Below are 51,612 nucleotides of genomic sequence, written 5' to 3'. Positions count from 1 at the left end.
GATGCAGACCGACTTCAGCTCGGTGTACGCCTCGATCACCGCGCGGCCGAACTCGCGGCCCATGCCGGACTGCTTGACGCCGCCGAAGGGCATGTTCGGGTCCAGCAGCACGTGGGCGTTGACCCACACGGTGCCGGCTTCGATGCGCGGCACCAGGTTCATCGCCTTGGACAGGTCGTTGGTCCACAGGCTCGCCGCCAGGCCGTACACGCTGTCGTTGGCCAGTTCGATCATCGCGTCCTCATCGGTGAAGGGGATCACCGACAGCACCGGGCCGAAGACTTCTTCGCGCGACACAGTCATCGCGTGGTTCACGTCGGCCAGCACGGTGGGCTGGACGAAGAAGCCGTCGCCCTCCAGACGCTCGCCACCGGCGACTACGCGGGCGCCTTCCTGGCGGGCCAGGTCGATGTGCTTGAGCACGTTCAGCTGCTGCTTGCGCGACACCAGCGGGTTGATCGCCGCGTTCTGGTCCATGCCCGGACCGATGGACAGGCCTTTCACCGCCGCCGCCAGGCCCTCGACGAAGGGCTCGTAGATGGACTGGTGCACGTAGAAGCGCGAGGCCGCGGCGCAGACCTGGCCGTTGTTCAGCAGGCCGCCGAGCAGCGCGCCCTGCACGGCCTTCTCCACGTCGGCGTCGGCCAGCAGGATCATCGGGTTCTTGCCGCCCAGCTCCAGGGCGAAGCGGGTCATGTTCTCCATGCAGGCCACGCCGACGCTCTTGCCCACGGCGGTGGAACCGGTGAAGGACACCTTGCTGATCAGCGGGTGCGACGCCAGGGCGTTGCCCACGGTGCTGCCGCCGCCGGTGACGACGTTGAACACGCCGGCCGGGATGCCCGCCTCGAAGGCCAGCTCGGCCAGGCGCAGGGCGGTCAGCGGGGTTTCGCTGGCGGGCTTGATGACCACGGTGCAGCCGGTGGCCAGCGCGGGCATGGCCTTCCAGGTGGTGATCATCAGCGGGAAGTTCCACGGCACGATGCCAGCGACCACGCCCACCGGCTCACGCCGGGCGAAGGCGGTGAAGCGCGAGCCCGGCGGGATCGGGATCGACACGTCCATGGTCTGGCCTTCGATCTTGGTCGCCCAGCCGGCCATGTAGCGCATGAACTCGACGGTGGCGCCGACGTCCAGCATGCGCGACATGTTGATCGACTTGCCCTGGCTCAGGGTTTCCAGCTGGGCCAGTTCCTCGGCGTTTTCTTCCACCAGGGCGGCGAAACGCAGCAGGATGCGCTCGCGGTCGGCCGGGCGCAGGCCGGACCAGACGCGGGACTTGAATGCCTGGTGGGCGGACTTCACGGCGCGATCCAGGTACTCCAGCGGCGCGTCAGGCACGTGGGAGATGGCTTCGCCGGTGGCCGGGTTCAGTACCGGGGTGGTCGCGCCTTCCGGCAGTACCCACTGGCCGTCGATGAAGCAACCGTGGCGGCGCTCCAGGAATGCCGCCACCTGCGGCAGGATTTCAACCTTGCTCATGCTCGATCCTCATTATCCGTGGGCCGGGCGCTTGCCCGGCGCCATCATTATTTCTGTGCGCCCAGGAAGCAGCCGACCGCGTGACGGCCGTCAGCATCAGCCATCCCGGCATAGGGCATGTAGGTACCGGCGACGAAGGACTGGGGCTGGGCGATGAACTGCTCCAGGCTGTCCAGCTTCCATTCCACCGCTTTGGTCTTCATCGCCTGGGAGTAGCTGAAACCGGCCAGGCTGCCGGATTTGCGGCCATATACACCATGCAGGTTGGGCCCCATCATGGCCGGGCCGCCTTGTTTGGCCGAATGGCACACCGAGCAGTCGCTGCCGAACAGCGCCTCGCCCTTCTGCACCAGCTCCGGCGCGCAATCTGCAGCCAGTGCCGATTGCACCGCCAGCAGTACCAGGAGGCCAGACAGCAGGCCCATCTTGCGTTTGTGCATCAACTCACCACCTCGATCGTCCACAGGCCCGCCCCGCGCGGCGGCAATGGCACGCGCGGAATCAGGGCCGATGTCCGGATTCTCTGTGTTGGGAGGAATCGAGGTTTTTTTGTCTGTGCCAGTCGTGTTGGCAGGGCTGCCAGACAGGTCGCACGGGGATGAAGAAATCTGTAGGGGCGAATTCATTCGCCAAGCAGGACGCAGTCCTGTTGTAGGTTGGTCCGAGGAACGAGGCCCAACAACACAGTCACATTCCTGCAGACTCTGGCTTCCCTCACCCCAACCCTCTCCCAGAGGGAGAGGGGGCTGACAGTGCTGGCCTGCGAGTAACCTGTGTCTCCTGTGGGGGCGAATTCATTCGCTAAGCAGGACGCAGTCCTGCCTCAGGGGCAACTGCGCTGCCCTTGGCGATTGAAATCGCCCCTACAGGGAGATCGCCCCTGAGCGGATCGCGATCAACCCTGGCTGTACTGCTTACGGTACTCGCTGGGGGACACGCCGAAGCGCGCCTTGAAGGCGGTGGAGAAGTAGCTGGAATCGGTGAAACCCCAGGCGTAGCCAAGGGCCGAGAGTTTCTGCTCGCCGGTGGAGTGGCGCAGGCTTTCGGCACAGAAATCCAGGCGGCGGTTCTTGATGTACTGCGCGACCACCAGGCCCTTCTTGGCGAACATGCGGTACAGGCCACGCACCGAAACCCCCACCTCGCGGGCGATGGTTTCCGGGCAGAGTTCCTCGGCGCAGATGTTCTCGTCGATGAAGCGCAGGGTCTTGCGGAACAGACGCTCGTGGGCGTCCTGCTCCACTTCGGCGGCGCACAGGGCCGGACGCAGCAGGCTCACCATCGCTTCCAGGGTCGCTTCGCTCTCGGGCAGGCTGAGACTGTTCTGGTGTGTGGATTCGATGATCAGCCGGTTGGCCATCATCGCCACCGGCGAACTGGCCGGGATGCGCTGGGCGCAGCGCACACCCGAGAAGCGCAGCCCCTGCTCCACGATGTGGCGAGGCACGATCAACGAGAGCTGGCGGGAGTTCTCGTGGTAGACGAAGTCGCTGGGCAGGGTGGAGTCGATCAGGGTGATGTCGCCGGGCGCCAGTTCGATGCTGTTGCCGGCCTGTTCCATGCCGGCACGGCCGGCCAACTGGAAGGCGAGGTAGAAATGCTTGCCTTCGCTCTGCGCCACTTCCTTCGGGGTGCGGTACAGGCGTGCCTGGGCCACGTCGACGAAGCTCAGCTTGATCGCGCCGGCCTTGTGCTCGCGGATGGATCCGGAAAACTCCGAGCCCAGCAGCTTGGCGCCGAAACGCCCGCAGACCTGGTTGATACCCTGCAGCCACTCGTCGAAGCGGTCTGCCCTCACTGATTGTGCTGTCATCATGGCTTTCTCAGCCTCACGCTAGGCGTTGTTCTTGTTATCCGGCGCTGCCGGGTTCACCTCGTCCGTGACTGCCGCCCGCTTGGGGCGACTGCTTTACCTCAATCCACCGAATCGCTGATAAAAGCTCTCTCCGGCATCGGGCAACGGACCATCCGCGGTTTCCAGTGCCGTGTTCAGCCATTCCTCCGCCTTGGCGAAGATGAGTCGGTAGATATTGCGGCACAGCTGGCGCGCCGCGCGGCCTTCCCAATCGCCCGGAAGGAGTTCGTCGGGCAATTGCGGGTCACGCAGCAGCAATTTGCGGTATTCGTGGATCAGCAAGGTTCGAGCCAGGAAGCAGTCGGCCGGCTGCAGGTTCTCCTGCTCGCGCAGGGCCTGCCAGAGCGGGCGGAACAGCTGGATGAACTCGCTGTAATGCGTACCCAGTTCGTCGATGTTCCAGCTCTCGCGAACCTGCATGCGCAGGGCCTTGGAGGCCAGCACGTCCTGGGAACGGGTCTCGAAAATGATGCTGTCTTCAACGGCATCCAGTTCCTGCAGGGTCGCGGTCAGGTCCACCCGGTCGCAGCGCGGATTGGCCAGCACGGTGGGCGAAATCGCACCAAAACCTTGCCACTCCAGCTCTTCACGCACCTGTTTGCGCTTGTCCTGGGGCAGCTGCGACAGCACCACCAGGGACCAGGCACCGTCCCAGGCCGGAACGCTGGAGCTGTAGACCCGCTTGAAGGCCTTCTCGAACCGCCGACGACCGGTGCCGGTCAGGCTGTAGTAACTGCGTCGGCCGACCTTCTCGGCACTCAGCCAGCCTTCCTTGGTCAGGCGGAAGATGGACGTGCGGATCAGCCGTTCGTTGATGCCCATGGGCTCCAGCAACTGGATCAGGCTACCCAGCCAGACAGTGCCGCCGTGCGGTTCGATGGCATCGCCGTAGAGGGTGATGATCAGCGAGCTGGCACGAATGGGCGTCTGCTGCTGGAAGCGGGTGACGAGTTGATCCAAGGGCACAAGCGAAGTCATGGGCATTCTGGAAACGGAAAAGATGCCGAATATACCCGCAGGCTCATCGGCATGACCATCGGGGAACATCCCCGTTGTGCGAAGACCGCACTCATTGCGACGAACTGCCTTTCGGGCGCAGGCCCCGATCGGTTATGCGCGCCCGGTCAGCCTCCACCTCGGACAGCGGCTCGCACGCCACCATATTCTCCAGGCAACGCTGGGCCAGCGCCTGGTACTCGCGGGTACCCGCCTGCTTCCAGGCCACTTCTTCATCGCTGAGGCTGCGCTTGACCTGCGCCGGCGCGCCCATCACCAGGGATTGCGCCTCGCAGCTGAAACCGGCCTTGACGAAGGCGGTGGCAGACACGAAGGAGCGCGCACCAATCCGCGCGCCGTCCATCACCACCGCGTTCATTCCCACCAGCGCGTCTTCACCGATGCGGCAACCGTGCAGCACGGCACCGTGGCCGATATGGCCATTGCGCTCGACTACCGTGTCGCTCTCGGGGAAGCCGTGCATCACGCAGGTGTCCTGGATGTTGGCGCCCTCCTCCAGGATGATCCGGCCGAAGTCGCCCCGCAGGCTGGCCAGGGGGCCGACGTAACAGCCCGGCCCGATGATCACGTCACCGATCAGTACGGCGCTGGGGTGCACGTAGGCGGTGGGATGTACTACCGGGGTCACGCCATCGAGGCTGTAGCAGGTCATCGCAGGGCTCCTTCTTCTTATAGGCTCACGCCGCGCCGTGGCGGCGGCTCTGCACGGTGACGAAGCGACGGGCGACGAAGGCACCATCGGTGATCGAGGCGTTCGCCGCCGGGTTGCCGCCGCTGGCGTGGAAGTCGCTGAAGGCCGCGGACTGGTTGACGAATACACCGCCGTCGAAGTTGACCGACAGGGCCACGGCGACGTCCTGGGACAGCTGCTCGGCCTGGTCCAGAACCGCCTCGTCAGTGGAGTACACGCCCAGGGTCAGGGCGCCCTTCTCGGCGATCACCTCACCGGCCAGGCGCAGGCTGTGCGCGGTGTCGTCGGTGGCGACGACGAAGGCGATGGGACCGAAGCGCTCTTCGGAGTAGGCATCGCGGTCGGCGGCATCCACCTTCAGCAGCAGCGGCGTATGGACACGCGCGCCGGGGAACTGCGGATGCTCGCGGGCCTCGCTGTCCAGCAGCACTTCGCCCAGTTGGCGGCAAGCCTGGATGCGCTGGGCGGTGGCCTCGGACTGGATGGCGCCGATTACCGCACAGGCACGCTCGTTGTCGGCGAGGAAGCTCTTCACGGCGCCGGCCAGGGTCTGGGCGACCTCGTCGAAGCTCAGTTGCTCGTCACCGTTGCGGATACCGCCGCGCGGTAAATAGATGGCCTGGGTGGTGGTGCACATCTGGCCGGAATAGAGGCTCAGGGAGAAGGCCAGGTTGCGTGCAACGGCCTTGATGTCACGCACGCTGTCGATGATCACGCTGTTGATGCCGGCCTTCTCGGTGAAGACCTGGGCCTGGCGGGCGTTGTCTTCCAGCCAGTTGCCAAAGGCGCTGGAGCCGGTGAAGTCCACCAGTTTCACGCGCGGGTCCAGGGCCAGACGCTGGCTTACGGGCGCTTCCGGGGTGTCCACCACCAGGCTCACCAGAGCCGGATCGAAGCCCAGTTCCGCCAACACGTCCTGAGCAACCTTGACGCTCATGGCCACCGGCAGGATGGAGCCGGGGTGCGCCTTGACCAGCACCGGGTTGCCGGTCGCCAGGCTGGCGAACAGGCCGGGATAGGTGTTCCAGGTGGGGAAGGTCGAGCAGGCGATCACCAGGGACAGGCCGCGCGGAACGATGTGCCAGCGCTTGTCCAGCACCAGCGGGTCCTGCTTGCCCTGGGGCTTGGTCCAGCGCGCCGCTTCCGGCACATCAGCCATGGCGCGCCAGGCGTAGGCCAGCACTTCCAGGCCACGGTCCTGCGCGTGGGGGCCGCCAGCCTGGAAGGCCATCATGTAGGCCTGGCCGCTGGTGTGCATCACGGCATGGGCCAGGGTCGGGCTGAGGGCGTTCAGGCGCTGGAGGATTTCCAGGCACGCACCGACCCGTGCCTTCGGACCGGCATCACGCCAGGCCGGCAGCGCCGCCTGTTGGCGCGAAAGCAGCGCGTCGGCGTCGTACTGGTCGTAGCTCACGTTCAGGTCGAAGCCGTAGGGCGAACGTTCGGCACCCACACGACCAACCGACTCCGGACCCACCAGCGCAAAGTGCTGGCCGAGCAACGCTTCGAAGGCCGCCTGGGCACCCTTCACTGCTTCTTCCGGGTACTGCTTGAGGCTTTCCGGGAAGGGCGACCAGTAGCCGCGCTCGCTGATGGCCTGGACGGCGCGCTCGAGGGTGCTGCGATGGTGCTCGAACAGTTCGAGGGCGGCGGCGCGGGCGGTGGTCGACATGGAACAACTCCTCAACAAAGCAGATGAAGCCACAAGGTGGCGCAAAGCGATTCGCTTGATGGTGAATTTTGTATCACATCATTCAACAACATAAAAGCTCATCAACCTGTATCAGATGACGACCGGTCATCGGCGCGCATTACACGCCCTGAATAACCGGAAAAACCCTTTAAATACGGCATTAACATAGGCGAGACAGCACCTGGCAATCTGTCCTTTGGTAGCAAAGACGCAACTCATGAGACACATAAATCATATCTGTCGTTCTTGTTTTGTATCGCTTTGTGGTTATACTCCGGCCAAAGTCGCCCCGCCCTCAGCGCGGCAGACACAGGAACGGACTCCACCCCGAACCCACTTATAAGAGCGGCTCGTAAAAGCCGCGCGTGCACCTGAGGAAGAGTCGACATGCCTCGTACCCTTGCTGTCCTGCCGCCCGAGCAGGGTGTCCGTCTGATCACCCTGCAGCGCCCGGAAGCGCTCAACGCGCTCAATACCGAGCTGTTGGGTGAGCTGGCTGCTGAACTGGATGCCGCCGAGCAGGACGCCGAGACCCGCGTCGTGGTCATCACCGGCAGCCGCAAGGCCTTTGCCGCCGGCGCCGATATCAAGGAAATGGCCGAGCGCGACCTCGTGGGCATCCTCAATGACCCGCGCCTGGCCCACTGGCAGCGCATCACCCGCTTCAGCAAGCCGCTGATCGCCGCCATCAATGGCTTCTGCCTGGGCGGAGGCTGCGAGCTGGCCATGCACGCCGACATCCTCATCGCCGGCGAAGACGCCCGCTTCGGCCAGCCGGAAATCAACCTCGGGATCATGCCCGGTGCCGGTGGTACCCAGCGCCTGTTGCGCGCGGTCGGCAAGTCCCTGGCCATGCAGATGGTGCTCACTGGCGAAGCCATCGATGCCCGTCATGCCCAGCGCGCCGGCCTGGTCAGCGAAGTGACCCAACCCGAATTCACCGTCGAGCGCGCCATCGCCATTGGCCGCGTCATCGCCCAGAAGGCGCCACTGGCAGTCCGTCTCGCCAAGGAAGCACTGCTGAAGGCCGAAGACACCGACCTGGCCAGCGGCCTGCGCTTCGAGCGCCACGCTTTCACCCTGTTGGCCGGCACCCGCGACCGCGAGGAAGGCATCCGCGCCTTCCAGGAAAAGCGCCGCCCCGAATTCACCGGCCAGTAAGCACTGACCGTCCGCCCCTTCGAACTCCATAGAGCGCCAGAGCCATGAACTTCGAGCACATCCTGTTTTCCATCGAGGCTGGCGTTGCCACCCTCAGCCTCAACCGCCCGGAGCAGCTGAACAGCTTCAACGCCAAGATGCATGGCGAAGTCCGCGAAGCCCTCAAGCAGGTGCGCCAGAACTCTGAAGTCCGCGTCCTGCTGCTGACCGGCGAAGGCCGTGGCTTCTGCGCCGGCCAGGACCTGGGCGACCGCAACGTGGCCCCCGGTGCCGCCGCGCCGGACCTGGGCGAGTCCATCGAGAAGTTCTACAACCCGCTGATCCGTGCCCTGCGCGACCTGCCGCTGCCGGTGATCTGCGCGGTCAACGGTGTGGCCGCCGGTGCCGGCGCCAACATCCCGCTGGCCTGCGACCTGGTCCTGGCCGGCCGTTCCGCCAGCTTCATCCAGGCCTTCTGCAAGATCGGCCTGATCCCGGATTCCGGTGGTACCTGGACCCTCCCCCGCCTGGTCGGCATGGCCCGCGCCAAGGCCCTGACCCTGCTGGGTGACCGCCTGACCGCCGAGCAGGCCGAGCAGTGGGGCCTGATCTACCGTGTGGTGGACGACGCCAGCCTCCGCGAAGAAGCACTGAAGCTCGCCCGCCACCTGGCCACCCAGCCCACCTACGGCCTGGCCCTGATCAAGCGCAGCCTCAATGCCAGCCTGAACAACAGCTTCGACGAGCAACTGGACGTCGAACGCGACCTGCAACGCCTTGCCGGCCGCAGCGAGGACTACCGTGAAGGCGTCAGCGCCTTCATGGAAAAGCGCACCCCGGCCTTCAAAGGACGCTGAGCTCATGCCTGCCCTTCACACTTCCGCCCCTGTCGCCGTGATCGGCGCCGGCGCCATGGGTGCCGGTATCGCCCAGGTCGCCGCCCAGGCTGGCCACCCGGTCAAGCTCTATGACAACCGCCCCGGCGCTTCCGCCCAGGCTATAGAAGGCATCGATCGCCAACTCGGCCGCCTGGTGGAGAAGAACAAACTCACCGCCGAGGCCCGCGCCGCTATCGTGGCCCGCCTGCAACCGGTTGAGGCCATCGAGGCCCTGACCGATTCCAGCCTGGTGATCGAAGCCATCGTCGAGAACCTGGAGGTCAAGCGCGGCCTGCTGCGCCAGCTGGAAGAGCTGTGCAGCGCGGATTGCATCCTCGCCAGCAACACTTCGTCCCTGTCCATCACCAGCCTGGCTGCCGGCCTCAAGCATCCTGGCCGGGTGGTCGGCATGCACTTCTTCAACCCGGCGCCGCTGATGGCCCTGGTGGAAATCGTTTCCGGCCTCGCCAGCGACCGCGACCTGGCCGAAGGCCTGTACGAAACCGCCAAGGCCTGGGGCAAGCAGCCGGTACACACCAAGTCCACGCCGGGCTTCATCGTCAACCGCGTGGCGCGCCCCTTCTATGCCGAAAGCCTGCGCCTGCTGCAGGAAGGCGCCGCCGATTGCGCCACCCTCGACGCGCTGATGCGTGACGCGGGCGGCTTCCGCATGGGCGCCTTCGAACTGACCGACCTGATCGGCCATGACGTCAACTACGCCGTCACCTGCTCGGTGTTCGATGCCTACTACGGCGACTTCCGCTTCCAGCCCTCGCTGATCCAGAAGGAGCTGGTGGACGCCGGCCGCCTGGGCCGCAAGAGCGGTCACGGTTTCTACAGCTACGCCGAAGGCGCCGAGCGCCCGCAAGCAGCCGAACTGACCAGCGACGCCAGCGTGGAATCCTGCGTGGTTGAAGGCAGCCTCGGTGTTGCCGAACCGCTGCTGCAACGCCTGGCAGACGCCGGCGTGAATGTGGTCCGTCGTGACGGCGCCGGCGTGCTGCGAGTCGGCGACGCCGTGATCGCCCTGTCCGACGGCCGCCTGGCCAGCCAACGTTCCCGCGAGGACGGCATCACCAACCTGGTGCTGATCGACCTTGCCCTCGACTACGCCAAGGCCAGCCGCCTCGGTATCGCTTGCGCTGCCGGCACCTCGGAACAGGCTCGTGACCAGGTGGTGGCGCTGCTGCAACGCGCTGGCCTCAAGGTCAGCCAGCTCAGCGACATCCCCGGCCTCGCCGTGCTGCGCACCGTGTCCATGCTCGCCAACGAAGGCGCCGATGCCGTGCTGCAAGGCGTGGGCTCGGCCGGCGACATCGATCTGGCCATGCGTGCTGGCGTGAACTATCCGCAAGGCCCGCTGGCCTGGGCCGACGCCATTGGCCTGCCGGCGGTACTGCGCACCCTGGAAAACCTCCAGGCGGCCTACGGCGAAGAGCGCTACCGCCCTTCCCTGCTGCTGCGTCGCCAGGTCGCCGAAGGGAGGAATTTCCGTGACTAACCACGAAGCCCTTTCCCTTGCAGAAGCCTGCGCGAGCGAGCTGTTCGAGCGCGACAACGCCAGCCAGGCCATGGGCATGCGCCTGCTCTCCGTGGCGCCGGGCCAGGCCCGCGTCGGCATGAGCGTGCGCGACGACATGGTCCAGGGCCACGGCACCTGCCACGGCGGCTACCTGTTCGCCCTGGCCGACTCGGCCTTCGCCTTCGCCTGCAACACCTACAACGAGGCCACCGTCGCCATCGGCTGCAGCATCGACTACGTGGCCCCGGCGCGCCTGGGCGACACCCTCACCGCCCAGGCCATCGAACAAAGCCGCAGCGGCCGCACCGGTAACTACGACGTACGCATCGAAAACCAGAACGGGCAATTGATCGCCCTCTTCCACGGCAAGTCCTACAAAGTGCGCGGCTCGGTACTCGCGCAGGAGACCCCTGATGAATGACGCCCTGATTATCGACGCCGTGCGTACGCCTATCGGCCGCTACGCCGGTGCCCTGTCCGCGGTGCGCGCCGACGACCTCGGCGCCGTGCCCATGCGCGCCCTGATGCAGCGCAACCCTGAACTGGACTGGAGCGCCATCGACGACGTGATCTACGGCTGCGCCAACCAGGCCGGCGAAGACAACCGCAACGTCGCGCGCATGTCCGCCCTGCTCGCCGGCCTGCCGGTGACCGTGCCGGGCACCACCCTGAACCGCCTCTGCGGCTCCGGCCTGGACGCCATCGGCAACGCCGCCCGTGCCCTGCGCTGTGGCGAAGCCGGCCTGATGATCGCCGGTGGCGTGGAATCCATGTCCCGCGCACCCTTTGTGATGGGCAAGGCGGACAGCGCCTTCTCCCGCCAGGCGGAAATCTTCGACACCACCATCGGCTGGCGCTTCGTCAACCCGCTGATGAAGGCGCAGTTCGGCATCGACTCCATGCCGGAAACCGCCGAGAACGTGGCCGAGCAGTTCAACATTTCCCGCGAAGACCAGGATGCCTTCGCCCTGCGCAGCCAGCAGCGCGCCGCCGCCGCCCAGGCCAATGGCCGACTGGCGAAGGAAATCGTCCCGGTGGAGATTCCCCAGCGCAAAGGCCCGGCGAAGATCGTCGAGCAGGATGAGCACCCGCGCGGCGACACCACCCTGGAACAGCTGGCCAAGCTGGGCACGCCGTTCCGCCAGGGCGGCAGCGTCACCGCCGGCAACGCCTCGGGTGTGAACGACGGCGCCTGCGCCCTGCTGCTGGCCAGCAGTGCCGCGGCCAAGGCCCACGGCCTCAAGGCCCGCGCCCGCGTGGTGGCCATGGCTACCGCTGGCGTCGAGCCGCGCATCATGGGCATCGGCCCGGTACCGGCAACCCGCAAGGTGCTGGAACTGACCGGCCTGTCGCTGGCCGATATGGACGTCATCGAACTCAACGAAGCCTTCGCCGCCCAGGGCCTCGCCGTCCTGCGCGAACTGGGCCTGTCCGACAACGACCCGCGTGTGAACCCCAACGGCGGCGCCATTGCCCTCGGCCACCCGCTGGGCATGAGCGGTGCGCGTCTGGTGACCACCGCGCTGCACGAACTGGAAGAACGCCAGGGCCGCTACGCCCTCTGCACCATGTGCATCGGCGTGGGTCAGGGCATCGCCCTGATCATTGAAAGGCTCTGAAACGCAACAACCGAGATCTGAAAAACGGGTGAGGAGTATCCTCTCCGTCAGCACTCAGAAGCCCACGGCTTCCGTACAAAAACAATTCGAGTGAACTATGAACATGATTGCCAACACCGCCTTGCTTGACCCGATGGAGACCGCCAGCGTCGACCAGCTGCGCCAGCACCAACTGGAGCGCCTGCGCTGGAGCCTCAAGCACGCCTACGAAAACGTCCCGCTGTACCGCCAGCGCTTCGACGAAAAAGGCGTGCACCCGGATGACCTGAAATCCCTGGAAGACCTGGCGAAGTTCCCCTTCACTGGCAAGAATGACCTGCGCGACAACTACCCCTACGGCATGTTCGCCGTGCCGCAGAGCGAGATCGTGCGTATCCACGCCTCCAGCGGCACCACCGGCAAACCCACCGTGGTCGGCTACACCCAGAACGACATCGACACCTGGGCCAACGTGGTCGCGCGCTCGATCCGCGCCGCTGGCGGCCGCAAGGGTGACAAGGTGCACATCTCCTACGGCTACGGCCTGTTCACTGGCGGCCTGGGCGCCCACTACGGCGCCGAGCGCCTGGGTTGCACCGTGATCCCGATGTCCGGCGGCCAGACCGAGAAGCAAGTCCAGCTGATCCGCGACTTCCAGCCGGACATCATCATGGTTACCCCGTCCTACATGCTGAACCTCGCGGACGAGATCGAGCGCCAGGGCATCGACCCGCACAAGCTGGCCCTGCGCCTCGGCATCTTCGGCGCCGAGCCCTGGACCGCCGAGCTGCGCCGCGCCATCGAAGAGCGCATGGGCATCACCGCCCTCGACATCTACGGCCTGTCGGAAATCATGGGCCCGGGCGTGGCCATGGAATGCGCGGAAACCAAAGACGGCCCGACCATCTGGGAAGACCACTTCTACCCCGAGATCATCGACCCGGTGACCGGCGAAGTACTGCCCGACGGCCAGATGGGCGAGCTGGTGTTCACCTCGCTGTCGAAAGAAGCGCTGCCAATGATTCGCTACCGCACCCGCGACCTGACCCGCCTGCTGCCGGGCACCGCGCGCCCGATGCGTCGCATGGACAAGATCACCGGCCGCAGCGACGACATGCTGATCATCCGTGGCGTGAACGTGTTCCCGACCCAGATCGAGGAGCAGGTGCTGAAGGTCAAGCAGCTGTCCGAGAACTACGAGATCCATCTGTTCCGCAACGGCAACCTGGACAGCATTGAAGTCCACGTCGAACTCAAGCACGAGCACGACGGCCTGGGCGAAAGCCAGCAACAGGCGCTGTGCAACGAGCTGGGCAAGTACATCAAGACCTACATCGGCATCAGCTCGCGCATCGTCCTGCGCCCCAGCTACTCGCTGAAGCGCTCCGAAGGCAAGGCCTGCCACGTGTACGACAACCGCGGCAAGTAAGCCTCGCGCCAACAAAAAAGCCCCGACCTGATCGGGGCTTTTTTGTTGGCTATATCTCGCAAGGAAGCTGGCGGCCGGCTGTCTGGGCGGGTTGCGGGATTCTAATTGCATCTCGGCGTGTTGACCGCTGGTCGGCGTAAGCGCCCTCCAATTGGCAGGTCTGTCGAACCGACGCTATCCAGATCGACTCATTAGGGAGTCGGGCGCGTGATCCCTGCGCGCTCGGGATACGACAGGCGATGCCCTATCACACCATCCAGAAAGGAGAATGGATATGAGCTACGTAGATGGATTTCTGGTACCCGTCCCCACCGCGAGCCGTGAGGCCTACCGCAAGGTGGCCGAAATGGCCGCCGGCGTCTTCAAGGAGTGCGGCGCCCTCAGCGTCGTCGAGTGCTGGGGCGATGATGTGCCCGAAGGCAAGGTGACGTCCTTCCCCATGGCCGTGAAGCTGAAGGAAGGCGAAACCGTGGTCTTCTCCTGGATCACCTGGCCGTCCAAGCAAGCCAGGGATGCCGGCATGAAGAAAGCGATGGAAGACCCGCGCATGCAACCCAGCCCGGAGACCATGCCCTTCGATGGGCAGCGGATGATCTTTGGCGGGTTCGAGGTGCTGGTGACGGCCTGATCGGGCGGTTGGCCGGGGGCAGCTGCGCTGCCCTTGGCGAATGAATTCGCCCCTACAACAAGACACTGAGCCTGGCACAAACCCTGTGGGGGCGATTTCAATCGCTAAGCGGACCGAAGGTTCGCCCTTGGCTCCTGAAGGGGGCGGCTGCGCCACCCTTGGCGAATGAATTCGCCCCCACAACAAAGCAATGAGTCCGGCACAGGCCCTGTGGGGGCGATTTCAATCGCCAAGCGGACCGAAGGTTCGCCCTTGGCTCCTGAAGGGGGCGGCTGCGCCACCCTTGGCGAATGAATTCGCCCCCACAACGAAGCACTGAGCCCGGCACAAAACCTGTGGGGGCGATTTCAATCGCTGAGCGGACCGAAGGTTCGCCATTGGCCCCTGAAGGGGGCGGCTGCGCCACCCTTAGCGAATAAATTCGCCCCCACAACAAAGGGCCGGGCCCCGCAGGTTTGCCCCTACTTCAACACCCCCAGCAACTTCCACAACCTCCGGGCTTCGGCATCGGCGGTGATCAGTTCTTCCAGCAACTCACCCAGGGGCTGGTTGCCCCATTCCACCGCGCGGCGGATCACATAGGGCACCGGGCTGTGGGGTTCGGTACGGGCCAGGTAGTCGGCAATCAGGGCCAGTTGGCGGTAGGCATCCTCGCGGCTGGCAGGAATGCCGGAGAAGGCTGCTGGCACTTCCACCTCGGCGGCAGCGGGCTCGGCCGCCACCTCGGGAGCCGGCGCCACGGCGGGCGGCGTGTGGGACTGCATGGGGATGAACTCCTGCATGAGCGAGCGGATGGCGTTCAGGATCTGCTGCAAGGTGGCGAAGCTGGGGGCAAGGTCACCGAGCCAGCCGTCGCACCAGGTATCCAGGCGTTTAAGCTCGGCCAGCGCCGTGTCCGCGCCCTGGCGAACCCGAACGAAACTGGCGATGGGCAATTGCCTGAGGACTTCGTCCAGCTTGCGCTGTTCCAGCCGGGCCGCCTCGGCGGCGACCTTGTCCGCCTTGCTGTCGCTAGCCTGCACCTGGCGCTGCTGGAGTTGCTGCCAGCCATGCAGGGTGAGGTGGGCAAGATCGGCATGCTCGGCGCCGAACAGCGCACAGCGGGTCAGGACGATTTCGCCATAGCGGCGACCCATCCATTCCAACGGCGCCACTCGCCAGGAACGGTCGCCCTCTTCCGGCTGCGGATGCAGTTCGTCCGGGTAGCGCTCGCACAGTCCCGCCAGCAATCCCAGCGCCGGGGTCAGTCCGTCGAGACCACTGCGCAGCAGCCAGGCTTCACCGAGCCAGGCGGCAATCATCAGGTCCTTGCTGCGTTCGCGCAGCAGTTCTTCGGCCAGGCGCTCCACCGCAGCCCAATCCCCGCGTTTGAGCTCTGCCTGCCAGACACCCGCAGGCAGGCTGGCGTCGTCCTCGCGGCGCAGTTCGCGCAGGCGGTCCCAGGCCGGGTCGTAGCGCAGGCTGGGGCCACAGGGCTCGGCGCCGGGAATGGGCTCCAGCAAGTCGCTGGCCGGACTCTCGGTTATCGACAGGGTCATGGCGTCACCTCGGCGCTCACCAGGGAACTGGCATGGGTAGTGGAGAATGGCGAGCGCGGCGCCTTCACCGGCAGTGGCTGGATCGACAGCGGGAGCTTGCCGCCCTGGGTCATCAGCGACAGGCGCATGAACATCAGGGCCGGCTCGCTGTTGCTCGGCGCACCGCGCACCGGCACCTGCAGGGTCAACGGGAAGTCGGTGTAGTCCATGCTCGGCTGGCGCTGCAGCACCACGTGGGAGCGCATCAGGCGCAGCAGCGCCCAAGGGCCGCGATATTCCCAGCCGGCCTCAAGGTCGGCCACCGCCATGCTCGGTTGCAGGGGGTCGATGCTCGGCCGCTGGCTGCCGTCCTTGGCCCAGCGCAACAACAGCTGCATCGGATCGCCGACATTCCAGTGCAGGCGCTGCGCTTCACCGGGGAAGCCGATCTGACGTTCGCCGGCGTGCAGGCCCCAGGCGATCACCTGGTCGGCGCCGCGCTCGGCGTCACGGTCGGTACGCCAGCGCACGTCCAGCTCGACGCCCAGCGAGCCGGCCGGGTCGCGCAGGAACAGCGGCCCGAGCCAGGTGCGCGCCTGTTTCAGGCGGGCCAGGAAGTCCTCCGCCGCCGGACGGTCGCCGGGGTTGCCCCATTTAAGCCCCTCTTCGGCCTGGGCCAGGCGGCTGTCGATCAGTTCCACCAGATGCTGCACCCGCGCTGGGTCGGCATCGTCGGCCTTGAGGCTGTAGGCGAAGGGGAAGCGATCCGCCAGGTACTGGTTGAAATAGTCGGCCAGATCGTTCCAGGCCAGCGCCGCACGTTGCTGCTGGAGCTGACTGCAGCGTTGCGATGCCTGATCCCGGAGCACACGGGTGCGCTGCGCCAGGTCGCCCACCCCCTGGGACACGGCCGCGGTGGTCAGCACCTGGGAGCAGGAATCGCGATCCATCTCGACGAAATCTCGACTCACCAGTTGCTCGAACAGCGCCGGTGAGCTGGTGGGGTTCTGCGCCTTGTACTTGACCAGTTCTTCGTTGATGGCCGCCAGGCGATTGACCCGCTCCTGCTCCGCCATGCCCAGGCCGCGCTGTTCCTGCAGCCAGGCCAGGGCCGGGGCGGCGTTGTCGCTGGCGGTCTGCATGGCGGCGAACTGCTGGGCAAGGCTGCCCTTCAGGTCCGGTACATCGGTGGCACGGAACAGGCGCAAGCCAAGATCGCGGCTGCCGTCCCATTGGGTGATGTCGTAGCGCTGAGTAAAGATCGGCATGGCGTCGATGCCTGCCAGGGCGTTGCTCACATCCTGCAGCGCCTGGCGATTGAGCAAGCCCTGCAAGGCACCGGCGAGGTCATTGCGCCCCAGGAGTTGCAGGGCTCGCAGCACCTGCCCGGCCTGGTCTGCCGTCACCTCGAAGGCCTGGGCACCCGCCCCGGTGCGAGGTTCGGTGGAACCGGCCAGGCTGGCCCAGATGGCCCGTGCCCCGGCTTCCCCGGCAGCCTTGAGCATGCCATCGCGGTAGTCCGGCGGGATCTGCGCCAGCTCCTGGGTCACGAAGGCGCGATAGCTATCGATGTAGCCAAGGGATTTGCCCAGGGCGCTGGCGTCGACATTGCGCAAGGTACGTGCATCGGGCTCTGCCGTGTCCTGGCGCAGGGCCGTCACCACGAAGTCGCGCTTGAGCAGGCCCTTGATCGCCCGGCTCAGGGCACTGACATGGTCCTGTAGCGCCAGCGTGCCGCCTGGCTGGCGCTGCAGCAGGTTCGAGCGGGTGCCGACGGTCGCGATCCACTGCCCATGGAAATCCCGGCGCAAGCGGCTGGCCTCGCTGTTCAGGTTCTGCTCCACCGTCGCGCCCAGGAGACTGCTCTGCCGCACGGTTTCCAGCAGTTCGCGATAGCCGCCTACCAGCTCTTCGCCGTTGCTGTGGCTCCAGGAGGAATTGGTCAGCGCCAGCAGGCTTTCCAGGTCGTCAACCTGGGCATTGATCTCTTCCAGCTCGGCGAGGGAGTTGCCCTGCCCCGCCTGCAGGATGTCCAGATGCAGCTTGAGGTAGCCCGCCGGACGGACGAAGTTGTCCGCGAGGAAATACTGGGTCAGCCAGATTTTCATCAGCGCCTGGAACTGCTCGGTAAGCACCTGCCGCCGCGATTGCAGGTCCAGAGGCTGCAGCCCGGGGGCGGCCAGGTCGACCAGCACCCGGTCGTAATAGGCCCGTCGCCGCAGCGCGGAAGTGTTGAGTTCCATGCCAAGGGCGCCGTTGGCCAGTTGCGCCAGAGGTTCCAGCACGCCCTTGTCGCCTTTCAGGGCTTCGCTGAACCAGCGGTTCTGTTGCTCCAAGCTGGTGGCGCCATAGGCCAGCTTGTGTGCCTTGACGTAGTTGGGCCATTCCTCCGGCACCTCGCCCACCACTTCGGTGCGCCGGTCGGCGGGACGGATCGCCAGGAGCCGATCCAGCTCCACCTGCTGCATCCGCGCCAGGGGCTGCATGGCCTCGCTGCGGGCCATGGCGCGCAGCACGTCGTCCATCTCGTCGTTGAGGGGGGAGAACCAGGAGGTGGGAAAGGCCAGCGAAGCGAAATGCCAGCGCGGCGCATCCCGCAGCAGGTTCCAGAAGCCCTGGACATTGCGCCGTGCCTGTTCCTGGCTGCGCGCCGGGTCTTTCAGCTCCACATGGGTGCTCTGTGCCACCTGCAGAACCCGGGTCAGCTCGCGGGCGTCGCGCTGGCCGTCATGCCAGGCCCAGAGCATGCCCAGTAGCCAGAAGGCGCCGACGACCGCTGCCGTCCCAGCAACCACCTGTTGCCAGCGCCGCCGCAGGCGCAGGATGCGCGGCACCGCCTGGGCCAGCCCCTGCTCGGCGAGAAAGCGCTGACTCCACAAACCGGCGGAGAACACGCCCCGAGTGCGCGGCTGCTCGCCGGTGGGAATGTCCCACGGATCGGCGACGTCCCCGAGCACCTGCGCAGAGCTGAAGAACAGACCGCGCAGCCGGGGCGCCTCGCCCTGGGCGTTGCCCTGGAACACTGCTTCGAGCAGGGCGCGCAGGTTGCCCCGCAGGCCATCCACCTGCCCCGGCAGGCGGTAGAGGTCTTCCCCCAGATCGCCGCGGAGCGCACCAACTTCCAGGATCGCCGCCTGGAGCGCCTGCACTACCTCGTCTAGGGCATCGTCCAGCCAGTAGCCTTGCCAGCCCGCTTCCAGGGCATAGGGCGACGACCAGCCCAGGGCCCGCTCGCGCCCCTCTTCCGGCAGTGCAGCCACCAGCTCCTGGAACCCCGGTAATTCCTCCAGCCCGGTGACCAGCACATGCACCGGCAGGCTCAGTCCGAGCCGCTGCAGCAACTCGCCAAAGCGGCGGCGCAGGGCAATGGCATCGGTCGCCAGTTGCGCATCGTCCAGCAGGCGCGCCACGGGTATGGTCCAGATCACCCCATCCAGCGGTCGCTGACCGCGCAGGCGCAGCAGCATGCCCAGCAGCCGGCGCCAGGCGAAGGCCGGCACGGCGCCGCCTTCCTCCGGCAGGAACAAGCCCTGGGGCACCACCAGCAGCGAACCATCCGGATCGGCCCACCAGCGCCCGAACCAGGCCGCTCGGCCCACCGGGGCCAATTGCCAATCGACGCAGAGCTGGCTGCCTTCGCGCGGGTCACCCACCAGCATCAGCCAGGGCGTCTGGTAACGATCCTGGCTGCCCTGGTCGTGCTCCATCTTGCGGACGGCGTTGTAGAAGCTGCGGATGGCCGCGCCGGACTGGGTACGCAACCACCACCAGAGCGCCGCCAAGGCAACCAGGACCAGCAGGATCGCGAAGACGATCAGGGCGATAGCGAAGCCGCTCATTCCGCCTGCTCCCCATCATCCTGGGTGGCCGCCAGGTGCAGCACGGGTTCCAGTTCGGACCGGATGTCGCTCCACAGCCAATGCCCCAACGCACTCAGCAACAGCGCGAAGCCGAGAATCGCCAGCCCCAGGCGCAGGCCGTCCGGCAGCGCCCTGCGCAGGGGCATGCGCAGCGGCGCCGACCTGGTTGGACGCGCGAGGCTCTGCAAGGCACCAGCCGAGGCGGGTTCACGCTGCCAGGCAAAGGTGAACAGCGCCTGTCGCCAGCGCTCGTGCATGGCCTGCCCTCGCTCACCCCGCAGTTGGCCGTGGAAGCCGAGCACCAGGCATTGAAGGTAGACGTTGGCCAGGTCGCGAGTGGCCGGGGCGCGTTCCTTGAGCAGGCTGCGAATGGCCGCGGGCACCCGCTCGCCGGCATTGCGCGAGCCGTACAGCCGCGCTTCCAGCGGGCGCTCCTGCCAGGCCAGCTGACCGGCCCAGTTGCCGAATACCAGCGTCTCATCCAGCAGCGCGACGAAGGCGTAGACCATCGCCTTGACCTGGACCGCCGCCGAGTCGCCAACACTGGCGAAGGCGCTGCGCCAGAGGCGGCGGACGATGCGCGTCGCCGTCTCGGCGGTGCGGTCCACCAACTGGCCGTCGTTGTCGTCGGCGTCTTCCAGTTCATCCCAGGCGTCGCGCCACTCCAGCCAGGCCTGGCGGAAGGCGAGGCTCAGGGGCGCCTCACCGAACTCCGGTGGATACAGGGCCGCAATCCGTTCCGGCATCTACGCGTCCTTGTCTGGTCAGGCAAATTCGTGTGTGTTGGCTTCGAACAGCACCACTTGCCAGGGCCCCACCAGCGCCGCCTGGCCGGGCACCACGATGCAGAGTTTCTGCTCGGGATCGAACCACTCTCCGGCGGCCTGGACCACGAACAGGCGAGTGTCTTCACCCACGCTGTAGGCGACCTGCTCGGCGCGGCTCATGGATTGGTGCGCCAGGCCGCTCATGCGCTGGCGCGCGAGGGTGGACACCTGGCACTGGGAGGCGATGATGGCCTGCCCCAGCCAGTAGAAGGCCGACTGCTCGCCCGCCCCGGCCGGCATGCGCAGGCCGATCACCAGGCGCTGGCGACGCGACTGGGTATCGGGCAACTGGATGGCGAAACCCTGCTCCATCTGGTCGAACGCCAGGGTGCGATAGCCAACCCGCACGCGGGTCAAGGCATGCTCCAGCCAGTCCAGCACTTCGTCGTAGCCGCGCTTGAGGTCGAGGTAATCCAGGGGCGAGAAGGCCGGCACGCCGGCCACCGGGTCCAGGGCGCACCAGGCACCGGCCATGCCTGCCAGCAGTCCGTGCAGGCGGTCCGGCGCCGCCTCCCGGCTGTTCAGCGCCGCCTCCACTTCCGGCAGGCGCGCCCAGAGCGCGGTCAGCTGTCGACGGGTTTCGGCCATGTCGTCATGGTTGCCGGCCTGCTCGGCCTGACGCAGGCGGCCGGCGAGGAACAGGCACTTCTCCCGGGTGCGGGCGCAGAGCGCGGCGACCGATCGGCCCAGGATGGATTCGGGAAGAATGCGCGGCGTTGGCGCCACATAGGATTGGCGGACGAAGCCGCCGCCCTCCTTGGCGATGCGCAGCAGCGGCAGGCAGACGGAGTCGGCGCGGCCTGTCTCGGTCACCAGCCGCGCGGCGGGCCGCCAGACGAGGATAGGTTCGGGATGCTCGCCGCTGGCCAGATCCGGCACCGCGTCGCCTACCGCCGATTGCAGGCGACCACGCAACGGCAGTACCTGGCCGCCACGGCCAAGCGGATTGACGGCGAGAAAGACGGTGGCGCTGGCGGTCGCGGACTGAGCGATGGCGGCGCTCACGTCCAGCTCCAGGACCGTGCCTTCACCGGGCTTGATGCTCACTGGCAGGCCGTCGGGCAGGATGGCTTCGAGGGCGAGTACGCGCACCAGGCCGGCGCTGAGGGCAGCCGGGTCGAGTTCGAGTTGGGAGACACCCCAGAACCAGGGATTGCCGGCTTGGGCGAAATGGGCGGCGAGCACTTCCGCGCGCAACCCTTGCAGCTGGAAATGCTGGGGCAGCAACTGCATGCCCTCATGCCAGCACACCGCGTCAGGCAGAACTTTCATACCACTCCCCTTCGACGTCCGACGTTGTCGCGAGCTCGACGCCCTGCTGCTTCAGGGGCCTTCCGTCAATGCTCGTTCTCGCTCAGCAAGCGCATTTCCCTGCTATCGAACCGGAGCCAGGCACGGCTCTGCTCATCCAGCCTCAGGCGGTGAGCACCGGGTGTGTTATAGCCGGCAAAGACCAAAAGTCCAGCCGCGCTATCCCCCGCCAGCGGGAACTCGCGAGCCTCCATGAATTGCCCGGGAACCAGCTCCAGGCTCCAGACGGAAAACTGCTTCTGGTAGTCGCGACGGTACTGCTCGCGATCGGTGAACCACTGCCGCGCAGTGATGCCGGAAAGCACCTTGAGCAACTCGGGATCGCGCACGGCGATGAAGTCGACGGCGATGGGCGTGTCGTCGTTGGCGCGCTCGGCGACGTCCAGGGTCAGGTTGTCCAGTTGGACACGCGGACCGAGAAGATCGGAGCAGCCTCCCAACAGGATCGCAGCGGCCAACAACACGAATTTCGAGGTGGAAATGAAACGTCCCTGCTTCATGGTGGTCTGATTCCGGTTTGCGTTTGCAAATTTATAGACCTGTTCTAGCGTGTCTGAGTAGTTCGTCGGACAGACGAACTAGAGGGATCGCCAAGGACAGGCTTGCGTGTAGTTCCCCCCTGTCGCGTCGTGATCCAGCAAGGGAGTGCGATGACAGGACAAGTCCGATGCATTGCGCTCGTTTCAATGCACCGGAGCCCACCAACATGGCCGAAAGCACGCAGCACAAACTGGACCGGGTTCGCCCGCCCCGCGTACAGATCACCTACGACGTCGAAATCGGCGACGCCATCGAGAAGAAGGAGCTGCCGCTGGTCGTGGGCATTCTCGCCGACCTCTCCGGCAAACCTGAAAATCCCCTGCCCAAGCTCGCCGAGCGTCGCTTCACCGAGATCGACCGCGACAACTTCAACCAGGTCCTCCACTCCATCGCGCCGCGCGCCACCCTGCAGGTGGACAACACCATCACCGGTGACGGCAGCAAGCTGAACGTCGAGCTGCGCTTCAAGGACATGGACGATTTCGAGCCGGTGAACATCGTCAAGCAGATCACTCCCCTGCGCCGCCTGTTCGAGGCGCGCCAGCGCCTGCGCGACCTGCTCACCAAGCTCGACGGCAACGACGACCTCGACAAGCTGCTGCAGGAAGTGGTGAGCAACACCGACGGCCTGCAGGAGATCAAGTCTGCCCGCCCCGAATCCGAAGCCGCCGCGCCCGAGGGCGAAGGCGAAGCACCGGCCGAACCCCAGGCCTGATCCGCAGCGCGACTTCCCGGAGGAATAGCCCATGGCAACAGAAGCCGGTGCCAACAGCGAGAGCACCACTCAGACCCTGACCCTGCTCGACCGCATCATCGCCGAGGGCCGCATGGCCCATGACGACAGCCAGCAGGATTACGCCCGCGACATGCTCGCTGAGTTCGCCACCCAGGTACTCGACGAAGGCATGGCCATCGACAAGGACACCGTGGCCATGATCAACGACCGCATCAGCCAGATCGACGAGCTGATCAGCGCCCAGCTCAACGAAGTGCTGCACCACCCCGAGCTGCAGAAACTGGAAGCCTCCTGGCGCGGCCTGCACCTGCTGGTGCAGAACACCGAAACCAGCACCCGCCTGAAACTGCGCCTGCTCAACGTCACCCAGAAGGAACTGCAGACCGACCTGGAGAAGGCCGTCGAGTTCGACCAGAGCGCGCTGTTCAAGAAGATCTACGAAGAGGAATACGGCACCTTCGGCGGCCATCCCTTCAGCCTGCTGGTGGGCGACTACAGCTTCGGCCGTCACCCCCAGGACGTGGCCCTGCTGGAGAAACTCTCCAACGTCGCCGCTGCGGCCCACGCGCCCTTCATTGCCGCGGCCAACCCGAAGCTGTTCGACATGAACGCCTTCACCGAGCTGGCCGTGCCCCGTGACCTGGCGAAGGTCTTCGAGAGCCAGGAGCTGATCAAGTGGCGCAGCTTCCGCGAGAGCGAAGACTCGCGCTATGTCTCCCTGGTGCTGCCGCACTTCCTCCTGCGCCTGCCCTACGGCCCGGACACCCTGCCGGTGGACGGCATGAACTACGTGGAAGACGTCAACGGCACCGACCACTCCAAGTACCTCTGGGGCAACGCCGCCTGGGCGCTGGCGCAGCGCATCACCGAGGCCTTCGCCCAGTACGGCTGGTGCGCGGCAATCCGTGGCGCTGAAGGCGGTGGCGCGGTGGAAGGCCTGCCGGCCCACACCTTCCGCACCAGCTCCGGCGACCTGTCGCTGAAGTGCCCGACCGAGGTGGCCATCACCGACCGCCGCGAGAAAGAGCTCAACGACCTCGGCTTCATTGCCCTGTGCCACAAGAAGAACAGCGACCTCGCGGTGTTCTTCGGCGGCCAGACCACCAACAAGGCCAAGCTCTACAACACCAACGAAGCCAACGCCAACGCACGCATCTCGGCCATGCTGCCCTACGTGCTCGCCGCTTCGCGCTTCGCCCACTACCTGAAGGTGATCATGCGCGACAAGGTGGGTAGCTTCATGACCCGCGACAACGTGCAGACCTACCTGAACAACTGGATCGCCGACTACGTGCTGATCAACGACAACGCGCCGCAGGAGATCAAGGCCCAGTACCCGCTGCGCGAGGCGCGGGTGGATGTCTCGGAAGTGGCCGGCAAGCCGGGCGCGTACCGGGCGACGGTGTTCCTCCGCCCGCACTTCCAGCTGGAGGAGCTGACCGCCTCGATCCGCCTGGTGGCCAGCCTGCCACCGCCGGTAGCAGCCTGACCCGAGCCGCCCGCCGGCAGACCCGACGGGCGGGCCCCAACCTCCAGTCCAGACATTCCAGATTCAGGAGTTCCACTCAATGGACGCGATCATTCTCGACCTCGGCGACGACATCAAAGGCGACAGTCTGCTCGAAGGCTTCACCGACAAGATCGAACTGATGTCCTACAGCCACAACGTGGCCATGCAGGTCACCAACGACGTCAGCAACTCGGAACGCACCTCCGGCCGCCCGCACATCGGTGAATTCACCGTGACCAAGTTCATCGACACCTCCACCCCGTCGCTGAACGAATACTGCTGCGCCGGCAAGCCCATCACCACGGCGAAGGTCACCATCGGCCGCAACGCTGCCGAAGGCGACGGCAAGATCCTGCCCTTCATCGTCTACACCCTGGACAACGTGGTGCTGTCCAACGTCAGCGTCAGCGGCGGCGCCGGTGGCAAGCCGGTGGAAACCCTGTCGCTGAATTTCACCAAGATCAAATGGGAGCTCACCGCACAGAAGGACGACGGCACCAAGGAAGGCACCGCCGCCTCCACCTGGGACCTGGCGGCCAACAAGGTGGCCAAGTAAGCGCGGCGCCCTGCCATGTCGGATGCCGGCCTGCTTGCGCCGCTGTTCGAGCGCCTCTCCGCCCAGGCGGACGAGGCGCCGGCCTTCGACCGCGAGGCCCTGGCGGAGTCCGTCCGCCTGGAGCTGGTGCGGTTGCTCAACACCCGCCGCGCCAGCGCCAGGAGCGGCCGCCCGCTGACCATCCTCGACTACGGCATCGGCGACTGGAGCGCCCTGCAGGCGGGCCGTGGTGATGACCGGCGCCAACTGGTGCGGGACATCCGCGCCGCCGTGCAGCACTTTGAACCCCGCCTGCAACTGACCTCAGTGGAAGCCGACCCAGCGCCCGGCCAGCCCCAGCGGCTGCGCATCCGTCTTGGCGGCAGCCTGCGCAGCGGCCAGCGTACCTGGCCGGCGGTGTTCATCATCGACAACGACGACGAGGGCCTCGAGGTGCGCCATGAGCGACTCGATTGACCCGGAACTGCTGGACTACTACCAGCGCGAACTCACCTGGCTGCGCCATGCCGGCGCCAGCTTCGCCGCCCGCTACCCCAAGGTCGCCCGGCGCCTGGAACTGGCCCCTGGCGAATGCCCTGACCCCCACGTGGAGCGCCTGCTCGAAGGCTTCTCCCTGCTGACCGCTCGCCTGCAACGCCGTCTCGACGACGACTACGCCGAGTTCAGCGACGCCCTGCTGGAACAGCTTTACCCGTTGGCCCTGCGGCCAATCCCCTCCTGCGCCATCGTCCAGTTCGAGCCGGACCCGACCCAGGGCAGCCTGGCCGAGGGCTACCGGATGCCACGCGATACGCCGCTGTTCGTCACCACCAGCCAGGGCGCCAGCGTGCACTTGCGCACCACGGCCGAGGCGGTGCTGTGGCCCATACGTATCGGCGGCGCAACCCTGCTGGACGGCGACGAGGCGGTGGCGCTGACCGGGCGACCCGATGCCCGCGCGGCCCTGCGTTTGGAATTGCACTGCCTGGGCGAGTTCGACTGGGCGCAATTGCCCGTCCGCCAGCTGCGCCTGCACCTGGCCGCATCACCGGTGACCAATGCCGCGCTCTTCGATCTGCTCGGCGCGCACAGCCTCGGCATTCACTGCGGCGTGCCCGGCCAGCCGCTGCTGCCCTGCCCCGGAGAACTGCAGCTGGTGGGCTTTGCCGACGACCAGGCGCTGCTCCCCGAGGAAGATGGCCAACATCCTGGCCTGCGGCTCTTGGCCGAGTACTTCACCTTTCCCGACAAGTTCGCCTTCTTCGATATCCCGATCCAGCCACCAGCAACGGGCGGTCGCGACTGCATGCTGGTGATCGCCTTCGACCGCGCCCCGGCCGGCCGCCCGCACCTGCAGGCCGATGACCTGCGCCTGGGGTGCGCGCCCGTCATCAATCTGTTCCCGCGTACCTCCGAACCCTTGCGCCCGGACGGCACCCGCAGCGAGTACCGCCTGGTGGCCGACGCCCACCGTGAAAGCAGCGTGGAGATCCACAGCATTCGCTCCGTGCGCGCCGCCTCACCGCGCGGCGTGAGCCCCGTGCCGGCCTACTACGGCCATGCCCACGGCGCAGGAGCTCCAGGTGCCGGACTCTACTGGCACGCCCGCCGAGTGCAGGGCATGAGCCCGAACCGCCGTGGCACCGACATGCTGCTGAGCCTGGTGGACACCGGCTTCGACCCGCTGCTGGACGCCCCCGAATACAGCCTGACCGCCGAGCTGCTGTGCACCAACCGGCACCTGGCGGAGAACCTGCAGGCCGGCACCCGCCTTGGCTTCGAGCGCCCCGGCCCTGTCGCCCGCGCCACCCTGCGCAATCCGCCCAGCCCGCAGAGCCTGCCGCGCCTGACCGGCGAATCGCGCTGGCGCATGGTCTCGCAACTCACCCTCAACCACCTGTCCCTGGTGGAAGGCCCCCAGGCGCTGGACGCCCTGCGAGAAATGCTCAACCTGCACAACCTGCGCGACGAAGGCAGCGCCCGCCGGCAGATCGAAGGCATCGCCCGGCTTGTCTGCGAGCGGGTGGTGGCGCGGGTCGGCGACGACGCCTGGCGTGGCTGGCGCAATGGTCTCGAAGTGCGGCTCAGCCTCGACCCGCAGCATTTCGCCGGCGCCAGCGCGGTGCTGTTTTCCGCCGTACTGGCGCAGTTCTTTTCCCTTTACGCGACCGCCAATCGCTTCGTGCGAACCGTGCTGGTCGATGGCGACAAGGAGGTCAGGACGTGGCAACCCCAGGCCGGCATGCCCCTATCCCTCTGAGCCGCCGCCTGCGCGACGAGCCGCAGGCCTTCGAGTTCATGCAGGCACTCCTGCTGCTGGAGCGCGAACGGCCGGACGCCGACTCACTCGGCCGCAGCAGCGCCCCCCAGAGTGAAGCACTGCGCCTGCGCGGCCCGCTCACGCCCACCTTCGCCGCCAGCCAGGTGGAGCGCCTGGAGGAAGCAGCCGGCCAACCGCCTGTCCTGACCACTCCGGTGTTCGGCCTTGGCGGCCCCGACGGCCCCTTGCCCTATGCGTATCAGGAGTGGTTACAGCAACAGGCGAAGCAGAAGGATCACGCGCCGGCGGAATTCCTCGACCTGTTCCAGCACCGCCTGCTCAGCCTGCTCTACCGGGTGCTGGGCAAGCATCGCCTGGCCCTGGGCTTCCGCGCTCCCGATGACTCGCCGGCCCACAACCAGTTGCTGGCCCTCTGCGGCCTGCTGCCCGATGCCCTGCAGCACCGCCTGGCCCTGCCGGACGCTGCGGTGACCGCGCGCGCCGCGTTGTTCGCTGGCGGCCGCCGCTCCCTGGCCGGCTTCGCCGCGCTGGTGCGCCACCAATTCAATGTCGCCGTGCGCTACGAGGCGTACCAGGGCGGCTGGCGCGAAATCCCGCCGGCCAGCCGCAGCCTCCTGCAACGCAAGGGCCGCAACCTGGGGCTGGGTCGCGACGCCATCGCCGGCACCCGCGTGTGGGACGAGCATGCGGGTATCCGCCTGACTCTCGGCCCCCTGAGCAATGCACGCGCACGGGACTTTCTCCCCGGCGGCAGCGAGCACGTGCGGCTCGCCAGCCTGGCCGCACTCTATTTCGGGCCGGACCTGGACTGCGCCTTGCGCCTGCTGGTCCGCCCCGGCTCCCCGCTGTGCCTGGACCGCACCCAACCGCCGCGCCTGCGCTGGAGCGGTGGGCTGCAATTGCGCGGCGAAGCCCTGCAACAGATCGACACTCGCTTGCGCCAGACGGAGGTGGCCTGACCATGGAACTCGGCAGCCTGATCGGACGCCTCAACGCACAAAGCCGCCGCGCCCTGGAACGGGCCGCGCAGCGCTGCCTGCAACGCACCCACCATTACGTGGAGATCGAGCACCTGCTGCTGGAGCTGATGGACATCGAGGGCGGCGACCTGGCCTACCTGCTGCCGCGTTTCGGCTTGGAACGCGATGCAGTGGCAACGGAGATCAACCAGGCGCTGGAGCTGTTCAAGGCCGGCAACACCCGCACCCCGGCGCTCTCGGCGCAGACCGTGGGCCTGCTGGAAGATGCGGTGGTGCAAGCCAGCGTGCTGGGCCAGCAGAGCATCCGTTCCGGCCTGCTGCTGCTCGCCCTGCTCGATCGCGACGAACGCCGCACGCTGCTGCTCAATAGCGCTTCTTCGTTGCTGCGCATTCCTCGCGAGGCGCTGCGCCAGAACCTGCAGGAATGGACCCAGGCCTCCCGCGAACAACCCGCCTCGCCCCAGGCCAGCAAGGGCAAGCCAGCCCCGGCCGGTGCCCAGGACTCCATTCTCGACCAGTACACCCAGGACCTCACCGCCGATGCACACGCCGGGCGCATCGATCCCATCGTCGGGCGCGACAGCGAGATCCGCCAGAGCATCGACATCCTCCTGCGCCGCCGGCAGAACAACCCGATCCTCGTCGGCGCTCCCGGCGTGGGCAAGACAGCCGTGGTCGAAGGGCTGGCCCTGCGCATCGCTGCCGGAGACGTACCGCCGCCCCTGCAGGACGTCAGCCTGCGAGTGCTCGACCTCGGTCTGTTGCAGGCTGGCGCCGGGGTCAAAGGTGAGTTCGAACAGCGCCTGAAAGGCGTGATCGACGGTGTTCGCAGTGCCGAGAAGCCGATCATCCTGTTCATCGACGAAGCTCATACGCTGATCGGAGCCGGCGCCGCCGAAGGCCAGAGCGACGCCGCCAACCTGCTCAAGCCGGCCCTGGCCCGGGGCGAACTGCGCACCCTGGCCGCCACCACCTGGCTGGAATACAAGAAGTACTTCGAGAAGGACCCGGCGCTCGCCCGGCGCTTCCAGCTGGTGCAGGTGGAAGAGCCCGACGAAGCCACTGCGGTCGAAATGCTGCGCGGGGTCGCCGCCAAGCTGGAACAGCACCACGGCGTGCAGGTGCTGGACGCCGCGATCCACGACGCGGTGAAGCTGTCCCATCGCTACATCTCCGGCCGGCAACTGCCGGACAAGGCCATCAGCGTGCTGGACACCGCCTGCGCCCGCGTCGCCCTGGGCCAGCACGATGTGCCGCCGCCGCTGGAAAGCCTGCGCCATCGCGAACAGGCCCTGGAAGAAGAGCTGCAACGGTTGCGCCGTGAACAGGCCACCGGCCTCGACCACCGCGAACGCATCACCGCCCTGGAAACCGAATCCCGCAGCAACGTCGTCGCCATCCGCGAGCTGGAAACCCGCTGGGGCGAGGAACGGGAAGCCGTGCGCGAACTGCTGGAGGCCCGCCGCGAACTGCTGGCCCTTTCCGACAGCGTCGACGCCAGCAAACCCAACGAGGAACTGGACGACCGCATCGACCACCTGGCCGCCGAACTGGCGCGCCTGGAAGCCGGCCTCGACGCGATCCGCCAGGACGACCCGCTGGTGCCGGAGCAGGTGGATTCCAAGACCGTGGCCGCAGTGATCGCCGGCTGGACAGGCATCCCCATCGGCAAGATGCTCGCCGACGAAGCCCACGCCGTACGCACCCTCGGCCAACGCATGGGCCAGCGAGTCATGGGGCAGAACGCCGCGCTCGGCACCATCGCCCAGCGCATCCAGGCCTACCGCGCCGGCCTCACCGACCCGGCCAAACCCGTCGGCGTGTTCCTGCTGGTGGGCCCCACCGGCGTCGGCAAGACCGAAACCGCCTACGCCCTGGCCGACGCCCTCTACGGCGGCGAGCGCAACCTCATCAGCATCAACCTGTCCGAGTACCAGGAAGCCCACACCGTCAGCCAACTCAAGGGCGCCCCGCCGGGCTATGTCGGCTACGGCTCGGGCGGCGTGCTCACCGAAGCCGTACGTCGCCGCCCCTACTCCGTGGTGCTGCTGGACGAAATAGAAAAAGCCCACCCGGATGTACTGGAAGCCTTCTACAACGTCTTCGACAAGGGCGTGATGGAAGACGGCACCGGCCTGGTGGTGGACTTCAAGAACACCGTGATGCTCGCCACCAGCAACGTCGGCGCCGAACTGGTGCTGGACACCGCGCCCGACCAGCTCGGCAGCGACGCCTTCAACGAACGCCTGCGCAAGGTCCTGCTACAAGCCTTCCGCCCCGCCTTCCTCGCCCGTATGACCGTGGTGCCCTACCGCCCGCTGGACGAAGCGACGCTGGAAGGCATCGTCATCGCCAAGCTGGAGAAACTCCAGGGCCGCTACAAGGCCGCCACCGGCAAACACTTCGACTTCGACCCGGCCATCTTGAAAGCGGTACTGGCCAAGTGCAGTTCGGCCGGGGCGCGGGATATCGAGAATGTGCTGATGGCGCAGGTGACGGGGAAGTTGGCGGAGTGGGTGCTGGAGTGAGCAACTTGCAACCCAACGGACATTTCTAACCAATTGGAAGGTGGCGATCATGCAAATAGATACCGTGGTCGTATTTGGCGACAGCCTGTCTGACATCGGAAAAAAATGGGTGACAAAGAGTGGCCGAATGGCCAGAGCAACAGGACAAATGTCAGTCAGCCCTTCCGGCAGATTCAGCGACTGCCGAAATTGGACAGACTTCATGTTCGAGGAGGCGACTCAGCGAACAATGATTGCCAATACCGCGCAAACGACAATTGAACTCAGCAACAGACACACGACCCTAAGCAACAAGAGCATGCTGAACGCACAGTCTCTTGGCCTCAACAACGGGCAGGGATTCAATAACTTCCAATATGCAAACTATGCAGAGGGTGGAGCGTGCGGGGACACTCCAGTTCGCCTGGGAAATTTCCTGGGAACATTTGACGACCAGATCAAAGCATTCAAGACCGACTGCAACAGCAACAACATCACACTTGGAAATACACTATTCATTGTCTGGTTTGGCGCTAACGACCTTTACACCGCTGACCGCGACCCAGCGGGCATGGCCACCGCAGCTGACAAAGTCGCAAATATCCAACGCAACGTACTGAGGGATTTCGTTGCACTGAAGAATGGACGATCCAAGTTCATTTTTATCAATCTGGCCAGGCCACTCAGTTCGGTAAGGTACGCGCTCAGACTCAAACAAGCAGAGCAAAAGCTTTTGAATGCTGCGATGCCAAAAGACGTGATCGAAATGGTAGTGAACCCTCAGAGATTCAAAGGAGGTATCTGGCATGCACAGGCAGCGATGCAAACCGCGCTTGACCAGAAATCTTCCAATCAACAACTCAAGGAATTCATCGAACTGAAGAAAGCAGTAGCAGAAATAAAATCCCTGGAACTAGGTGTAATTAACTACAACCTTGCGCTGGCACTTCACACTCGAAGAAATGGAGATGGACTGGTCGAGATTGGCAGCTGTCTGAGCGAAGAAACCATCCGTCAACTTGTCAAGGGCAACTACCGACTCAAGGAAGGAGCAGCGACTGCTGATGCCGCCCACGTCAGTTCAGCAAGCTATACGGCCAGCAACGCCATTGCACACTTGGCAACCATAGATCAGGCCCACCCTACCGATCAGGTCTATAAATTGATTTGGCTTGAGGTCTACGAAGAAATAAAGAAATCGAACTGCACCTTTGGGAACATCTCAGACCAACTCGCGACTCCGACGCTCTCCACTCTTTCGGGTCCCAGCAGTCAAACCAGGGCTAACTTCAACAGCGTCATGCAGGAACTACGCAACAGCTTCGTCTAATCGATGGACTGTTTCATGACAGAAGAGATATCCAGAAAACCAGGGGATGTGACGCCTTGTCCGTGAAATCAAACGCCTTGCTTACTCAGCGAAGCTCCGAATGACACTTTCCAGTTCCAGTCTCGTGCTTGGCAGCGCGACGGTGAGCGGCCTCAGCCCGGAGATCATTACCGGCAGCGAGTCGCTGAATGGCCTCAGCAAGCTGAACCTGCACGGCCACAGCACCACCGCTCTCACCCTGACCAGCGCAGTCGCAACCCACCTCACCACCACCCTCCACAACGACGCCAACCAACGCCCCCTCGATGCCCTTGTCGCCGAAATCCACCAGCTCCCCGCCGACGCCACCGCCGAGCGCTATCAACTGGTACTGCGCCCCTGGCTCTGGTGGCTGACCCTGGCGAGCAACAACCGGGTGTTCCAGAACAAGACCACCAGCGACATCGTCACCGGCATCTTCTCGGACCATGGTTTTACCGATTACCAGTTGAAGCTCAGCGGCAGCTACGAGCCCCGCGAGTATTGCGTGCAGTACGGCGAAACCGATTTCGCCTTCGTTTCGCGGCTGCTGGAGGAGGAAGGGATCTTCTGGTTCTTCACCCATGAGGACAGCAAGCACACGCTGGTGCTGGGGGACAGCAACGATGCCTTCCCGCAGATTCCCAATGGGCCGAAGGTGCCTTATCTGGGTCAGGGCATTGGCGTGCGCGAGTTGCATGGGGTGCGTTCCGGGCAGCTCTGCCTGCAGGCGGTGGCCGGGGTGTACAGCGCCACGGACTACGAATTCACCACGCCTACCACCTCGCTCTACAGTCAGGCCGAAGCGGTGGCTGGCCCCCTTTCGATGTACGAGCATCCCGGCGGCTATACCGCCAAGGCGCGCGGCGATGCGCTGTCCAAGCAACGGGTGGATGAACTGCGCAGCCAGGAGAGGCGCTTCATTGGCGAGAGCGACTGTCGCTGGCTGGTGCCGGGACACTGGTTCACCCTGGACGGGCATGACGACGAGTCGCTGAATATCGACTGGGTGGTGACCTCGGTTACCCACGAAGCCAGCCACGAGCATTACCGCAACCGCTTCGAAGCCATTCCCAAGGCCACCCACTACCGCCCGCCGCGCACCACGCTCAAGCCGCGCATGCACACCCAGACGGCGGTGGTGGTGGGCAAGAGCGGCGAGGAAATCTGGACCGACCAGTACGGCCGCATCAAGATCCAGTTCCCCTGGGACCGCCTGGGCAACAACGACGAAACCTCGTCCTGCTGGGTGCGGGTGGTGCTTCCCTGGAGCGGAAAGGGCTTCGGCATGCAGTTCATCCCGCGTATCGGCCAGGAGGTGATCGTTACCTTCATCGACGGCGACCCGGACCGCCCGCTGGTCACCGGCTGCGTCTATAACGGCGACAACACCCTGCCCTACGCCCTGCCGGACAACCAGACGCAATCCGGCATCAAGACCAATTCCTCCAAGGGCGGCGGCGGTTTCAACGAGCTGCGTTTCGAGGACAAGAAGGACGCTGAGGAAGTGTTCCTGCAGGCGCAGAAGGACATGAAGGTGAATGTGCTCAACGACAGCACCGCCACCATCGGCCACGACGAAACCCTCACGGTGCAGAATGCCCGCACCCGCACGGTGAAGGAAGGCGACGAGACCATCACCCTGGAAAAGGGCAAGCGCTCCGTAACCATCCAGACCGGCAGCGACACCCTGGATGTGAAAGACAGCCGCACGGTGAAGGTGGGCGCCGACCAGACCCACAGCACCGGCGGCAACTACAGCCACAAGGTGACGGGCAACTACGAGCTCACCGTGGACGGCAACCTGACGATCAAGGTCAGCGGCACCCTTACCTTGCAAAGCGGCGGCAGCCTGACCATCAAGAGTGATGCCGACCTCGCCGCCCAGGCCGGCACCTCCATCACCCAGAAGGCTGGAACGTCCCTGACCAACCAGGCGGGCACCTCTCTGGACAACAAGGCCGGTACCACCCTGACCAACGATGCCGGCATCAGCCTGACCAACAAGGCCAGCGCCGAGCAGACGGTGGACGGCGGCGGCATGCTGACCATCAAGGGCGGACTGGTGAAGGTGAACTGAACATGGCGAACGGCGGCAAGCTCGACCTCACCCGCGGTGACAGCCGCATGCAGGGCCAGTTGCAGGACGGCGAACTGGAAGGTCCCGTACGCATCGAGGAAGCGGGCCGGCCCCAGGCGCAGCTCAGCTACAGCCAGGGCGAGCTGAACGGACCGGTCACCCTCTTCCACCCCAACGGCAAGGTCTCGGCGCAGATGCCCTATGTGCGCGGCAAGCTCCACGGCGTGGCGACCTTCCATGCGCCGGAGGGCTGGCTGCAGCGCAAGGTGAGTTACCGCCAAGGCCTGATGCACGGCGAGGCCACCAGCTATTTCCCCGACGGCGGCGTGGCTGAAGTCGAGCACTATCGCGACGGGGTGCGCGACGGGGCCTACCAGCGTTTCCACGGCAACGGCCAGCTCGCACTGCGCAGCCGTTATCTCAAGGGCCAGTTGCTGGAGCCTGGCCAACCCTTCACCGAAGACGGTCGCCCATTGAACGCCGAGGGCAAGCCCATGTCCCGGCTGCGCTGGTGGTGGAAGCGCTGGACCGAACCGGCCGAAGCCTGACCCCACGCCTGTAGGAGCGAGCTTGCTCGCGAACCGGGCCAGCCATTCGCCGGCTCAGGGAATCTGCATCTGCACCTGGCCAGGCATCTGGATCTTGATCACCCCGCCCCAGGTGCACATCAGTGTGCTGTTGGAGTCCAGCGCCGGCATGCTGCCCAACAGCACGGTGGGTGCGCCACCGGGAATCCAGGGCGTCGCCGTGGCGGGGATGCAGGGCATGGGGGTCAACGCGCCGAGGGCGGCGGCAGTGGCGGCGGCCACGGTTGGATTGGCCAGGCTCTGGCACATGCCGAAGGTGGGAATGTTCACCAGCGGGATGTGATCCATGATGTTCGCCGCCGGCATCCCGCCCGTGAGGGTGCGATTCACCGGCAGCACATTCAGCACCGTCGGCGCCACTCCGAAACTGCATTGCAGCGTCGCCCCGCTGCAGACCTGCGGACATCCCATGATCCGACCTCCTCCGTGCGTCGCCAGGAACTCTAGACGAGCCCACGGAATCACGCCCCCGGCAATCCACCGGACCTGTGGGGGCGATTTCAATCGCTGAGCGGACCGGAGGTTCGCTATGGGGGCCTGAAGGGGGCGGCTGCGCCACCCTTAGCGAATGAATTCGCCCCCACAGCGAAGCACAGCTATTCGAGCAAGACGGTGCGCACGGCGCACCCTACCGGGAAAATCACCCCCATAAGGGAGAGCCAAGCCCTGGCACAAACCCTGTGGGGGCGATTTCAATCGCCAAGCGGACCGAAGGTTCGCCATCGGGTGCTGAAGGGGGCGGCTGCACCGCCCTTAGCGAATGAATTCGCCCCACAGATGCAGGATTGCATTGGCATGCCCCGGCGCCCTCAATCGCGACGCCGGTCCGTCGCCCCGCGTCGGGGGGCACCCGTCGAAAACTATAATGAGTGGTACGGGGGTAAGTTCCGGGGGAATTGAGTGTGGAGGGTTCGCCATGCGCATCCTCAAACTTCTGGTCCTGCTCCTAGCCTGCTTCGGCGGGAGCCAGGCAACTGCCGGGTCACCCTGGCCCAGCAACGACACCCGCGATGCCATGATGCTGGCCGGCGGGCGCGGCGGCAGTCACTTCGGCGGCTTCCACCACCGCAGCAGCCACATGGGCTTCAGACATCATCACCACGGTTTCAATTCTCATCACCACCACGGGTTCAGGCATCACCACCACAACTTCAACGGATTCCACCGGAGTCACGGCTTCGGCAAGACGAATTCGCGGTTCTTCATCGTGGATCCGCGCTTTGACCATCGTTTCGATCACCGCGTCCGGACTCGCGGGGTGGTGATCCGCTTCAATGATCCGCACTCTGTGATGTTCACGAGTCCTGGCTTCGGTCAGTGACTTGCCTCAAAGCCACCTCGCAGTAACCCGTCCTGCGAGAGGGGGTTGGCTGCGTCCACGCCCCAGCCCGCCGAAGGCTCGGAGGCTTTCCTACCCGCCCAACGAAACAGAACACCAAAACACACAATCTCTACATGTGCGTATCGCTTTCCAGCTTTAGCCTGAATCGAGCGCCCTCTCCCACCACCGCACTCCGCCGCAAGCCCCGCAACCAGGCCCTCAACCGCGCTCTCCCTGGCATCCACAGACACCACAAAACCCCTTCCCTCAACCTATCCCTTATGCGCGGATGCCCCTTGACCGATCGTCAATTCGATACAAAAACTATATTCGATACACGTTTTAGTGTTTGATATTTGTTTTCGTATCATTTAAAAATAGCGCCATGGCCAAGCCACCCCACGAACCCTGCATGGCTGGAGAACGGCATGTACGCACAATTGGTTGAGACCGGCGTGAAGCGCGTGAAAGCGCTGGAGGAGATGACTCCTGAAGAACGCGCCTTCCAGGAAAAGATCGACGCGGAGATCAAGATCGAAGCGAAGAACTGGATGCCGGAGGCTTACCGGCAGACGCTGATCCGCCAGATTTCCCAGCACGCTCACTCCGAGATCGTCGGCATGCTGCCCGAGGGCAACTGGGTGACCCGCGCCCCGACCCTGAAGCGCAAGCTGCAGCTGATGGCCAAGATCCAGGACGAAGCCGGTCACGGCCTCTACCTCTACAGCGCCATGGAAACCCTGGGTGCTGATCGCGACACCGAGGTCGCCAAGCTGCACAGCGGCAAGGCCAAGTATTCGAGCATCTTCAACTACCCCACCCTGACCTGGGCCGACATGGGCGCAGTGGGCTGGCTGGTGGATGGCGCCGCCATCGTCAACCAGGTGGTGCTGCAGCGGACCTCCTATGGCCCTTACTCCCGCGCCATGATCCGTATCTGCAAGGAAGAGTCCTTCCACCAGCGTCAGGGCTACGAAATCCTCCTGCACATGATGCGCAACGGCACCCAGGCCCAGAAGGACATGGTCCAGGACGCCATCAACCGCCTCTGGTGGCCGTCGCTGATGATGTTCGGCCCGAGCGACGCCGACTCCCCCAACAGCGCCCAGTCCATGGCCTGGAAGATCAAGCGCCAGAGCAACGACGAACTGCGTCAGCGCTTCATCGACCAGACCGTTCCGCAACTGGAACTGCTCGGCTGCACCGCCCCGGACCCGGACCTGAAGTGGAACGAGGAGCGCGGCCACTACGACTTCGGCGACATTCAGTGGGAAGAGTTCTACGAAGTGCTCAAGGGCAACGGCCCGTGCAACGTCGAGCGCGTCGCCACCCGCCGCAAGGCCATCGAAGACGGCGCCTGGGTCCGCGAAGCCGCTGTCGCCCATGCCCGCAAACAACAACAGAAACGCGACGCCGCCTGAGCCGTCTCGAGGAGATAAGAATCATGTCTGAGTGGACCCTTTTTGAAGTCTTCGTGCGCAGCAAGCACGGCCTGAACCACAAGCATGTCGGCAGCGTGCATGCCGCCGATGCGCGCATGGCCATCGAGAACGCCCGCGAGCTGTACACCCGCCGCAACGAAGGCGTGAGCCTGTGGGTGGTGCCGTCCGCACTGATCACCGCCTCCTCCCCGGACGAGAAAGAGCCGCTGTTCGACCCGTCCCAGGACAAGGTCTATCGCCACGCCAGCTTCTACGAGCTGCCGGCCGAAGTCGGCCACATGTGAGGCCGCTGCCATGACTCAACGCGAAGACCTCATTCAATACCTGCTGCGCCTCGGCGACAGCGCCCTGATCCAGGGCCAGCGCCTGTGCGAATGGTGCGGCCGTGCCCCGGCACTGGAAGAAGAGCTGGCGCTGATGAACGTCGGCCTCGACCTGGTGGGCCAGGCCCGCAACTGGCTGGACTACGCCGCCGAGCTGCTGGACGACGGCCGTGATGCCGACCACCTGGCGTTTCGCCGCGACGAGCGCGCCTACCGCAACCTGCTGCTGGTAGAGCAACCCAACGGCGACTACGCGGTGACCATCACCAAGCAGTTCCTGTTTGATGCCTGGCACTTCCAGATGCTGCACGGCCTGGCTCAGTCCAGCGACGAGCGCGTCGCCGGCATCGCCGCCAAGGCCCTGAAGGAAGTCACCTACCACCTGCGCCGCTCCGGCGAGTGGGTCGAGCGCCTGGGCGACGGCACCGAGGAAAGCCACCAGCGCATGCTGGCAGCCATCCGCGATATTTGGCGCTTCACCGTGGAACTGGTGAATGGCGACGACGTGGAACAGCGTCTGTTCGAGGCCGGCATTGCGCCGAACCCGGCGGAAATCGCCGCTGCCTGGAAGTCCAAGGTGGCCGATATCTTCGCCAGCGCCACCCTGCCGATGCCGGAACCGGCCAGCTACTTCTACCTGAACGGCCGCAAGGGCCTGCACACCGAGCACCTCGGTCTGCTGCTGGCCGAAATGCAATTCCTCCAGCGGGCCTACCCCGATGCGTCCTGGTGAGCTGATTACCAGTGACCGTGGCGCCAGGCCCGGCGCGCCAGATGATCTGGCGCGCGCCTGGTCGGTGCTGGGCGAGGTGATGGACCCGGAAGTGCCGGTGGTCAGCGTGGTCGACCTCGGCATCGTCCGTGGCCTCGACTGGCAGGACGGCCACCTGCATGTGGTGGTCACCCCGACCTACTCCGGCTGCCCGGCCACTGAGGTGATCGAGCACGACATCGAGCAGGCTCTGGAAGGCGCCGGTTTTGCCGCGCCGAAACTGGAGCGCCGCCTGACGCCGGCCTGGACCACTGACTGGATCAGCACCGACGGCCGCGAGCGCCTGCGCGCCTACGGCATCGCCCCGCCGGCCGGCAGCACCAGCAAGCGCAGCCTGATGGGCGAGTCTCCGGAAGTGTGTTGCCCGCAGTGCGGCAGTGCCCATACCGAGCAGCTAAGCCAATTCGGCTCCACGGCCTGCAAGGCTCTGTATCGCTGCATTGAGTGCCGTGAGCCTTTCGACTATTTCAAGTGCATCTGAACGGCGTCGCCGTCGGAGAAGAACAATGAGCAAGTTCCATAGCCTGAAAATCAAGGAAGTGCGCCCGGAAACCCGCGATGCGGTGTCCATCGCCTTCGACATTCCTGCCGACCTGACCGAGGCGTTCCGCTTTACCCAGGGCCAGCACCTGGTGATGCGCACCCAGATGGACGGCGAGGAAGTGCGCCGCTCCTATTCCATCTGCACTGGCGTCAACGACGGCGAGCTGCGGGTGGCGATCAAGCGCGTGGCCGGCGGCCGTTTCTCCGCCTACGCCAATGAAAGCCTGAAAGCCGGCCAGAGCCTGGAAGTGATGCCGCCGTCCGGCCACTTCTTCGTCGAGCTGGACGCCGCGCGCCACGGCAATTACCTGGCAGTGGCAGCCGGCAGCGGCATCACGCCGATCCTGTCGATCATCAAGACCACCCTGGAAACCGAGCCACACAGCCGCTTCACGCTGATCTACGGCAACCGCTCCAGCGCCTCGGCACTGTTCCGCGAGCAGCTGGAAGATCTGAAAAACACCTACCTGCAGCGCCTGAACCTGATCTTCGTATTCAGCCGCGAACAGCAGGACGTGGACCTCTACAACGGCCGGATCGACGCCGACAAGTGCGGCCAGCTGTTCTCCCGCTGGATCGACGCCAAGGCCCTGGACGCCGCCTTCATCTGCGGCCCGCAGGCCATGACCGAAACCGTGCGCGATCAGCTCAAGGCCAACGGCATGTCCGCCGAGCGCATCCACTTCGAGCTGTTCGCCGCTGCCGGCAGCAGCGCCAAGCGTGAAGCCCGCGAAGCCGCCCGCGCCACTGACGGCGCCAGCAGCCAGGTCACCGTGATCAGCGATGGCCGCGAAATGACCTTCGAGCTGCCGCGCAACAGCGTCAGCGTGCTCGACGCCGGTAATGCCCAGGGCATGGAACTGCCCTACTCCTGCAAGGCCGGCGTGTGCTCGACCTGCAAGTGCAAGGTGGTCGAAGGTGAGGTGGAGATGGACAGCAACTTCGCCCTGGAGGACTACGAAGTGGCCGCCGGCTACGTGCTGTCCTGCCAGACCTACCCGGTCAGCGAAAAAGTCGTCCTGGACTTCGACCAGCTCTGAAAGAAGCGGTGGGCTGAAGCCCACCCTACAGCCTGTAAGCGACACCCGTAGGAGCGAGCTTGCTCGCGAAGCTTTTTGGCCGAACCCGTTCGCCAGCAAGCTGGCTCCTACAAGCAGTACCAGCAATACCCCCGTTCGACACAAGCAGCCTTGCCGTCGGCCGTTGAACGGGCGCCTCGACAATCACAAAAAGAGAGAGCAACCAATGACCCCGCAAGACCTCGATCGCATTCGGGAAAACCCGGACTTCATCCAGCTGGTCCGCCGCAAGCAGCGCCTGACCTGGTCGCTGACCGCCGCTATGCTGGTGATCTACTACGGATTCGTGCTGCTGGTGGCCTTCGCCCCCAGCGTGCTCGGCCAATCCCTCAATGGGGGCGTCACCAGCGTGGGCATGCTGGTGGGCGTGGTCATCATCCTGCTCTCCTTCGCGCTCACCGGTATCTACGTGAAGCGCACCAACGTCCTCGACCCGCTGAACGACAAGGTCCGGCAGGAGTGCGGCCAATGAAAGCCCTCGCTTCCCTGCTGCTCGCCGCCGGCCTCCTGGTCTCCCAGAGCGCCTTCGCCGCCGACGCCGCCGCGCGTCCGCTGAACTGGAACGCCATCTACATGTTTCTGGCGTTCGTGCTCTTCACCCTCGGCATCACCCGCTGGGCCGCCCTGCGCACCCGTTCGGCCGCGGACTTCTATACCGCCGGCGGCGGCCTCACCGGCTTCCAGAATGGCCTGGCGATCGCCGGTGACATGATCAGCGCGGCGTCCTTCCTCGGCATTTCCGCGATGATGTTCATGAACGGCTACGACGGCCTGCTGTACGCCCTGGGCGTGCTTGCCGGCTGGCCGATCATCCTGTTCCTGATCGCCGAACGCCTGCGCAACCTCGGCAAGTACACCTTCGCCGACGTGGTGTCCTACCGCCTTGAACAAAGCCCGATCCGCATCACCGCGGCCTTCGGCACCCTGACCGTGGCGCTGATGTACCTCGTGGCGCAGATGGTCGGCGCTGGCAAGTTGATCGAGCTGCTGTTCGGTCTCTCCTACGCCCAGGCCGTGATGCTGGTCGGCGTACTGATGGTCTGCTACGTGACCTTCGGCGGCATGCTGGCCACCACCTGGGTGCAGATCATCAAGGCCGTGCTGCTGCTCTCCGGCACCACCTTCATGGCCTTCATGGTGCTCAAGCACTTTGGATTCAGCACCGAAGCCATGTTCTCCGCCGCCGCCTCCGTCCACGCCAAGGGCGCGGCCATCATGGCGCCGGGCGGCCTGCTGTCGAACCCCATCGACGCGATCTCCCTCGGCCTCGGCATGATGTTCGGCACCGCCGGCCTGCCGCACATCCTGATGCGCTTCTTCACCGTGAGCGACGCCAAGGAAGCCCGCAAATCGGTGTTCTACGCCACCGGCTTCATTGGCTACTTCTACCTGTTGCTGATCGTGGTCGGCTTCGGTTCCATCGTGATGGTCGGCACCAATCCTGAGTTCCGCGACGCGGCCGGCGCCATCATCGGCGGCGGCAACATGGTTGCGGTGCACCTGTCCCACGCGGTCGGCGGCAGCCTGTTCCTTGGCTTCATCTCCGCCGTGGGCTTCGCCACCATCCTGGCGGTGGTGGCTGGCCTCGCGCTGTCCGGTGCCTCGGCTGTTTCCCACGACCTCTATGCCTGCGTAATCCGCAAGGGCAAGGCCAGCGAGCGTGAGGAAATGCGCGTGTCGCGTATCGCCACCCTCTGCATCGGCGTGCTGGCGGTGATCCTCGGCCTGCTGTTCGAGTCGCAGAACATCGCCTTCCTCTCCGGCCTGGTGCTGGCCATCGCCGCCTCGGTCAACTTCCCGGTGCTGTTCCTCTCCATGTTCTGGAAAGGCCTGACCACCCGTGGCGCGGTCGCCGGCAGTGTTGCCGGCCTGCTGTCCGCCATCGTCCTGCTGGTACTGAGCCCCGCTGTCTGGGTCAACGTGCTGCACCACGACAAGGCGCTGTTCCCCTACTCCAACCCGGCACTGTTCTCCATGGGCCTGGCCTTCTTCAGCGCCTGGCTGCTTTCGGTGACCGATGCCTCCGAGCGTGCCAAGGAAGAGCGCGGCCGTTATCTGGCCCAGTTCATCCGCTCCATGACTGGTATCGGCGCAGCCGCCGCCAGCCGCCACTGAGCCCTGAACAACCGGACGATGGATAGAAGAACAATGACCCAAAGCCGTACCACTGCGCCGCTGCTTGCGGCGCTCACCCTGCCCTTTGCCACCTCGGCGCTGGCGGGTTTCATCGAAGACAGCAAAGGCAGCCTGGAGCTGCGCAACGTCTACATCAATCGCGACTTCCGCCAGGACGGCGCCGCCCAGTCCAAGGCCGAGGAATGGGGCCAGGGCTTTACCGCGCGCCTCGAATCCGGTTTCACCGAGGGCACGGTCGGCGTCGGCCTCGATGCCATTGGCGAACTGGGTGTGAAGCTGGATTCCAGCCGCGACCGCCGTGGCACCGGCCTGCTGCCGTTCGACCCGGCGACCAAAGAGCCGGTGGACGACTACAGCGAGCTGGGCCTGACCGCCAAGCTGCGTGCGTCGAAAAGCGTCCTGCGCCTGGGTACCCTGCAGCCGCTGCTGCCAGTGGCCTCCTATAACGACACCCGCCTGCTCTCTTCCACCTTCCAGGGCGGCATGCTGACCAGCCAGGAGCTGGCCGGCCTGACCTTCAATGGCGGCCGCCTGACCCGCACCAACCTGCGCGACTCCTCTGCCCGCGACGACATCGGTTTAGGTGCCGCCACCAGCGATGCCTTCGACTTCGCTGGCGGCACTTACGCCATCAACCCGCAGCTGGCAGTGAGCTACTACTACGGCCTGCTGGACGAGATCTACCGCCAGCAGTTCGTCGGACTGGTGCACACGCTACCGCTCTCCGGGGGCTTCAATCTGAAGAGCGACATCCGCTACTTCGACAGCCGCGGCGATGGCGTCGAGCGTGCAGGTGAGATCGACAACCGCAACTTCAACGGCATGTTCAGCCTGGGCAAGGGCGCCCACCGGTTCAGCGCGGCGTTCCAGCGCATGTCCGGCGACAGCGCCTTCCCCTTCCTCAACGGCGGCGACCCTTACGTGGTCAACCTGGTGACTTTCAATACCTTCACCCGCGCCGAGGAAGACGCCTGGCAACTGCGTTACGACTACGACTTCGCCGCCCTCGGCATTCCGGGCCTGACCTTCATGACCCGTTATGTCGACGGCAGCAACGTCAAGACCGCAACCGGCGACGAAGGCGAAGAATGGGAACGCGACAGCGACCTCGCCTACGTGATCCAGAGCGGCCCGGTGAAGGGCCTCAGTCTGCGCTGGCGCAACGTCACCTTCAGGTCCGGCAACGGACTGAATACCGATATCGATGAAAACCGCCTGATCCTCGGCTACACGCTGGCCCTCTGGTAAGGCACCCAACCTGTAGGAGCGGGCTTGCCCGCGAACAACGGCGATTCGCGAGCAAGCTCGCTCCTACGAACCAAGAATGAACGCCGGTGCTCTGCGCCGGCCCCCTTCACGGAGATTTCCTCATGAGTAACGCCCCCACGCTGCAAAGCTTCATCGGCGGCCGCTGGATCGGCCAACACGGTTCCCAGGGACTGCGCAGCGCCATCGACGGCAGCACCCTCTTCCGCACCCACGAGGAAGCCCTGGACTTCTCCGAAGCCGTCGAACATGGCCGCAAGCGCGGCATCGCCAGCCTCATGGCCATGGACTTCCAGCAGCGCGCGGCGCGCCTCAAGGCCCTGGCGCTGTACCTGACCGAACACAAGGAACAGCTCTACACGATGTCCCGCCACAGCGGCGCTACCCGCGCCGACAGCTGGATCGACATCGAGGGCGGCGCCGCCACCCTGTTCAGCTATGCCGGCGTCGGCGCCCGTGAGCTGCCCTCCGGCAACATCGTCCACGAAGGCCCGGCCATGCCGCTGGGCAAGCAAGGCACCTTCGCCGGCACTCACATCCTGGTGCCCCGTGGCGGCCTGGCCGTGCACATCAACGCCTTCAACTTCCCCATCTGGGGGATGCTGGAAAAATTCGCCCCCAGCTTCCTCGCCGGCATGCCCTGCATCGTCAAGCCGGCCACTGCCACCAGCTACCTGACCGAAGCCGCCGTGCGCCTGATGCACGAATCCGGCCTGCTCCCGGAAGGCAGCCTGCAACTGATCATCGGCAGCACCGGCGACCTGCTGGACCGCCTGCAAGGCCAGGACGTGGTGACCTTCACCGGCTCCGCCGACACCGCCGCCAAGCTGCGCGTGAACGCCAACCTGATTCGCAACTCCGTGCCCTTCAACGCAGAAGCGGACTCGCTGAACTGCGCCATCCTCGCCCCGGAAATCACCCCGGACGATCCGGAGTTCGACCTCTTCGTCAAGGAAGTGGCCCGCGAGATGACCGTCAAGGCGGGCCAGAAGTGCACCGCCATCCGCCGTGCCATCGTCCCCGCCAAGCACATCGACGCCGTGGCCGAACGCCTGCGTGATCGCCTGTCCAAGGTGGTAGTCGGCGACCCGGCCGTGGAAGGCGTGAAGATGGGCGCCCTGGCCTCCCACGCCCAGCAGGCCGACGTGGCCGAGCGCCTGGACGCCCTGCTTGCCAGCAGCGACCTGCTGTTCGGTGCCCGTGACGGTTTCGCCCCGCGCGGCGACGGCGTGAACGAAGGTGCCTTCTTCGCACCCACCCTGCTGCGCTCCCGTGACCCGCACGCCGAAGGCGGTGCCCACGACATCGAGGCCTTCGGCCCGGTGAGCACCCTGATGGCCTACGACGACATCGACGAAGCCATCGCCCTGGCCGCCCGTGGCAAGGGCAGCCTGGTGGCCAGCCTGGTCACCAAGGACCCGGCCGTCGCCGCCCGCGTGGTACCGCAAGCCGCCGCCCTGCACGGCCGCCTGCACATCCTCGACCGCGAATCTGCCGCCGAATCCACTGGCCACGGCTCGCCCCTGCCGGTACTCAAGCACGGCGGCCCAGGCCGCGCCGGTGGTGGTGAAGAACTGGGCGGCCTGCGCGCGGTGAAGCACTACCTGCAACGCGCCGCGGTCCAGGGTTCGCCCACCATGCTGGCTGCCGTGACCCGCGAATACGTGCGCGGCGCCAAGGTGATCGAGACCGAAGTACACCCGTTCCGTCGCTACTTCGACGAGCTGCAGATCGGCGAATCCCTGCTGACCCACCGCCGCACCGTGACCGAAGCCGACATCGTCAACTTCGGTTGCCTGTCGGGCGACCACTTCTACATGCACTTCGATGAGCTTGCCGCCAAGGAATCCCAGTTCGGCAAGCGCATTGCCCACGGCTACTTCGTGCTGTCGGCCGCCGCCGGCCTGTTCGTCTCCCCGGCCCCCGGCCCGGTACTGGCCAACTACGGCCTGGACAGCCTGCGCTTCATCACCCCGGTGGGCATCGGCGACACCATCCAGGCTCGCCTGACCTGCAAGCGCAAGATCGACCAGGGCAAGAAGAGCCCGAAGGGCGAGCCGCAAGGCGTGGTGGCCTGGGATGTGGAAGTCACCAACCAGAACGGCGAGCTGGTCGCCAGCTACGACATCCTCACCCTGGTGCTGAAACGCCCCGAGGCGGTGTGAACCGAGTCGCTGCGTGAGTTTATGACCGGCCTTAGGGCCGGTTTTTTTTGCCTGCTCGAACCTCCCGTAGGTTGGTGTAGAGCGCAGCGAAACCCAACGTTCCCCGGAAGTCCGCTGTTGGGCCTCGTTCCTCGGACCAACCTACGGCGGGACTGCGTCCCGCTCGGCGAATGAATTCGCCCCTACAGATGAGTGCGAGTACATCGCGTGCGGCTGTAGGTTGCGGCAGAGCGAAGCGAAGCCCAACGCGCGCTCCCACTCGTTGGGCCTCGTTCCTCGGACCAACCTACGGCGGGACTACGTCCCGCATAGCGAATGAATTCGCCCCTACAGATGAGTGCGAGTACATCGCGTGCGGCTGTAGATTGCGGCAGAGCGCAGCGAAGCCCAACGCGTGATCCGACTCGTTGGGCCTCATTCCTCGGACCAACCTACGGCGGGACTGCGTCCCGCTCGGCGAATGAATTCGCCCCTACAGATGAGTGCGAGTACATCGCGTGCGGCTGTAGGTTGCGGCAGAGCGAAGCGAAGCCCAACGCGCGCTCCCACTCGTTGGGCCTCGTTCCTCGGACCAACCTACGGCGGGACTGCGTCCCGCATAGCGCATGAATTCGCCCCCACAGCAAAAGCCACACCGGCAGTCCGTGCTGATTCTGGCACGCAGGCTCAAGCCCTTGGCAAGCAGGCACAAGGCCGGCACTCGGCAACTCCTTAGTATCCGAACGAAGAAACGCTCCCCTGCCAATATCAAGAAAAAGGAAGCATTGCGATGTCCCGGTCGAACCTGTTCCGACTCTCCACTCTCGCGCTGCTGGTGGGCGCCGCTACCCAGGCGGGCGCCTATGAGCTGTACGCCGACGAAGACACTCACCTGAACGCTACCCTGGAGGCCGTGTACGGCTTCTTCCATAGCCAGGAGAACTACGCCATCGCTGGCTCGAAGAGCGAGGGTTCGTCGTCCTGGCGCGAGGGTTATGCCAAGTACGGCATCAGCTTCGACCAAGGGCTGGCGGGGGCCGGCACCGGCTATGGCGCCTTCAACATGCTCAGCTCGGGCACCTGGGGTGACGGTGACGCGGCGGGCTTCACCGATGGTTCCGAGCGCACCACCAAGATCGAAGACGCCTACCTCGGCTGGCGTTCCGGCCAGTTGTTCGAGGCACTGGGCGAAGACGGCGTGGACTTCTCCTTCGGCCGCCAGAACCTGATGATCGGCGACGGCTTCCTCATCAACGGCGATGCCCTGAACCTCGGCAACGGCCTTGCCGATGGCGAGTTCAACCGCGGTGGCGCCTACTGGCTGGCTGCACGCAAGGCGTTCGACCAGACCGCCGTGCTGCGTCTCGGCGGCAAGGATGGCCTGCGCGGCGACCTGATGTGGCTGAAATCCGACAACCGCGCCCAGGCCAAGACCGAGATGGTGGTCGGCAACCTGGAGCATGTATCCGAAGCCGGCACCCTGGGCCTGACCGCCATCGACATCAGCGATGTCGACGAAGAATTCGCATCGCCCTTCCAGGCTGAGCGCGACGGCATGAAGACCTATAGCGTGCGCGGCCAGGGCAACGCCGGGGTCGATAACCTGTTCCTCTCCGGTGAATACGCCTGGCAGGACAAAAAGGACGTCGACGACGAGAACGCCTGGTACCTGGAAGCCGGTTGGACCTTCTCCGATGTGGCCTGGAGTCCGAATGTCAGCTACCGCTACAGCCGCTTCTCGGAAGGTTACGACGCGCTGTTCACTGGCTTCAGCCGTGGCTACGGCACCTGGTTCCAGGGTGAAGTGGCGGCCAACTACGCCGGCCCGTTCAACACCAACACCCAGGTCCACCACGTCGCCTTCAAGGTGTCGCCGCTGGAAAACCTGAGCCTCGGCGCCCTGTGGTTCGACTTCAACACCCTGGACCGCGACCTGGGCAATACCGACGGCCGCGAACTGGACCTCTACGCCGAGTGGGCGGTGAGCGACAACCTGATCGTCATGCCCCTGGTCGGCCTCTACAAGCCTGACCGCAGCGCGGAAGAAGGCGGCACCCAGCTCGGTAGCAACGACAGCAACCTCTACAGTCAGTTGGTGTTTGTCACCACCTTCTGAACCCATCCGGGGCGGCAACGCCCCGGTTCCTTTCGCGATTGTGTCCCATGTCCAGCCCCAGCCTCAGCATCCAAAGCAAGATCACCCTGCTGGCGAGCCTCTGCCTGATCCTGGTGGTGGGCCTGCTGGTCGGCCTGTCGCTCTACCAGACCCGCGCCAGTACCGAACGGGTCAAGGATTCCAGTGGAGCCATGCTGGCCGAAGCCGCGCGCCTCAACCTGCAGGCCCAGGGCAAGGTACAGGCCCTGCAGATCCAGCGCAGCTTCACCCGCACCCACGAATACGGCCTGGGACTCGCGCGGCACCTGCTCTACCTGCGTGAACGCGCCGCCCGTGGCGAGATCAATTCCGAAACCCTGCGTTCCGAACTGGCCGGCGAACTGCGCAAGGCTGTCGAGCAACGCCCGGAACTGCTCGGCCTGTTCCTGATCTTCCAGCCCGATGCCCTTGATGGTCGTGACGCCGAGTTCAAAGGCCGCGGTGACCTCGGTAGCAACGACGCCGGGCGCTTCGCGCTGTATTGGCTGCAAGCCAAGCCGGGCGAGTTGCAAGCCGTGCCGGGCGACGAAAAGCTGCTGGCCGATACTGCCCCCGGTCCCAGCGGCGCGCCCTTCAACGCGTTCTTCACCTGCCCGCGAGACAGCGGGCAACTGTGCTTGCTGGAGCCCTACTTCGACGAATCCTCAGGCAGCCGCAAGCTGGTCACCAGCGTCGCCTTCCCGCTGCTGGAGAACGGCAAGGTGCTGGCGGTGATCGGCCTGGACATCAGCCTCGACAGCCTGCAACAGGACGCCCTGGCCAGTAGCCGCGAGCTCTATGAAGGCAACGGTCGCGTCAGCATCATCAGCCCGTCGGGCGTGGTCGCCGGTCACAGCCAGGATGCCGGCCAGCTGGGCAAACGCCTGCAAGCCGTGCTGCCGGAGCAGGCAACCGGGGTCCTGGACTTCCTCGGCCGCAACGAACCCCATGCGTTCATCGACAAGGGCCAGATCAGCGTACTGGAGCCGCTCTCCCCTATCGCCGGGGCCAAGCCTTGGGGCGTGCTGCTGGGCGTGCCGCAACGAGTGCTGCTGGCACCTGCCGAAGCCTTGAAGGTGCAGATGGACGACGAGCGCCTGCAAAGCTCGGCGCTGGAGTTCACCCTCGGCTCCGTCGCGGCGCTGCTCGGAGTTGCCATGATCTGGCTGGCCGCCCGTGGCGTCACCCGCCCGCTGCTACGCCTGGCCGCCATGCTGGAAAACATTGCTGACGGTGAAGGCGATCTCACCCGACGCCTGACCTACGTCCGGCACGACGAGCTGGGCCGCCTGGCGCTGGCTTTCAATCGCTTCCTCGACAAGCTGCAACCGGTGATCGCCAAGGTCCAGGGCTCGGTGCGAGACGCCCGCGACACCGCTGACCAGTCAGCGCTGATCGCCCGCCACACCAGCGAAGGCATGCAGCAACAGTTCCGCGAGATCGATCAGGTCGCCACTGCCCTGCATGAAATGTCCGCAACGGCCAACGCCTCGGCCCAGAGCGCGGCGCAGGCTGCCGACGCCGCACGCAACGCTGACCAGGCCAGCCGCGAAGGCCTGGACGTAATCACCCGCACCACCAACGCCATCCACGCCCAGGCGCGGGATATGGGCCAGGCCATGGACCAGCTGCAGACACTGGCCCAGAGCAGCGAGCAGATCGGTTCGGTGCTGGAGGTGATCCTCTCCATCGCCGGGCAAACCAACCTGCTGGCGTTGAACGCCGCCATCGAAGCGGCCCGCGCCGGTGACGCCGGACGCGGCTTCGCCGTGGTGGCCGACGAGGTGCGCAGCCTGGCGCGCCGCACCCAGGACTCGGTGGAAGAGATCCGCCAAGTGATCGACGACCTGCAGAACGGTACCCGCGATGTGACCCAGGCCATGCAAGGCAGCCATGGCCTGGCCCAGGAAAACGTCAGTCAGGTGCAGCAGGCGGTAACCGCGCTGGAACGCATCGGCCACGCGGTCAACCTGATCACCGAGATGAATCTGCAAATTGCTAGTGCCGCCGAGGAGCAAAGCAGCGTCGCAGATGAAATCAACCGCAACGTCGAGGCCATCCGCGACGTGACCGAATCCCTGTCCGGCCAGGCCGAGCAGTCAGCGCAGGTCAGTCGCCAGCTCAATGACCTGGCCAACCATCAGCAGGGGCTGATGCAGCAGTTTCGCGCCTAGGGCTCACAAGGCCCTGACGCGCTCTTGGGCGGCCTGTCCGCCACTCCCCGTCGCCACCGGCCTGAAGGACTATCCGTCCCGACTGGTCGGTGGCACTTCAGTTTTCCAGCAGCGCAAGTGTGACCGCCGCCCAGGCAGGCCGCGTCATCGAAGAAAACCTCCCTGCCCACAGAAGTCCCCATGCATCCACTTCGCAAAGCGCTGCACAACGAGCTGCACTCGCGGCCGTCGATCTACTTCCGGGATCCGGCCAACGTCTATCACTTCGCCTTTTCCGATGCCGAGGACGTCTGCGACGCCCTGGTGGATCGCCTCAACCAGGCTGCCGACGCACCACTGGCCAGTAATGGCTCCCAAGGCCTGCTGCGCATGGGCGAGAACACCCTGAAATGGGAACGCCATACCGAGTTCTTCACCCTCACCCTGGTGGTGCCGCGTGCGCCGGGCGACCCGTTGTGGCCGCCGCTGCCGGAAGCGCTGGAAAGCCTGGTGAGCGAGCACCGCAATCTGCTGATCAATGCCGATCAGGTGCTGGTGGAGTCGGATGCGAACTGGGCGGGTGACACGGCGGCCTACGGCTTCAAGGACCCTTCCGGGTCCACCCTGGGAGGTGGCGATGCCATCGCCTGGTCGGACTTCCGCCTCACCGAGGGCGGCGTCAACCGCATCCTGCTGGTCAACCGTCGGCTCAATGCCTACCGCCTGGGCCGGATGATCCGCCGCCTGCTGGAAATCGAGACCTACCGCATGATGGCCTCCCTCACCCTGCCGGTGGCCCAGGCGGTGAGCCTGCAGTTGAAGGAGTACGACAAGGAGCTGACCAACCTCTCCGACCGCAATGCCGAGGGCAAGGGCAGCGCCAAGGAGCTGTCGACGGATATCGCCGCCCTCTCCGCCCGCATCGTGCGCAGCACCGCCCGCACCCGCCAGCGCTTCAGCGCCACGGAGGCCTACGCGCAGATCGTATTCGAGCGCATCAACGAGCTGCGTGAATCCCATATCGACGATTGCCAGCGGCTGGGGGTGTTCATCGAACGGCGCTTCCGCCCCACGGTGCGCTACTGTGCGGCCACCGACCAGCGCCTGGTGCGCCTGGGCCAGAGCGTGGCGAATCTCAGTGACCTGCTGCGGGCACGGGTCAATGTGGAAGTGGAAGAACAGAACTCGGAAATCCTGCGCAGCCTGAACGCCCGCGCCGATACGCAGATCAAGATCCAGAAGGCGGTGGAAGGCCTGTCGATCATCGCCATCAGCTACTACCTGCTGAGCCTGTTCAAGCTGTTCTACGGCGGCCTGCACACCCTCGGCCTGGACGTATCACCGAAGACCGCGATTCTGGTGATGACGCCGGTGGTGGCGCTGATCCTGGGCGCGATCGTCCTGCGGATCAGGAAGGCGAAGGGGCATTGATCCCCGCAAATCCGATGGGCAGACCTGCGGCCTGCTTGGCGAATGAATTCGCCCCTACAAATGAGTGCCGACGCCTCACTCAAACCTCCCGTAGGTTGGTGTAGAGCGCAGCGAAACCCAACGATTGCCGGAAGTCCGCTGTTGGGCCTCGTTCCTCGGACCAACCTACGGCGGGACACGTCCCGCCTGGCGAATGAATTCGCCCCCACAAATGAGTGCCGACGCCTCACGCAAACCTCCCGTAGGTTGGTGTTGAAGTGGTCAAGTAAAACTGGACACCGGTTTAGGTCTATCCGGCCAGCGCTTCGCGCTGTAC

42 protein-coding genes are annotated in these 51,612 nt (G+C 65.4%); 29 read left to right on the top strand and 13 right to left on the bottom strand.

The window, feature by feature from the left end; all coding sequences use genetic code 11:
* From E8F06_RS27100 to paaN, 6 genes are all read right to left on the bottom strand, one after another.
* A partial coding sequence (locus tag E8F06_RS27100; RefSeq protein ID WP_280372256.1) for an aldehyde dehydrogenase family protein occupies positions 1–1,482 on the bottom strand: 1,482 nt, incomplete at its 3' end.
* Positions 1,483–1,529: 47 nt separating this feature from the next.
* A complete protein-coding gene (locus E8F06_RS27095; protein ID WP_280372255.1) occupies positions 1,530–1,922 on the bottom strand; it encodes a c-type cytochrome in 393 nt (130 codons plus the stop codon).
* Positions 1,923–2,377: 455 nt separating this feature from the next.
* On the bottom strand, positions 2,378–3,298 hold the full coding sequence (gene feaR, locus E8F06_RS27090; RefSeq protein ID WP_280372254.1) for a transcriptional regulator FeaR: 921 nt from the start codon (positions 3,296–3,298) through the stop codon (positions 2,378–2,380).
* Between the two features lie 93 nt (positions 3,299–3,391).
* A complete protein-coding gene (gene paaX, locus E8F06_RS27085) occupies positions 3,392–4,315 on the bottom strand; it encodes a phenylacetic acid degradation operon negative regulatory protein PaaX (RefSeq protein WP_280372253.1) in 924 nt (307 codons plus the stop codon).
* A gap of 91 nt (positions 4,316–4,406) precedes the next feature.
* A complete protein-coding gene (paaY, locus tag E8F06_RS27080; protein WP_280372252.1) occupies positions 4,407–5,006 on the bottom strand; it encodes a phenylacetic acid degradation protein PaaY in 600 nt (199 codons plus the stop codon).
* A gap of 25 nt (positions 5,007–5,031) precedes the next feature.
* Positions 5,032–6,717, bottom strand: coding sequence for a phenylacetic acid degradation protein PaaN (paaN, locus tag E8F06_RS27075; protein ID WP_280372251.1), 1,686 nt, complete (start codon positions 6,715–6,717; stop codon positions 5,032–5,034).
* A gap of 408 nt (positions 6,718–7,125) precedes the next feature.
* On the opposite strand from paaN, the gene paaF reads away from it, so the two are divergent.
* The 7 genes from paaF to E8F06_RS27040 all read left to right on the top strand — a co-directional run bounded on the left by paaF (position 7,126) and on the right by E8F06_RS27040 (position 13,933).
* Complete coding sequence (paaF, locus tag E8F06_RS27070; RefSeq protein WP_077526243.1) at positions 7,126–7,899, top strand: 2,3-dehydroadipyl-CoA hydratase PaaF; 774 nt, start codon at positions 7,126–7,128, stop codon at positions 7,897–7,899.
* 44 nt (positions 7,900–7,943) lie between these two features.
* Complete coding sequence (gene paaG / locus E8F06_RS27065; protein ID WP_280372250.1) at positions 7,944–8,735, top strand: 2-(1,2-epoxy-1,2-dihydrophenyl)acetyl-CoA isomerase PaaG; 792 nt, start codon at positions 7,944–7,946, stop codon at positions 8,733–8,735.
* Positions 8,736–8,739: 4 nt separating this feature from the next.
* Positions 8,740–10,257 carry a 3-hydroxyacyl-CoA dehydrogenase PaaH gene (gene paaH / locus E8F06_RS27060; protein ID WP_280372249.1) on the top strand — a complete coding sequence of 506 codons (1,518 nt, stop codon included), beginning with the start codon at positions 8,740–8,742 and terminating at the stop codon, positions 10,255–10,257.
* The gene (gene paaI, locus E8F06_RS27055) at positions 10,250–10,699 is read left to right on the top strand and encodes a hydroxyphenylacetyl-CoA thioesterase PaaI (RefSeq protein ID WP_028627351.1); all 450 of its coding nucleotides are present in this window, start codon (positions 10,250–10,252) and stop codon (positions 10,697–10,699) included. The genes paaH and paaI overlap by 8 nt, the downstream gene beginning before the upstream one ends.
* Entirely contained in the window at positions 10,692–11,897 is a 1,206-nt protein-coding gene (gene pcaF / locus E8F06_RS27050; protein ID WP_280372248.1) for a 3-oxoadipyl-CoA thiolase, read from the top strand. The genes paaI and pcaF overlap by 8 nt, the downstream gene beginning before the upstream one ends.
* A gap of 97 nt (positions 11,898–11,994) precedes the next feature.
* A complete protein-coding gene (gene paaK / locus E8F06_RS27045) occupies positions 11,995–13,305 on the top strand; it encodes a phenylacetate--CoA ligase PaaK (RefSeq protein WP_280372247.1) in 1,311 nt (436 codons plus the stop codon).
* 274 nt (positions 13,306–13,579) lie between these two features.
* Positions 13,580–13,933, top strand: a complete 354-nt coding sequence (locus tag E8F06_RS27040; protein WP_280372246.1) for a DUF1428 domain-containing protein — start codon at positions 13,580–13,582, stop codon at positions 13,931–13,933.
* A gap of 461 nt (positions 13,934–14,394) precedes the next feature.
* On the opposite strand, the gene tssA is transcribed toward E8F06_RS27040, so the two are convergent.
* The 5 genes from tssA to E8F06_RS27015 form a co-directional block, all read right to left on the bottom strand.
* Entirely contained in the window at positions 14,395–15,471 is a 1,077-nt protein-coding gene (gene tssA / locus E8F06_RS27035; RefSeq protein ID WP_280372245.1) for a type VI secretion system protein TssA, read from the bottom strand.
* Entirely contained in the window at positions 15,468–19,289 is a 3,822-nt protein-coding gene (locus E8F06_RS27030) for a type VI secretion protein IcmF/TssM N-terminal domain-containing protein (protein ID WP_280372244.1), read from the bottom strand. The genes tssA and E8F06_RS27030 overlap by 4 nt, the downstream gene beginning before the upstream one ends.
* A complete protein-coding gene (locus E8F06_RS27025) occupies positions 19,286–20,056 on the bottom strand; it encodes a DotU/TssL family secretion system protein (RefSeq protein ID WP_280372243.1) in 771 nt (256 codons plus the stop codon). The genes E8F06_RS27030 and E8F06_RS27025 overlap by 4 nt, the downstream gene beginning before the upstream one ends.
* Positions 20,057–20,074: 18 nt before the next feature.
* The gene (gene tssK / locus E8F06_RS27020; protein ID WP_280372242.1) at positions 20,075–21,409 is read right to left on the bottom strand and encodes a type VI secretion system baseplate subunit TssK; all 1,335 of its coding nucleotides are present in this window, start codon (positions 21,407–21,409) and stop codon (positions 20,075–20,077) included.
* A gap of 65 nt (positions 21,410–21,474) precedes the next feature.
* Positions 21,475–21,948: a type VI secretion protein gene (locus E8F06_RS27015; protein WP_190828005.1), complete on the bottom strand. Its 474-nt coding sequence runs from the start codon at positions 21,946–21,948 to the stop codon at positions 21,475–21,477.
* A gap of 206 nt (positions 21,949–22,154) precedes the next feature.
* Here E8F06_RS27015 and tssB point away from each other — a divergent pair, with 206 nt between their 5' ends.
* The 10 genes from tssB (at position 22,155) to E8F06_RS26965 (ending at position 34,513) form a co-directional block, all read left to right on the top strand.
* On the top strand, positions 22,155–22,703 hold the full coding sequence (tssB, locus tag E8F06_RS27010; RefSeq protein ID WP_280372241.1) for a type VI secretion system contractile sheath small subunit: 549 nt from the start codon (positions 22,155–22,157) through the stop codon (positions 22,701–22,703).
* Between the two features lie 31 nt (positions 22,704–22,734).
* Positions 22,735–24,213, top strand: coding sequence for a type VI secretion system contractile sheath large subunit (tssC, locus tag E8F06_RS27005; RefSeq protein WP_280372240.1), 1,479 nt, complete (start codon positions 22,735–22,737; stop codon positions 24,211–24,213).
* A 79-nt stretch (positions 24,214–24,292) separates the two neighbouring features.
* On the top strand, positions 24,293–24,790 hold the full coding sequence (locus tag E8F06_RS27000; RefSeq protein ID WP_280372239.1) for an Hcp family type VI secretion system effector: 498 nt from the start codon (positions 24,293–24,295) through the stop codon (positions 24,788–24,790).
* A gap of 15 nt (positions 24,791–24,805) precedes the next feature.
* Complete coding sequence (gene tssE, locus E8F06_RS26995) at positions 24,806–25,246, top strand: type VI secretion system baseplate subunit TssE (protein ID WP_280372238.1); 441 nt, start codon at positions 24,806–24,808, stop codon at positions 25,244–25,246.
* A complete protein-coding gene (tssF, locus tag E8F06_RS26990; protein WP_280372237.1) occupies positions 25,230–27,029 on the top strand; it encodes a type VI secretion system baseplate subunit TssF in 1,800 nt (599 codons plus the stop codon). Before tssE ends, tssF begins: the two co-directional genes overlap by 17 nt.
* The gene (gene tssG, locus E8F06_RS26985) at positions 26,993–28,009 is read left to right on the top strand and encodes a type VI secretion system baseplate subunit TssG (RefSeq protein WP_280372236.1); all 1,017 of its coding nucleotides are present in this window, start codon (positions 26,993–26,995) and stop codon (positions 28,007–28,009) included. Before tssF ends, tssG begins: the two co-directional genes overlap by 37 nt.
* A gap of 2 nt (positions 28,010–28,011) precedes the next feature.
* Complete coding sequence (gene tssH, locus E8F06_RS26980; RefSeq protein ID WP_280372235.1) at positions 28,012–30,558, top strand: type VI secretion system ATPase TssH; 2,547 nt, start codon at positions 28,012–28,014, stop codon at positions 30,556–30,558.
* A 49-nt stretch (positions 30,559–30,607) separates the two neighbouring features.
* A complete protein-coding gene (locus E8F06_RS26975; RefSeq protein WP_280372234.1) occupies positions 30,608–31,867 on the top strand; it encodes an SGNH/GDSL hydrolase family protein in 1,260 nt (419 codons plus the stop codon).
* 100 nt (positions 31,868–31,967) lie between these two features.
* The gene (gene tssI, locus E8F06_RS26970; RefSeq protein ID WP_280372233.1) at positions 31,968–33,965 is read left to right on the top strand and encodes a type VI secretion system tip protein TssI/VgrG; all 1,998 of its coding nucleotides are present in this window, start codon (positions 31,968–31,970) and stop codon (positions 33,963–33,965) included.
* A 2-nt stretch (positions 33,966–33,967) separates the two neighbouring features.
* A complete protein-coding gene (locus E8F06_RS26965) occupies positions 33,968–34,513 on the top strand; it encodes a toxin-antitoxin system YwqK family antitoxin (RefSeq protein WP_280372232.1) in 546 nt (181 codons plus the stop codon).
* A gap of 54 nt (positions 34,514–34,567) precedes the next feature.
* On the opposite strand, the gene E8F06_RS26960 is transcribed toward E8F06_RS26965, so the two are convergent.
* Positions 34,568–34,963 carry a DUF4280 domain-containing protein gene (locus tag E8F06_RS26960; protein WP_151134338.1) on the bottom strand — a complete coding sequence of 132 codons (396 nt, stop codon included), beginning with the start codon at positions 34,961–34,963 and terminating at the stop codon, positions 34,568–34,570.
* A 571-nt stretch (positions 34,964–35,534) separates the two neighbouring features.
* Positions 35,535–35,837: a hypothetical protein gene (locus tag E8F06_RS26955; RefSeq protein ID WP_280372231.1), complete on the bottom strand. Its 303-nt coding sequence runs from the start codon at positions 35,835–35,837 to the stop codon at positions 35,535–35,537.
* A 464-nt stretch (positions 35,838–36,301) separates the two neighbouring features.
* Between E8F06_RS26955 and paaA the strand changes: the two genes are divergently transcribed.
* The 12 genes from paaA (at position 36,302) to E8F06_RS26895 (ending at position 51,296) form a co-directional block, all read left to right on the top strand.
* Positions 36,302–37,294 carry a 1,2-phenylacetyl-CoA epoxidase subunit PaaA gene (gene paaA / locus E8F06_RS26950; RefSeq protein WP_190828029.1) on the top strand — a complete coding sequence of 331 codons (993 nt, stop codon included), beginning with the start codon at positions 36,302–36,304 and terminating at the stop codon, positions 37,292–37,294.
* A 23-nt stretch (positions 37,295–37,317) separates the two neighbouring features.
* On the top strand, positions 37,318–37,599 hold the full coding sequence (gene paaB, locus E8F06_RS26945) for a 1,2-phenylacetyl-CoA epoxidase subunit PaaB (RefSeq protein WP_016493150.1): 282 nt from the start codon (positions 37,318–37,320) through the stop codon (positions 37,597–37,599).
* Positions 37,600–37,609: 10 nt separating this feature from the next.
* The gene (gene paaC / locus E8F06_RS26940) at positions 37,610–38,371 is read left to right on the top strand and encodes a 1,2-phenylacetyl-CoA epoxidase subunit PaaC (protein WP_280372230.1); all 762 of its coding nucleotides are present in this window, start codon (positions 37,610–37,612) and stop codon (positions 38,369–38,371) included.
* Positions 38,358–38,891 carry a 1,2-phenylacetyl-CoA epoxidase subunit PaaD gene (paaD, locus tag E8F06_RS26935; RefSeq protein ID WP_280372229.1) on the top strand — a complete coding sequence of 178 codons (534 nt, stop codon included), beginning with the start codon at positions 38,358–38,360 and terminating at the stop codon, positions 38,889–38,891. The genes paaC and paaD overlap by 14 nt, the downstream gene beginning before the upstream one ends.
* A gap of 25 nt (positions 38,892–38,916) precedes the next feature.
* Positions 38,917–39,993, top strand: coding sequence for a 1,2-phenylacetyl-CoA epoxidase subunit PaaE (paaE, locus tag E8F06_RS26930; protein ID WP_280372228.1), 1,077 nt, complete (start codon positions 38,917–38,919; stop codon positions 39,991–39,993).
* Between the two features lie 205 nt (positions 39,994–40,198).
* Positions 40,199–40,504, top strand: coding sequence for a DUF485 domain-containing protein (locus tag E8F06_RS26925; protein ID WP_280372227.1), 306 nt, complete (start codon positions 40,199–40,201; stop codon positions 40,502–40,504).
* Entirely contained in the window at positions 40,501–42,147 is a 1,647-nt protein-coding gene (locus E8F06_RS26920) for a cation acetate symporter (RefSeq protein WP_280372226.1), read from the top strand. Before E8F06_RS26925 ends, E8F06_RS26920 begins: the two co-directional genes overlap by 4 nt.
* A gap of 33 nt (positions 42,148–42,180) precedes the next feature.
* Positions 42,181–43,416 carry an OprD family porin gene (locus tag E8F06_RS26915; protein ID WP_280372225.1) on the top strand — a complete coding sequence of 412 codons (1,236 nt, stop codon included), beginning with the start codon at positions 42,181–42,183 and terminating at the stop codon, positions 43,414–43,416.
* A 122-nt stretch (positions 43,417–43,538) separates the two neighbouring features.
* Positions 43,539–45,599 carry a phenylacetic acid degradation bifunctional protein PaaZ gene (gene paaZ / locus E8F06_RS26910; RefSeq protein WP_280372224.1) on the top strand — a complete coding sequence of 687 codons (2,061 nt, stop codon included), beginning with the start codon at positions 43,539–43,541 and terminating at the stop codon, positions 45,597–45,599.
* Between the two features lie 769 nt (positions 45,600–46,368).
* A complete protein-coding gene (locus E8F06_RS26905; RefSeq protein ID WP_280372223.1) occupies positions 46,369–47,694 on the top strand; it encodes a hypothetical protein in 1,326 nt (441 codons plus the stop codon).
* Between the two features lie 47 nt (positions 47,695–47,741).
* Positions 47,742–49,886, top strand: coding sequence for a methyl-accepting chemotaxis protein (locus E8F06_RS26900; protein WP_280372222.1), 2,145 nt, complete (start codon positions 47,742–47,744; stop codon positions 49,884–49,886).
* Between the two features lie 180 nt (positions 49,887–50,066).
* Positions 50,067–51,296 (top strand): DUF3422 domain-containing protein, encoded by a 1,230-nt coding sequence (locus E8F06_RS26895; protein ID WP_280372221.1) that lies wholly within the window; start codon positions 50,067–50,069, stop codon positions 51,294–51,296.
* Positions 51,297–51,612: the final 316 nt, after the last annotated feature.

The organism is Pseudomonas sp. BN411, from assembly GCF_029871235.1.
In the GTDB taxonomy this organism is placed as follows: domain Bacteria; phylum Pseudomonadota; class Gammaproteobacteria; order Pseudomonadales; family Pseudomonadaceae; genus Metapseudomonas.
The sequence above is the reverse complement of the archived record's forward strand: the minus strand, read 5'-3'. Positions and strand labels throughout refer to the sequence as shown.

Coding starts and splice junctions, on each gene's coding strand:
- E8F06_RS26920 (WP_280372226.1), top strand. CDS start 40,501: ATGAAAGCCCTCGCTTCCCTGCTGCTCGCCGCCGGCCTCCTGGTCTCC.
- paaY (WP_280372252.1), bottom strand. CDS start 5,006: ATGACCTGCTACAGCCTCGATGGCGTGACCCCGGTAGTACATCCCACC.
- tssF (WP_280372237.1), top strand. CDS start 25,230: ATGAGCGACTCGATTGACCCGGAACTGCTGGACTACTACCAGCGCGAA.
- E8F06_RS26960 (WP_151134338.1), bottom strand. CDS start 34,963: ATGGGATGTCCGCAGGTCTGCAGCGGGGCGACGCTGCAATGCAGTTTC.
- paaE (WP_280372228.1), top strand. CDS start 38,917: ATGAGCAAGTTCCATAGCCTGAAAATCAAGGAAGTGCGCCCGGAAACC.
- paaC (WP_280372230.1), top strand. CDS start 37,610: ATGACTCAACGCGAAGACCTCATTCAATACCTGCTGCGCCTCGGCGAC.
- tssB (WP_280372241.1), top strand. CDS start 22,155: ATGGCCGAAAGCACGCAGCACAAACTGGACCGGGTTCGCCCGCCCCGC.
- E8F06_RS26925 (WP_280372227.1), top strand. CDS start 40,199: ATGACCCCGCAAGACCTCGATCGCATTCGGGAAAACCCGGACTTCATC.
- E8F06_RS27040 (WP_280372246.1), top strand. CDS start 13,580: ATGAGCTACGTAGATGGATTTCTGGTACCCGTCCCCACCGCGAGCCGT.
- E8F06_RS27025 (WP_280372243.1), bottom strand. CDS start 20,056: ATGCCGGAACGGATTGCGGCCCTGTATCCACCGGAGTTCGGTGAGGCG.
- paaF (WP_077526243.1), top strand. CDS start 7,126: ATGCCTCGTACCCTTGCTGTCCTGCCGCCCGAGCAGGGTGTCCGTCTG.
- E8F06_RS27000 (WP_280372239.1), top strand. CDS start 24,293: ATGGACGCGATCATTCTCGACCTCGGCGACGACATCAAAGGCGACAGT.
- tssE (WP_280372238.1), top strand. CDS start 24,806: ATGTCGGATGCCGGCCTGCTTGCGCCGCTGTTCGAGCGCCTCTCCGCC.
- paaB (WP_016493150.1), top strand. CDS start 37,318: ATGTCTGAGTGGACCCTTTTTGAAGTCTTCGTGCGCAGCAAGCACGGC.
- paaN (WP_280372251.1), bottom strand. CDS start 6,717: ATGTCGACCACCGCCCGCGCCGCCGCCCTCGAACTGTTCGAGCACCAT.
- paaX (WP_280372253.1), bottom strand. CDS start 4,315: ATGACTTCGCTTGTGCCCTTGGATCAACTCGTCACCCGCTTCCAGCAG.
- E8F06_RS26915 (WP_280372225.1), top strand. CDS start 42,181: ATGACCCAAAGCCGTACCACTGCGCCGCTGCTTGCGGCGCTCACCCTG.
- paaD (WP_280372229.1), top strand. CDS start 38,358: ATGCGTCCTGGTGAGCTGATTACCAGTGACCGTGGCGCCAGGCCCGGC.
- tssK (WP_280372242.1), bottom strand. CDS start 21,409: ATGAAAGTTCTGCCTGACGCGGTGTGCTGGCATGAGGGCATGCAGTTG.
- E8F06_RS27095 (WP_280372255.1), bottom strand. CDS start 1,922: ATGCACAAACGCAAGATGGGCCTGCTGTCTGGCCTCCTGGTACTGCTG.
- E8F06_RS26975 (WP_280372234.1), top strand. CDS start 30,608: ATGCAAATAGATACCGTGGTCGTATTTGGCGACAGCCTGTCTGACATC.
- E8F06_RS26905 (WP_280372223.1), top strand. CDS start 46,369: ATGTCCCGGTCGAACCTGTTCCGACTCTCCACTCTCGCGCTGCTGGTG.
- paaZ (WP_280372224.1), top strand. CDS start 43,539: ATGAGTAACGCCCCCACGCTGCAAAGCTTCATCGGCGGCCGCTGGATC.
- tssH (WP_280372235.1), top strand. CDS start 28,012: ATGGAACTCGGCAGCCTGATCGGACGCCTCAACGCACAAAGCCGCCGC.
- feaR (WP_280372254.1), bottom strand. CDS start 3,298: ATGATGACAGCACAATCAGTGAGGGCAGACCGCTTCGACGAGTGGCTG.
- paaA (WP_190828029.1), top strand. CDS start 36,302: ATGTACGCACAATTGGTTGAGACCGGCGTGAAGCGCGTGAAAGCGCTG.
- tssI (WP_280372233.1), top strand. CDS start 31,968: ATGACACTTTCCAGTTCCAGTCTCGTGCTTGGCAGCGCGACGGTGAGC.
- tssA (WP_280372245.1), bottom strand. CDS start 15,471: ATGACCCTGTCGATAACCGAGAGTCCGGCCAGCGACTTGCTGGAGCCC.
- E8F06_RS27030 (WP_280372244.1), bottom strand. CDS start 19,289: ATGAGCGGCTTCGCTATCGCCCTGATCGTCTTCGCGATCCTGCTGGTC.
- paaH (WP_280372249.1), top strand. CDS start 8,740: ATGCCTGCCCTTCACACTTCCGCCCCTGTCGCCGTGATCGGCGCCGGC.
- paaK (WP_280372247.1), top strand. CDS start 11,995: ATGAACATGATTGCCAACACCGCCTTGCTTGACCCGATGGAGACCGCC.
- E8F06_RS26895 (WP_280372221.1), top strand. CDS start 50,067: ATGCATCCACTTCGCAAAGCGCTGCACAACGAGCTGCACTCGCGGCCG.
- E8F06_RS26900 (WP_280372222.1), top strand. CDS start 47,742: ATGTCCAGCCCCAGCCTCAGCATCCAAAGCAAGATCACCCTGCTGGCG.
- E8F06_RS27015 (WP_190828005.1), bottom strand. CDS start 21,948: ATGAAGCAGGGACGTTTCATTTCCACCTCGAAATTCGTGTTGTTGGCC.
- E8F06_RS26965 (WP_280372232.1), top strand. CDS start 33,968: ATGGCGAACGGCGGCAAGCTCGACCTCACCCGCGGTGACAGCCGCATG.
- pcaF (WP_280372248.1), top strand. CDS start 10,692: ATGAATGACGCCCTGATTATCGACGCCGTGCGTACGCCTATCGGCCGC.
- paaG (WP_280372250.1), top strand. CDS start 7,944: ATGAACTTCGAGCACATCCTGTTTTCCATCGAGGCTGGCGTTGCCACC.
- tssC (WP_280372240.1), top strand. CDS start 22,735: ATGGCAACAGAAGCCGGTGCCAACAGCGAGAGCACCACTCAGACCCTG.